Source organism: Paenibacillus pasadenensis, from assembly GCF_002864175.1.
In the GTDB taxonomy this organism is placed as follows: Bacteria; Bacillota; Bacilli; order Paenibacillales; family Paenibacillaceae; genus Paenibacillus_O; species Paenibacillus_O pasadenensis.
Genome location: NZ_NFEZ01000003.1, coordinates 1,247,843 through 1,305,513, shown reverse-complemented (window position 1 = coordinate 1,305,513; position 57,671 = coordinate 1,247,843). Strand labels below are relative to the sequence as shown.

Here is a 57,671-nt window from a genome sequence, read left to right as displayed (position 1 = left end):
AGGGGCGGAAGACGAGAAGGGGCAGGACGTAAACCACAGGGGATAACTCGTAAAGTGTCGCTGACTCTGACAGAGGAACAATGGAATCAAATTGAATCATCGGGAGAACCAACGGTAGCGGCATACATTCAAAGTCTTATGAATAAAGTAACTTCAACCATAGAAGACACTGATTTTATCATTGAATCGGGTAACCTAAATCATAGGGGCTTTCGGGGGCTAAGTAAGAAAGAAGCGGAGGAGTATTGGAATATCTTTGTAAACTTTGACGAGTCAGCCGCCCCGGAGGTACGGGAGGGGGCGAAAGCGGTATTCCTACGGGTACTGTTCCCGAAGGGAGCGGAATCAGCACAATTGGAAGTGAAGCCCAACTTCATCTGTCCTTTTACTGGTAAACGTTTTGGGTCAATGAAAGCTTTGATAAAGGCGGCTGTGCCGCACTTGGTGGAATCAGAGAACAGGAGACTTGAAAAGATAAAGGAGTCAACGTAAAAAGTAAACATTCCTATTCCGCCGCTTTACAATAACCTCGAACTCCTGATTCGTCCGTACTACGTTGTTTTCAGTTCTTTTCTCGTTATTTAATGTAAGTTCTTAGAGAAGCGAAATGCTCAGGTATCACCTATGTAAAACGGGCAGGAGATGGAAAAATAATTCCTTGAAAATCCGATTGGAAGGAAAATAAATTCCATGTGGAGGGAAAAATTTTTCCTTGTGTATGGAATTTATTTTCCTTTCGACCTTCTCTCTAACCACTAAGTCTTCTCATTAATTCTTCAAGCGACATCCCCTTGTTTTCCTGTTTTGCTTCTCTTGCTTGCTGTGCCTTCATTTCAGCTTGACTCATGCTCTTATTGTCCTTGAATGACCGTTCTTCATACGGGGTATGTTTGCTTCCGGTCTCTAGGTAGCGTTGGACATTATAAAGAGCATCACAGTCCGCCATGAGAAAAGCTGTCGGAGTAATTTTTTCAGATGGCGGATAGTTTACGAAGAACGCTTCAATGTGACTTTTCATCATCGGCTTACGCTCTGCCTTCTCATGGTCTCGATAATGGTGCTGTAAGTCTTTAATACAGTCCTCGACTGTTTTACCCGTCTTACGACTCTTGGTGGTGTGATTCTTCCCTGTAACTTTTCGGTACTCTCTGAGGAAGTGACTTTCAAACTCTGGATATGACCATAACTGCACATCATCGGGTAAGGCGGTCTCTGTCGGTAAAGGCTTGTTTTTCTTGGTCTTTACCTTAGTTTGATTGACACCTATGCAAACCTTTCCGTTAGCTTGAAGGGATTCCCTCAGATAATTGCCGTATGCTGTTAGAATCGTCTCACGTTCGTTCTCAGCGGCGTTCTTTAACTTTATGACATAATCATGCTCCACGACTTCAATAGCGGCTGTGAAGGCTTCTAGCAAGGCATCCGCTTCCTGCCCTGATTGCAATTCAGTGAGGTAAATCACTTCATTTTCAATACGGCTCAGAAGCACATAAGGATTGTTTTCAGGGCGGTCATTGATGGTACATATGAACTCTCCACCGTCCCCACCTTGAAGGGAATAAGACTCGATAAACCCAAGTTCCTTCAATCGTTTGGCGTAGTTCTTAACTGTCCTGTCAACGCTGTTCCCGAATACTCTCTTTAGCAGAAGTCTCGACATGGCAACAGTTTTCAGTTCTTTGCCCTGTTTTTCGGCTGTATTGACGCGATTGGCAATAAGCCCAAGCAACTTCAATGAATCACCTGTCAAGCGACTACAACATGCAACTTCGTTCGGAAGGGAGTAGAATCCGTTATGGTAGAGTATGAATCTATCCATCATTACTTCCGCCCCCTTCTCTGGATGTACTGTGCAACGGCTGAGCGGCTTATCATGTAAGAACAGGTCTTACCCTCACCTATCTTCACAGCGTCAAGCTGACGCGATTGTATGGCTCTCAGAATAGTTCTAGTGCTAACCCCAACAGCTTTTGCGGCTTCTTTGCGACTCAATATTTCTTTCATGTCCTGTTCCCCCTTGGAATGGTATAAGTTAGTGACAGCAGAGGGTAAAAAAATAACCCTCTCGTGCTAGTAATCGTTGCAACTTATTGTTCAGTTGCAGTAGGAATTTCCTATAATGAGGGTACACGTCCTTCTTATCGCCCCTGCCATGACTCAGCAGGGGCTTTTTGTATCCTTACCTTGGGAGGCTAATCGTTGTCGGGAAAGAGCCTTTCAGCGTCAAATCCCATTTCATTAAGTACGGATTTCAGGTGTTCGGCTTCCGCCCAATAAGGGTATTTGCCGTAGCCCCTGTTATTGCCCGTAATACGTTCGACATGTAGCCTTCCTTGTTGAATCCACCTATAAACGGTGTCCTCGGTGACCATGCGGCTTCTACTATGGACGGACAAACGCTGAGCGATTGTAGAAACGGTGTAATATCTCTCCATGTTTAGCGTCTCCCCTCTTTGATTGACTGTTCGATGAACTCCCGTAAATCGGCTTCTCGCACTCGCCAAAGCGTCCCGGCTAGCTTCATTGCCTTTATTCGTCCTTCGCCAAGCCACTTGTAGCAAGTTACCATTTCAATGTTCAACATCTTAGCTACGTCATCGGCAGAGTAAAGGCGACCAAGGTATGTCTTCATATCGTCCATGTTTACTGACCTCCCTTTGTGTTATTGAGGATGAAGTTCCTTAGCGATTCTTGAGGGATGCGGATGCTTCCGCCAACCTTACAGCTTGGCAGAGTGCCGTTTGAACACATTGCATAAACCGTTGTGTACGAAAGCTGTAGAATCTCCATTACTTCGCGGATAGTGTATAAACGTTCCATGATGACCGCTCCTTTCGGTTGTGAATTAGTTACAGTCACAATATAAGTAAGCGGCTTGCACGATTAACAAAGGTGCGTAGAAATATTGCAAAATCTCGGATTATCCGAAAAGAACGGGTCATTTTAGTTCAGGAAAGGGGAGAGAGAACGAAGGTAACTATTTTCTAAGCTTTAATGCACTTTTTGGTAACTTTGCTATCGTAAAATCCGTAGATTTCATCTGCAAATAGACACAATTGCGGCTGTCATTTAATAGGATGATTTAGGTGATACCGATTGCAAAAAATATTAATTATTCCACCGCAATTTTTCCTACCCATGTAGCGATTGTTACTCCGACAACGCACAGGGAGGAATCAAATATGAAAGTTGAAAGAACTTATGGAGATAACGTAACGTTTCATGAATTGCTTATGCCGCTTATTAACTCGGAAATTGACAGGTTGATAGAACAATCAACAGATTTCCAGTATAATGAAGGTAACGCCAATACATTTCATAGTGAAGGGGTTGCGTAACTATGAGATGTGCAGTTTATATTCGTGTTTCTACAGATAAAGAAGAGCAAAAAACGTCATTACAGAATCAAAGAAGCTTGTTCTACGAGTACCTTGAAAAACAAGGGTGGGATGTGTTTGATTTCTATATTGACGTTGAGAGTGGAACAACTGGTAAAAGAGAAAATTTGCAACGTCTGATAAAGGATGCCAAGGAGCGTAAGTTTGACGTTATCGCGGCAAAAGAATTATCACGACTTGCTCGGAATGGTGGTCTCTCTTATCAAATTAGGGATATAGCGATGGAGAACCGTATTCATATTGTCACTTTAGACAATGCAATCAACACGCTTGAGGGTAAAGGGGAAATGTTCGGGCTATATGCTTGGATGTACGAGCAAGAATCACAGCGAACGTCCACTCGAATTAAAGCCGCCCTCAGTAGTAAAGCAAGAAAAGGTGAGTTCAAGGGTTCGGTTCCGCCTTACGGGTACAGGCTGAACAGCGGAAAGCTTATTCTTGCGGAGGACGACACGCCCAACAATGTAAAGCGGATATTCCGAATGTACTTGGAGGGAAAAGGATTCGATGCAATCGCACGAACTTTGACTCGTGAAGGATGTCCAACACCTGCCCAAGTTGTCGGCAAGAAAAATGCAGGGCTATACTGGCAAGGTACTTCTATCAAGAAAATCTTGACTAACCCACATTATGTCGGAGACTTGGTTCAAGGAAGGCAGACAACAGTTAGCGTCACGTCAAAAGTACGTGAAGAAATTCCAAGGGAAAAGCAAATCGTTACTGAAAACGCCCACCAAGCCATAATCTCAAGGGAAGACTTTGAAGCTGTCCAACAATATATGAAGGGGCGAAAGCGGCAAAAAGCTAAGCCCAAAGCTAAGAAGCACCTTTTCACAAACTATCTTTTCTGTGCAGATTGTGGAAAGGCACTATGGTATGTTCAGTATCGCAAAGGCTATGTTTGCGGCAACTACTATAAGCACGGAAAGCATGTTTGTAGTCAGCATAGCGTGAAGGAAAAGGAACTCATTGAGGTTATCCTAACCGACATTCGTAACAATGCTCAGACGCTTAATGAGAACGAGATTATGGGGCGGCTTGAGGTAAAGACCTTACAAGCAAGAAAGCAAGCAGAAAAGCAAATACAGTCTTTACAAAGACGCATTGAAAAGCTAAAGGAACAAAAGACAGGTTTAATCAGACTGTTGGCGAGTGGTACGATTACTGAGATAGAGTATAAGGAAGCAACAGAGAGCGGAAATGCTGAACTGTACAGCCTACAGGAGCAGTTAAAAGGCTTCCAGTCTCAACAAGGGAATAAAAGTACAGGGGAAAGCATTGCTCGATTGAAGAAAGAACTCAAGCATTTCATGAAGCTTAAGGAACTTACTCCTGAAATGGTACATCGTTTGGTCGAAAGGATTGAAGTTCAAGCGGATGGTTCGGTAAACATTCATTACAAGTTTGCCGCCACCGCTCTTCTTACGGCTTAAAATACAGTGACCGACACTCAAGTCATGTGGAGTGCGTGGTAGGAATATGTCGGGTCGATTCCTAGAAGTCCTGAATTATCAGTATTCTGCGAAGTATGCGTCGTTTAATATTGAGGAAAACGAGTTTAGAAGTAAGACATTGAATGATAAAATCGAGGTTTCTATTGTGTTGGATTTGAAATGGGTAGACACATCTGATGACTTCTAATTGAATTTGAGAATATCCAAGAGAGCGTCCAAAAATTGGGGCGTTCTCTTTTTATATAGATACTTTTCAAAAAAGCCGATTGTCTGAACTATTGAATGTTCAGCGCAGTCGGCTTTTTTGCGTGAAAGGAGAGTTGTTGGATGAGCAAAGTAATCGCTCTCGCCAATCAGAAAGGTGGCGTCGGCAAAACGACAACAGCGGTCAACCTCGGTATTGGCTTGGCGGCGGAAGGCAAGAAGGTTCTGCTGTTGGACGCGGATGCGCAGGGCAACCTGACGGATTCGCTAGGCTTCCATGAACCGGACAGTCTATCCGTTTCACTGGCTACGATGTTGGTGAAAGGCATGACGGAGGAGCCATATGCGCCGAGGGAAGGTATTTTGCACCATCACGAAGGTATCGACCTGATGCCGGGAAACATCGAATTATCGGCAGTCGAAGTGGCGCTCGTCAATACGATGAGCAGGGAAACGATTATGCGATCATACATCGATTCCGTAAAAGCAGATTACGATTTTATCGTGATCGACTGTATGCCGAGCTTGGGCATGATGACGATCAACGCATTGGCAGCGGCGGATAGCGTCATTATCCCGGTACAGGCGCACTACCTGCCCGCCAAAGGCATGACGCAGCTTTTGCAGACGGTTGCCCGCGTTCGGCGGCAAATTAATCCGAAGCTGGCTGTGGATGGTGTGCTGCTCACGATGGTAGACAGCCGAACCAATTTCGCCAAAGACATTTCTTTCGTGTTGCGTCGGGATTATGGGGATAAGCTGCGTGTATTCAATACAGAAATCCCCCTGTCCATCCGCGCGGCAGAAACTAGCGCCAAGGGCAAGAGCATTTTTGCCCACGATCCGAACGGACAGGTTGCTAAAGCCTACGCTGCACTTACGAAGGAGGTGCAGGATATTGGCAGCGAAAGAAGATCGGCTCGCCAGCATAAAACTGACCAAAGTCGATGATTTATTCTCGACTGAGGCAAGCCGCAACGATTCGCAACGGGAAAAGGTGATGGATATTCCATTGGCTGAAATTAGTGAATTTCCCGGTCATCCCTTTAAGGTAAGGGCGGATGAAGCGATGTTAGAAATGGCGGATAGTGTCAAGCAGTATGGTGTCCTTGTTCCCGGCTTAGTTCGGCCAAAGGCAGGCGGTGGATACGAGATGGTATCCGGCCATCGTCGAAAGAAGGCAAGCGAATTGGCTGGTATGGAAACAATTCCTTGTCTCGTTCGCGAGTTGGATGACGATCAAGCGACGATCATCATGGTGGATAGCAACCTGCAACGGGAGTATATTTCTCCGAGTGAAAAAGCTTTTGCCTACAAAATGAAATTGGAAGCTATGAACAGACAAGGACAACGAACAGATTTAACTCGTTCCCAAGTTGGGAACAAGTCTGCTGCAAAGAAATCAAGCGAGATATTAGCAGAACAGATGGGCGAAAGCAAAAACCAAATATTTAGATACGTTCGCCTAACCGAACTCACTCCTCCCATTCTCGAAATGGTAGACGACAAACGGATTGCCTTTAATCCTGCCGTTGAGTTATCTTACTTGGCCGAGAAAGAACAGCAAGCCCTATTCGAGACCATGCAGGCCGAGGACTGCACGCCTTCACTTGCTCAGGCTCAGCGTATGAAAAAGATGAGTCAAGAAGGCAGGCTGAATACAGATGTCATTTACACCATACTGACGGAGGAAAAGCCGAATCAGAAAGAAAAAATGAGTATTCAGCGAGAACGAATCGACCGCTTTTTCCCACGAGATTTCTCGGAAAAACAAAAGGAAGACCTAATCGTGCAACTGCTGGAAAACTGGTACAAAAGGCGGCAAAGGGAGCACGAACGGTAATTCCCCCGTTGCCGCCCTGTTCATGCGCCCTTTCCTCTGACGGAGAGCTTTTTTTATGCCCATTTTCGGGGAGGAGGTCATCAATGGACTTTACGAAAGGAAAACGGCGTCAGTATGAACGTCTGATGAAAGAAAAGCCGGGTTTTGCGCGTAGTAGGCCATCCGAGGAGGAAGAAGCACAACTGCGCAAGCAGGCTCAGGTAGCCGAAGGCTGGCACAAGAAACGTGACCACAAAATGAACCGGGAGGGCTGACGATGGAGCAAGAGAAACGAATGGCCGGTGACTACGAAGTCTATCAAGCGCTGCCCATTGGCAGGGTGGAGGTTGTTTTAGGCATCGACATCACGAATACCGAAAAGCCCTATTTGGTTTGCTACTGCTCGCAGAATAATTTGTTTGGCATCGATCAGTATTTCGGTGCAGAAGGATATGCGGATTACCTGGTCGCAATGCAGGAATTTACCAAGCTATTGCAATGGGAAATCGAGAAACTCCAGACCGAGCGCGCTACGATCACGGAGCCGATGCCTCCCATTCAACCCGACCAATGCCTGCCCATCAAAAGTGACGATGATCTCGGCGGCAGAATTGTTGTGACCCGTTTGGATTGGTTGCGGCCGGAATTTCGCACGACAGACCATCAGTTGATTTGGGTAACGGGAGGCTTCGGTGCCTCCGGGAACTCACGTGGGCGGGCGGTCTATGCGGAAACCCTCTATTCCGGCGATGAATACCGCTATAACCGGGAAGACCTGATGGGGTTCCTGAAGCCGGAGCATACGCCCACATGGGCGGCCGAGAAGCTGGCACAACGACAAGCGGAGCAAGCCCCATCAAAGCCGCGTCCGCGAGGCGAAGCGCGTTAAGAGAAGCGCAAGGTATCTTCTATATAAATGAAAGGAGATCGTGAACGATGTCATGGACGTATCGACACCGCAAGACGCTCATCATGGGAGCCATCGCGATCAGCGTGGCGCTTCTGGTAGCAGCGGCCTTGTATATGCTGATGCAGCACACTGATCAGCAGCAAAAGCAGCAACAAATGAAAGAGGAGTATGAGCGGCAGATTCAGCAATTGAGAAAGGAGGAGCAGCAAAACAGCCGAAATGTCTGGACGACTGCAAAAACAATACCGGCAGGCGTCTCGCTCAAAGCGGATGACCTCAAGGCTGTTCCGATGCCCGTCAGTTTGGTTCCTCCGGGCGTCATCACCGACCGGGAAAGCATCATCGGCAAAAACGCCAAAATCGAGCTTGCACCAGGAACGCCGCTGCTTTCCTCTTTATTGTACGAAGGGCAGCCCATTCCGAAGGATTTGCGCATACAGGAGTTTCAGGTCATTCAGCTTCCCTCTAATCTCAAGCCTAACCAATATATAGACGTTCGCATCGGCTTTCCAACCGGCGAGGACTTTGTTCTCTTATCTAAAAAGAAGGTACAGGAGCTGTCCGGTACGGTTGTATGGCTGGAACTGAATGAGATGGACATCCTCCAAACGTCCAGCGCTATTATTGATGCGTACTTGCAGGGAGCGCGGTTGTATGCCCTCCCGTACATCGAGCCGGGCTTACAGGAAGCGGCTGTGGTCAACTATCCGGCCAATCAGAAGGTATTGAACCTGATGGCGGTTGATCCCAATCTGCTCGAAACCGCAAAAATCGAACTTGCCCGTGCGTTGCGTCAAACGCTGGATGGCAATTTGAAGGCGGTCAGCGACTCGGACAAGCTTCGCGTCACCAGCGGTAGTGTAACCGTGCAGCAGCAGTTGCAAAACGAACGGATGACGACGCGGCAGGCTAATGCCATGAGCGGAACACAGCCAGTAGGCACACCGCAGTCTGGAGAATCAGCAGTTTCGACGAATGGTCCGCAGCCTAGCGTGAGTGATGCTGCTGGAGCAGCAGCTACGCAATCTCCGAAAAATCAACAGACGCCCCCTCCTGCCGTTTCGCCGTCGCAGCCATCGGGTATGCCTCCTGCAACCGAAGCGCCTCCGGCAAGCGAAGATAAGTGGGAAAATATCTTCAATCAATGAGGAGTGCGGATATGAAAAAAATTGTTTTTATCGGCGTAGCGGATAAGACGCATGCTTTGTTGGTGCTTGGCCGCTTACTTGTGTCGTTGGGGAATAAAGTGCTGTTGGTAGATTCCACCGTCACGCAGTCGATTCGGGGTTATCTGCCGCACGCCTATGCCAATAGCGCCGTTCAGGATTATGAAGGTATGGATGTGGCCTACGGCTATCTCACTCCCGAACAGCTTGAACGAGGCTTGGCACAGGCAGGGACGACACCGGCATACGACATCATGCTGGTGGACACTGACCATACGGAATTTGTTTTCCACCACAACCTGTCCCAGTTTGATAAGCGGGTGTGGTGCTGGGATGGAAGGCGGTTATCGCTGGAGAAAAACGAGGAACTGATGATTCGTCTCGGCTTACAGAACACGGAAGAGCCTGTCTCGTTTTTCGAGTTGCTCTCCCCTGACATACCGGGAAAGTTGGCAGCGTGGCGAGCCGAAAAGCGGTTGCGGCATATCCAGTTGGAGGTTACGGTGTTTCGCTTCCCTTTGGACGAACGCGATGCAGCCGTCGATTTGAACAATCAACACCACGGCCGCATCGACCTTCGCGGGCTGACCGGGGCGTTTCGCGAGATGCTGCTGACGATGCTGGAGCAGCTTGGCGATTTCGACCGCAAGACAGCGCGACGAGCCTGGGCAATCGCTCGTAAACGGGTGCGGGTGTGGTAGAAAGGAGAACGTTTATGGGAGCTACCGTTGTATTTTGGAGTCCTGTATCCGGTCAGGCCGGGACAACGACTAATCTGCTCGCCGCGGCGACGTGCATGGGTTTGGAATATTCGGCGCGATTGCTGTTGCTTGGGCATTTGCTAAGCAGTTACTCTGCTGTCGAACGAGCCTATTATCGACCTGCCGGAAGAGAGGACATGCATACCCCGGACACGGGAATTGATGCGCTCTTGCGTCTGCTGAAAAACCGCAAGCTGGAGCCTGTCATGCTGCGTGACTATGCCCATCCGTTGCTGCGGGATCGCCTGGATATTTTGCACGGCTCCATCAAGCAAGAGGATATCTTTATCGAAACGGCAAAAGAATGGCTCACACCGCTGCTTGCGGTTGCCCGCCGCGCTTACGATGTAGTGCTGTTGGATGGGGGGAGCGGCAGCGGGTCGGCTTGGGACGAAATGCTGCGGCGGCAGGCCGACGTATGGGTCGTCTGCCTGCCGCAAAACCGTCTCCTTCTAGAGCGATTTTTTCAATCGGCAGAAGCAGCGATGCTTCAAGGCCGAAGAACGCTGCTCGTGTTCGGACAGTACGACCCTTATTCGACGCTCACTTCTAAAAATCTCATGCGTCAATTCCGTATAGGACCGACCGTGTACCCTGTTGCACATAATACAGGCTGGATGGATGCGGCACAGCATGGAGAAGCGAATCCTTTCTGGTTTCGCAACAGGAAGATAGCAAGCGGTCACGAGAACCACCTGTTCGTGCAGCAGGTGCGACGATTGGCGCAGGCTGTGATCGACAGCGCAGGCGCAAGACAGCCCCTTTTCGGAGGGAAGGAGGGCGACACGCCATGACGGCTATGCTCAATGCCTTCATCCTGATCGCGCTCTTGTTGCTTTCAATCTTCTTCCTTTATTTGCGCCTGAGCCGACGATTGCCGGAACGGACGGACGACACATCGGTATATACGCTGGAAGCGATGACCACTTTCGTAAAAGCAACGCTACACGAGTTAACCAGCAGCAACCTGGCCGACTTCGGTTTGTCGGAGGAAGAATACCGCCGCCGAAAAAGCAAACGGGCGGAGCTGAAAAAGGCGCTGCGGGGCTGCACCTCCGGTGATCTGCGGGACAAGGAATACGTCAAGGAGATCATTGCCGACCTGCTCGCGCAGCGCTATGAACTGGACGATGCGCATTTGAACCTCCTGCTGCCTTTTCATCAGCCGGAGTCCCTCTCCGCGCAAGACCAGTTTGATATTCTGCTTTACACATATAAAAAGGAAGCCGGGCTTCATGCGCTCGACCGGCTCGTTCAAACCTATGAATGGGATCGGCAAAGACGAAACGAGGAAGGCCAGCTTGAAACGTACCGGATTACGGTGGAGGATATTCGTAGCGTCTTCGCCCGTGAAGCGCCGCGTTTGACGACGGACGATAAGCTCCAGCTTGTCGTCCAGCGGATTTATCAGCATTACAAGGGATTCAGCGTCGTGGACGAGCTGCGCGACATGCGTGTGGACGGTGTATCCGGGGGCGTATCTGGTCTGCCGCCGCTCATGTGGGAGGGCGAATGGTCGCTGGAGGAGGACGCACAGCTTCAGTTGCTGCCCCGTTCGCATGACAGCGTATGGCTGTTTTACAAGGGGAAGTCCATTCACCTGAGCTTCTTGTCCTTCGGCTCCGAGCAGGAACTGCGGCGCGTTTGCCAGATCATCTATAAGCACAATTTTCCCGGCCAGTTGTCCGAGGCGAACGGATTTAAGGTCAATGAAATGGCAGACGGCTCCCGCGTCGTCGTGCTGCGCCCCCGATTCAGTGAATCGTGGGCTTTTTTTGTGCGCAAATTCGACGTGCAAAGCGCGACGCTAGAGCAGTTGATTCAGGACGAAGGCGCGGATTTGCCGATTGGCCTCATTCGTTACTTGGTATCGGGTGCGCGGATCACCGCGATTACCGGTGCGCAGGGCAGCGGCAAAACAACGCTGCTTATGGCGATGGTGCGCCATATTCCAGAAGTGCTGCCCATCCGGGTACAGGAAATGAGCTTTGAGCTTCAATTGCGCAAAATTTATCCAGAACGCAACATCGTCAGCCTGCGCGAAACCGAGACGATTTCCGGTCAACAGGGGCTGGACATCCAGAAGAAGACGGACGGCTCTGTCAATATTTTGGGCGAGGTAGCGACCGACCCGGTCGCCGCTTGGATGGTTCAGATGGCACAGGTGGCGTCATTATTCACCTTGTTCACGCATCACGCCAAAACCTTCCGTGACCTTGTGCTGTCTCTCCGCAATTCCTTGTTGAAAACAAAGGTGTTTACGAACGAGCGTGTGGCGGAGCAGCAGGTCGTCAGCGTCGTCAACTTCGATATTCACCTCCGCCGCGACCTGGACGGACGGCGCTATATCGAGCGCATTACGGAATGTGTCCCAGTGCCGCAGGAGACGGCGTACCCGGAAGCCTTTCGCGGGAAAATGACAAAGGACGAACGGATGGCAGCCTTTATGGAAACGACGCTCGAATACTTCCGCCGCTCGACGGATCGTCCGCTGTACACCGCCCGAAATCTCGTTGAATGCCGCGACGGCCGTTACGTTGCCGTTCATCCCCTGTCCGAGCAAAGTCGCTGCGAGATTGCGGAATACTTGGGCGGCCCCGATCAGGCCGTCTTTGATGCGTTTCTGGCATCCCATTGGGGGGATGAGACTTGATTCGGGAATGGCTCTCCCCTCTGCTCGGCATCGCAACCGTGCTCTTTCTTGCCGCTGTCGCGGCCTTCCTGTGGCTGTCCCGGCGTGATTCGGAGGTGGCGGCAGTCCGGCGCTACGAAGCGCTGCGTAAGCCGGGGCAAGCGCCTCGCAAGCAGGCGGTTTACAGTTTCATGCAGCAGCTATACAGCGTTTGCGAGCAGATGCCGGTTTTAAGGATGTACTTGCAGCACCTTCGCAGGCGATTGGTCATCCTGCGGCTCGGGGACGAATGGAAGCTGCGGCTTGAGGTGATGAAATCGGCGCTCTTGATGTGGCTTGTCCTGTTTTTGGCCGCGATTCCGCTTGTTTTGGCGGTGCGCGACCCTTACACGCTGGCGATGCTCGGCATTGGTCTTTGGGTCGGCCACGGCATCCTCTCGGATATGGGTGTTTATCGGCTCGAAATGCGGCTGCTGCGACAACTTCGTCTGTTTCTTGGGGATGTGAGACATCATTACCATCGTCACGGGATGGTGGATGAAGCCGTCTATGAATCGGCTGACAGCGCGCCGTATGAAATGGCGCTGCACGGGCAAGAGCTGTTCGACATGCTGACGGACAGCGACGCCGAAGATAAACTGGCGCAATATGTGGAGCATGCCCCTAATCGCTATTTGCAGGGCTTTGCGGGATTGTCGTATCTCATCAAAGAGCATGGCGATCAGCAAACGGAAAGCGGTTCGGTCTACCTCAAGGGACTGGAAAAGCTGTCCATCGAACTGAATCTGGAATTGCTGCGTCGCGAGCGTCTCAGCTTCTTATTACAGGGGCTGACCGTTATCGCGCTGCTGCCGCTGCTGTTTACCCGTCCGATTGAAGCCTGGGCCAGCCACTTTTTTCCGGCAATGGACACGTTCTACGCCAGCGCTTTCGGTTGGGCCGCCAAACTCTGTCTGCTTGTCGTCGTGTGGCTTTGCTACGAGCTGCTGCGCAACCTGTCGGAGCTGGATGCGACCGCAAGGCCCACCACCACCAGCCGAAAAAGATGGGAGCAACGGGTCTATGGCTGGCCGTGGGTGCGCTGGCTGGCCCACCGGCTGGGGCCGGTTTCAGGCTCGCGAGAAGCGGAACGGATAACCCGGCTGCTCAAGGATACAACCTCTCCCTTACGTCTCGAATGGTTTTACGTGCAGCGGATCGTGGCCGGGTTCGCAGCCTTTTTGGCGGTGCTGGGCTTATTCGTGTCCTTGCATGCAGCGGAGCGGCATCAGGTGCTGTATGCACCTGTGAAGCCGGGAACACTTTTCGGGCAGTTGTCCCCGGAGGAGGAAACGAAGGCACGGGAAGCCGCCGCGCTGGATCGCAGGATGCTCGATCAATTAAAGGAGGTGAGGCCGCGAAGCGAAAATAGCGTCATCAGCCTGCTGCGCAAGGACCCGGCTGCACAGGTCAAGGAGGATCAGCTTCGAGAGGCGGCGCGGCGCATCCTGGGCAAGCTGGAGAAGCTGAATCAGCCTTTTCTGGCGTGGTGGGAAGCGTTTTTGGCTTTCGCCGCAGGATGGGGTGGGTACACGCTGCCAGTTGGTATTCGACTGTTCCAGCGGCGTATGCGGCAGATGGAGATGAAACACGAGGTGGATCAGTTGCAGGCCGTGATTGCCATGCTCGCCGGGATGGATGGGATGTCGGTTGAACAGCTTTTGCTATGGATGGAGCAGTTCGCCCGCGTCTTCAAGGAGCCACTGCAATCCTGCCTTCTTCACTTTGAGCAGGGTGAGGAGCAGGCGCTTGCGCAGCTCAAAGAAGATGCACCGTTTCTGCCCTTTGTTCGGATCGTGGAAAAGCTGGAAATGGCTTCGCAGCATTTGACGATCCGGCAGGCATTCGACGATCTCGAAGCAGAGCAGGCGTTTGCGCGGGAGCAGCGCAAGCAGGAGTATGAACAGTTAATTGAACAAAAGGCAGGCTGGGGCCGCTGGATCGGGTTTGCCCCCTTGATGATACTGATATTCGGGTATTTGGTCATTCCGCTTGTCGTCGTCAGCCTGCGCCAGATGACCGTGTACTACGATCAGCTTCAACGCATCCAGTAACCCATACAGACGCTTTCCTTTATCAGCGGGAAGGCGTTTTTTTTATCCCCCCAATCAAAGGAGAGAATTGTACATGTCCAATGCGCAGAAGGCACTTGTCATGGCAGCAGGAATCTTCCTTGCCATCGCACTCATTACACTGGCTGTCGTGCTGTTTATTTCCGCCCAGGATTCGACCAAGGCGGCTCAAAGCAATTTTAGCAATATCCAGACGGAACTTTCACAAACGGCGTTTACGGTGTATGACAATACGACGCTTTCGGGCAGTCAGGTTGTAAACGCGCTTCGCAAGTTCCGCGATCAGGACCAATTTGGCATCCAGATCGTTACCGGCAAAAACCCGACCGGTCAGTGGTACGGCAAGGTTGTCAATACCGGTGTGCCTCTGGATAGCGTCACCTACGGCGCAATCGTCGGAGCCGCACCCGGCCAGATTAGCCAGACCGTAGACGAAGCGGACATCAACTACGTTAATCCAAGCGGCAAGTTCCGCAGCACGCTGGTGCTGGACAGCAGCAATGTCATTCGCGGCATCATCTTCCGGCAGCAATAAGGTCGGATGAAGTTACGAAAGCGTCCGGCCCAGGTTGGACGCTTTCGTCATGAAGGAGGTGTAACGCATGAACTATGCGCCAAGAACGATGCTGGAGATGAGCGCAGCATTGCTCGTTTTCCTCATGGCCGCAGGAAGCGGTCTGATTTTGTTTCAGACCGGTGCCTCACTCAATTCGCTCGCCTATGTAACCGGCCAATCGCAGGACCACAACTTGCAGCAAATCGCTGTACCGCTCTCGGGCGACGGTTCGGTATCCGGTGCGGAAGTGCTGCAAGCTATCGCTCGCCTAGATGAAGGTGATGCGGAAATGGTGGTAGACGGCATTCGGTTCGCGCCGCCGCTGGAACGAGAGCAGCTCTCGTCCGCTGGCATACGTCTGAAGGGGCGTTATCAGCCCGCCTATGAACGTGACGTTTCTGGTCACTTGCAGCGCCTGACACTAAGGAGCCTGCCATGAACAGTTTGATCAAAATTTTCGCCGTATTGATCGCTGTTCTGCTGCTCTATCTCTACCCGCTCACTGCCGCCTTTGACCAGCAGGACGATATTTCGGAACTGGTTGCCTTGCGCGCGACGACAGCCTTCGTCGATGCGGTTCGGGACAAAGGCGGCATCACGCCAACGATGTACAACGATTTCATGACCGCGCTTGCGGCGACCGGCAATAGCTTTGACGTTCAGATGGAACATGACAGCAAGAAGTATGTACCAGTTTACGACGATCCGACACGGCCCGAAACCTTTAAGGGGAACTACGAGGTACAGTACGATGCGTTTTTCAATGCGCAGATCCTGCCGGTGCTGTTCCCCGACAATCGGGCAGCAAAGGATGACCCAACCCGTCGTTATCGGATGCGTGCGGGTGACAGCTTCTCGGTGATTGTGCGCAATACGAACCGAACGGCAGGCACGCTGCTCTTCGATTTTCTGAATAATACCATCAGCCCGAATGAAAAAATCGTGATTCCGTATGGCGGGGGGGTGCGCAATGAAATGGATTGAATGGGCTATCGTCGGCGCGCTGTTGTTTCTTCCCTTCGCGATCGTCAACCGGGATGAGACGGATACCCTGAGACGGATGGAGCTGACGGAGATGAGATACGATGCTGCGCTGGATGCGGCGGTAGACGACGCCGCGAGGTTGCTCGTCGTTAACGCAAGCCAGCAGCAGGAAGCGCAATATGCCTCGGCCAAACATGTCGCGCTGAACAAGGAAGAAGTACTAGCGGCGTTCTACCGGACGCTGGACGCGGGCTTGGGCGCTGCGGATGATCCGGTGTCGCAAGGTGTCCTGCATCGCTACATTCCGGCTATCGTGATCGTCGGGTACGACGGCTTTTACGTCTATTCCGAGCAAGAATGGACGGGGACTGACGGAAAAACCGTCATGAAACCGGCTTGGGGAACGAAGAAGCCTTATGCGTATTCCGATTCGGCGGGTAACAGCCTTTCCTTTACGCTCGACCAACAGGTACTCGCTTACGATGCGGCCAGCCGAAGCTGGCATGAGGGCTTGCGGCAGGACATCCGGCAGGAAACGACGATTCCGCTTTTGCAGGATGCTGCGCTCTTCGAGCAGGTAAGACGAAGCACGATTGTCCGGGCGATCCAGGACGAGTTGGCCTACCGGATCAATCGATATAACGAAACAGTCTCTCGTAATGGCCTGTCCTACACGTTCACCCTGCCTCTGATCTCCGATGAGGACTGGCACAATACGGTGGATGATGTGGGCGTTTTGGCTTTTGTACAAGGTATCCCGATGGGAGCAAAGGTGTACAACAACTATGCGCTTGGCGGTAGCCGCATCGTGAAGCGTCCAACGATCATCGGGGCCAGGAAAGGCAGTATGAAGGTGTACTACCGCAGTTCCTGCGGTTACACCTATCAGGCCGAAGAAACGTTTGCCAGCGAGCAAGCAGCCGCGCGCAAGGGATATATGCCCCTCCCTTGCCTCGGCTCGGCCTTCTAGCAGGAACGTATGCCTATTTACTCATGTGAGCGATGGCAGTCGGAATAGAAGCAAAGGAGTTCATCAATCATGTGGATTCGACTGTTGCTGGCGGCAATCGTTTTTTGGATAGCCGCCGGATTTACAAACCCTATGGATGGGCAGCAACTGGTCATCAGTGGGGATTCCGACCCGATCAATCCGGAGTTGGGCGCTTATGTCGAGGATATAGTACCTGGCGATAAGCGTGAGTACACGGTTCACGTCACGAATCCCACTGATGAGGAAATAACAGCGCTGCTCTTTGCGGCCGATGCCATGCCCGCATTGAGCGGCGGTAAGGATTTTACTTTACCGAGCGATCCCGATACCGGTTCGGCTGCATGGTACAGGGCGCCGGATCGCAGTATAACCCTCAACGCTGGCGAGACGCAAAGCTTTACAATGGAAATGCAGATACCTGAAAGTGTGGAGCCGGGCCAGTACGTATCTGTCATCGGCGTCTACGATCAAAGTATGAGGGAATCGGCGGCGCGTAAAATCGGGCTGCAGGTCGTCCTCAACTACAAGTTGGACGAGGCGAAGCCTCCTGAGGCTGTCCCGCACGCAGCCGTATACACGCTGGAGAACGGAAAAGCGAGCCTGACGATTTTGCTGGTCAATGAAGGCGATAGCTTGTCCGAACCGGAGATCGAGGTGCGGCTCAAACGGCAGGACGATGCCAGCGAGCTTTTGTTTAAAAAGGAAATCAACGGTTGATTCCATTTATGCAGGCACGGTCGCACAGTACATGGCGGAGTTAAACAGGCCGCTTTCTCCCGGTTCTTACATGGCGGAAGTAAAGACGACGCTGGGTGACCGCACAGAACAGAAGGATTTCCCTTTTGAAGTAACGGGCGGTCGGACTATGCCATCAGGAACCGTGATTCAGGCTACTGGGGACGTTTCTCCGCTTCATGAAGGTTCATTTGGCTTGCGCTCATCCTGCGTCCACGTGGGCTTGCTGCTGATTCTTGTCATCGTCGTTGTTGTTATAAGGAGAAGAGCTTCGCGCACGGAGTAACGAGCGGCTCCTGGTTCCTGCGGAGGGCAGGCTGCCGGACAGTGGACAGGCAACAGAATCGGCACTATGATGTAGGCAACAGCAAGTTTTTCCAGTTTCGCACATTTTCTTTAGGGAGTGAGGCAATTGAAAAGAAGGTTAGTATCCCTCCTCATTGTGACACTTTTCGGAAGTATATTCAGTTTGACGGCAAGCGCAGCCAGTAAACCGCCAACCTTTGTCAGCGTCGTCATGGACGGCAAAAAAATCTGGTTTCCCGACGCGCAGGCGTTTATTGATGAGAACGGGCGAACGCTCGTCCCGGTACGCTTTGTCGCCGAATCGCTCGGAGCGAAAGTCGGCTGGGAATCGAAAACACAGACGGTTCCGATTACGAGAGACGATCAATCTATCGTTCTGACGATTGACCAAAATGTTGTGCTGGTAGATGGCAAAGCGGTCACTTTGGATACGAAAGCCATCCTAAGCGGCGGTCGAACGTTTGTGCCGCTCCGTTTCGTAAGCGAGGTGTTGGGTGCGAAGGTGGATTGGGACAATCCGACAGACACCGTGTTTATCAAGACCAGCGAAGATAGCGCGGCGCAGACCGACCAATGGGGGCGCTTGATTCGCACGACCGACTTACCGAAGAATGCGAGCGATTATCCATACATTCTTGCGGACGTTCCGAACGAAATGTACGAGATGGGCTATCCATTTTCGCATCCAACAGACAGCAAAGTTTCATCCGTCCTCTACTCGACGAAGCCGGAATTCAACAAGAAGAACGTGGATATTTGGATGGGAAGACTGAAAGCATTCGGTGCGCTTTGGCTGAATGTAAATTACAACACGATTGATGACGCGTGGACGCAGGCGGTTTTTGCTACCAAAATGCAAAACTCTGATGCCGAACTGAAACATATTCGCCGCTACGCAGAATGGGTCAAAGAGAACCAAATCCAGATGGAAGGCTATCTTGATCCCGAGCCATCCATGATTTATAAAGATGGGTTTGGCAACAACTTTGTGCGATCCAAGTTCAGGATTAAACTCGTCTCGTACAAGGCAAGCAATGACTTGCTTTACGATGAGTGGTTCCCGAAAAAACAAACGTTTGAGAAAGGTGTTTGGTACGAAGGCTACGCCGATATTTCTCTTTCCACTAATGTAGGCGGCGATTGGGGAAGTACGTTGAAGGTTGATCCGAATGCAAGTTTATTCCGCAATCATATCATTAGAAAGGCGGACTCGAACTAGATGCGCAAACCTAAATTCATACGAATCACGTTGAGCATGCTGCTGGCATGCTCTTTTTTATTGTCGTGCTTTCCGTTTCTTACGAATGCCGCGACACCGGCTGTCCGGGTAGATGAGGGTAAGATCAAATTTGAAATCACTAGCACAGCAGCAACCTCGTCCATCCGCTACAGAACGGTAGGTTGGACGGTTCGTCGTGACCAACTCTGCACGAATACATCATCCAAACAGTGCAGTGATCCGCGTAACGGCAGTCACGCATCCTTTGTCAATCAACAGGTGCGTCAAGTCGCGCAAAATCCGAACCCCCCAATTCCCGGAGAGCCGGTCACGACCTACTACGAAGTCAGTGAAGATTTAGTAACGGACGGCATGTGGCAAGCAGGCATGGGAGACATCAAGGACAACGACGACCTGTACTTGTACGCAATTATGGTATCCGTCGATGGCAATGGAAACGTGCGCAAAGGCCCATTTTACACGTTAGAAGGAATCAAGAACGCTGAACCTTGGGCGCACCCAGATGATCTCGATGATTACTTTGGGATTCACATCCCCTATCGCAGCGCGAATTTTCCTGTCGATGTCGTTGCGAAAACAGTGGGAGGAACGATCCTCAAGCAGCCTGAGGTCACGTTCCATAAGGGCGACTACAAAGTCGGCGAGACGATCAACCACGAGTTTCCTGCGACGATTGAGGATAACGGGAAAACGTACAGTATTGTCCGCTCCTACCTATCGCCGAAGAAGGACCTAACGCAGAAAAGCTGGTTGCAGGAAAATCCGGATGCGAATCCGAAGGTGCGAACGCGAAGCTTCACGGTGGCGCTTGGCGGAACGGACGCGATTGCCGAATACGCTGAAAATAACCCGGTAAAGGCGATCTATCAAAAGGAAGATGGTACGAAACTCAAGGAAGTCGACAAAGGCGTCTACGAGACTGGAGAGGAAGCGAACTATACGTTTGATCCGCAGCTCACATCTGGTGGCCAGACATATGAAATTGTTCGCACGTATATCACAAACAACAAGAAGCCGGATGAGAAGCTATTCATACAAGAAAAAGGCGACGCGAATCTGCTCGAACGCTCCATCTTGGTTGGCTCTGGCGGCTCCAACTTCGTCGGCATCTATAAAATTCCTTCCCCGATTACCGTGACATCTCGTATTGACGCGCCAAATCACGTCGATGCTTCCGTCACCTCTGTGGATGGAAATTTTGTATTTGAAGCGAAGTCACCCGTGCCGCTCAAAACGTATGAGATCACAAAAATAGAGAACGCAACATTCGTTACGCCTAGCGATAAGTCCGGCTCACTCAGCGGGCTGACGGCAAGTAAATCGCTGCCGATCAAAATTCCATTCACATCCGGCTCCAGTATTACCGTCAAAATCACGGTCGTCGTGAAAGATACTAATGGTAACAGCGGAGATTCCACCTCGGATCACACCGTACGCAAAGGCGACAGTGACGGCGGCGATACCTCGTTACCTGGCACGAGCCAGCAAGCCGAGGCGATGGATGCCACGGCATCGGCGATCATAAAGGCGGATTCTCGCGGCGCAGAACGCTTTGATGTTTTGAAGGGAATACCGACCTCAGAAAGCCTTTATGTTAACGCGAGCGCCAAAGCGTATTTGTATCGCAATACGTTCACAGAAGTGAAAGGCTCGAAATCGTATCCGATTACAGTCAGCCGCACCTATACGCTGAGATGGACGGAATATGTTCCCGGCCCGCCGGATAGCGAAGGTCATTCGACCACGGTTCCGGTATCCCGATCCGACACGCAAACGGTCACCCAAAGCTACAGTGTGGAACGAAAGTACAGCTATTGGCTGGCAGACCGTTTGGAAGTGTACGGCTTACAGAAGGCGACAGTCGCCAACTATGCCCTGCCCTCCGGTTCGGTGACGCTGCAAGCAAACGGGTATACCGCACCGTCTGTTTCCGCCACCCATGATGCAGCGGGCTCGTCCCATATTACGGACCCGGTGTATCGCAACGTTGTGCTTTCCGGTCAAACGGTTTACGGCGGCTCCAGTAGACCTTCGGTTCCAAGCGAGAACTGGAAGTCAGAGGCTGAAAATGCGGTCGGGAAAATCAAGGTCAAGAACGACACGGTCGTCTTTAATGGACAAACGATCATGGACAATCGGACGGTGGAGGAAACGGCACCTGCTCCGGGGGCGATTCCTGCATCTCCTATGATCGGTCAGGATGTTTTATATGGTTCGGGATTTGTCATCGATGCGACTAAAACGAACAAGGGGAGCCAGCCAAGCACGGGGACGATTTATTATACGCTGGTCAAGGGCATCGGAGGCGGGTCGAACCAAAGCTTCCCGATCAACGGCATCAATCCGGTGACGGTGCATACCCCCGTCGTCAATCTGGCATCTGTAGCCGACGATCAGGCGCACAATCAGAAAACGGTGCCGACAGCCGATCGTTCGGCGCTTATTCTGGATCGCCCCTTTACCGTGACGATTCCTACCAGCGGGCCGCACCGGGACATTACCGGCTATGGCAATCGGGACTATGCCAAATATGTGCGAGACAAGCAGGTAAGGTTCCCATTCGATGTATACAAGGCTGACCACGGAACGTTGATTCCGAAGGACACCTGGACTTCGATTCCTGTCGGCCAGCTTACAACCACTTTTTACATGCCCGTTTGGGTAGATGAGGGAAATTATGATGTACTGTTCCGCACATTTGCCGAAAACAGTCCGGTTTCATTCACATCACAAAGTAATGCCAATTTGGACTTAACTAATCATGTGGCGACGCAAGTTGTGGCGGTTGAGGTTATTGGCCGTCTGTTCGACTTCCGAATTACCGATATTGCCGACTACCAGTGGGAAAAGGTGTTCAGAACGGCGGCAGGCAGTGTGACGCCGACCGGAAATAACTACTGGGTTGGCACAAAAGGGATCGACGGCGCGGCGCGCGGCAATACGGCCCCTTACGTGCTGCCGATTCGGCCCGGCAGTCACCCGGAGAGCGGAAAGAAAAATGTTGTGGTAAAAACAGGCTATCACTTCAAATTTGAGGTCAAAACGCTCGGCAACATGTTCAGCGCGGGCGATGGCGTGAAGATTACGCCGACTTTTTACTTCGTTGACAAGCAGGGCAAAAACCGGCAACAGGTGGACTTGTACTATCATTCGGGAAACAAGCGGTTTATTCGGATCGGCTCCACAGAAGATACCGAGCAGCGGTTGGTGACGCTCGACACCCGCCTGCGCAATGTGTCGCAGCAGGAGCTAACCAACACGGCCAGTTCACTGTGGAAGCTGAATGGTTCCTCTGGCACTCAGACGTCGTATGTACAGCAGGTTTTGAAGAACGCGGCGCAAAAGCGGTTTTACGTCGGTGGCTACGACGGCGTGCTGCTTCCTTCGCAGCTTCGGACGTTTATCGGCAGCATGCAGGTGCCGTCTGGCATTGATACTGCGCGGGCCAATGCCTCGGTGCAGCGCTGGTTTGGCGAGTATAGCCTTCCGGCTGCTCCCTATGCAGTGCCAGCAGGCATCAATCTGGCCGAGTACGGACGTACCCACCGGCTGGACGACAATGCGCCGATCTTCCTGCGTGACGGCTATATTGTAGTCAATTTTAACATCGAAACCATTCGCAATAAGGACATCGCTCACCCGCATTTGCAGTATAAAAATGCGCCGCTGGACAACCAGTGGCAGATGGAAGGTTTTCAGCGCAGTTTTGTCGATCCTTACGGGGGGGTGTTCTCTTTGCTAGACGGGGACGTTGTGTTTTATCACGCCGACTTGTCCAGCTACGACGATTTTGGTACGGGCGGCACCCATTAAAAACAACATACCGTTTGGGAGGAAAAGAGCATGATTGAGAAGCTGAAGATTGCCACATCTGAGGATGAGGCTTATTTTTATTCCGCCTCCATCGAGAAGGATACAGAGCGCGGTTGTATTGGGCATGTGCGCGGTGATTTCGGCAAAGATGGGGAGGCATTTTGGGCGACTTGGTTCGAACATATCTCTTCGTTGAAAACTCCTGATTTTCGGGAGGAGCTTGGAGCGGTCATTCAAGCGTTGACGGAACAGGGGCTGCTTCAAAACCGCAGTGGCATGCACGATTTTTGTATAAAACATCCAGAGGCCCGTCTACCAAGCGCGCGGCACAGCGATGTCTATGGCTTTTGTTTACAGACGGCAAAGCATCGTTACTATCTGCGATGCTTTCCGCGTGCCGGCGACTATAACTTTTATTTATATTGCTTCGCCCGGCCGGAGCGAATGAATGAATTGTCGTCGCCCCTCCATTCCCCTTCATCGGCACCACTAAAGCAGAAGTCTGAACTGGAACGATAGGAGGACGCACACCTATGAACGATCTCGCCCGTTACCGGCTGCTGGCCGGCGTATCGGTTCCGCCTGCGGCGAAGCTGCTGTACAGCTATTTGCTGGATCGCGCAGGCGGACGAAACGGCACGGTATTGCTTTCATCCAGACGACTTGCGGCAGAGGTGGGGCTTTCCGCCTCTGCCGTCCGTCGCAATCTGCATCGGCTTCAGCAAAACGGACTGATCCGGCTCACGCCCCGATATTCCGAGGAAGGCATTCGTCTGTCGAACCAAATTACCTTTGCATGAGGAGGTGCGACCTTTGACAGCCAAGTTGCAGCGAATGGCGGAGCTTGCCGCCAGTACGGCCCGTGCGGTTTCGAATGACCCTGAGCGCTGGGTCGATTTTCTGCGGACGGCGGCCTGGAACTACAAGTATCCGTTTCAGGATCAACTTTTGATCTACGCGCAGCGCCCCGATGCTACGGCATGTGCGACGATTGAAATCTGGAACAAGCGGTTAAACCGTTGGGTCAAGCGCGGCGCAAAAGGCATCGCGCTGATCGAGGATCGGGGCAGTTATTTGGGGCTGCGTCATGTCTTCGATGTGTCGGACACGCAGAGCCGAATCCGACAACCCGTCTCCCTATGGCGCATGGAGGAGCCGGATACGGAAGCCGTCATCGAAACGTTGGAAAATGCGTTTGGCAGTGAACGAGGGCCAGGCATGGAGCTGGTTGACACGCTGTTGACCGCTGCCCGAAACGCGGTGGAGGACCATAGCGCCGATTACGTGCGGATGCTGCTGATCGAGCGCGACAACAGCCTACTTGAAGAACTGGATGAGCCGCATGTGGAGCTGCTATTTAAGGAAGCCGCAGAGCACGCAGTCGCCTTTATGGCGCTGACACGCTGCGGTCTGGAACCCTCCCATTACATCAGCGTTGACGATCTGTCCGGCGTCGGTTATTTCAATACACTCCCTGCGCTTTCTCAGTTGGGCGCAGCGATCAGCGACGTAGCGGAAACGATGCTGCGCGAGATTGAATCCACCGTTCGGGCGATGCGCCGCGATGAGCAGCGAAAAAATGAACGTCAGACAAACCGCACCGTTGCAAGGCCAGCATCCTTGCCGCACAATGAAGCTAAAACAAGTGAAAGGATGATCGAGCATGGAACTGACCTACACGCCGAGCGGGCATTACCTGCTGCCCGACCTGACGTTGACCGAACCGATGAGCATCGGGAAATATGGGATGTTGCGCAAGACGTTTCTCAAGGAGCAGCGGAAGGGAACCTACGCCCACCTGATGCTGTCGGAGCAACTGACCAGGCATCTGGCGGACATCGACCGGACAGCGAGGGAGCAGGTCGACCTGACGATGCAGGAACTGATCCGGCAGCATCCGGCCCCGGACAAGGCGACCGACCCGATGGGCTGGACGAGTCACATGAACAGCTTGAAGCAGCAGGCGGAGGAACTGATTCTCACGGAACTGATTTATCACTAAAATGGTACGACCGGGAAACGGAAGACAGAAGTCTTCCGTTTTTTCATGACCAGGCGATCATCAACGATATGCTTCGCGCCGCGCCTCTTTCCGAGAACAAAGCGGCCATCGAAGCCTTTTTCGATGCAAATCAGGAAGAACGTGAACGAACGCTGTATATTCGCAGTCTGTTCCCTACGGGAGTCACGGAGTTAACGCTCGAAGATGACCTAAAGGCCGGTTTTGAGCCGTACCGCAATGTGCTGCATCTTTGGACGGGATCGGCGGCGCAGCGGACGGCGCAGAGCTTTTACGATTGGTCGGTGATTGCCGGGCATATCGCCAGCATGATAATCCTTAACGAGTTTGATCCTGCTCGTACATCGCTGCCTTCTATTCAGCAGCAGACTCTATGGATGAAGCAAGCGGAGGACGAAAAAGCCTCCGCTTTTTCACTTCCTCAAGCGGCCATCGACGCTGTTCTGCAAGGTGGCAGCGGTTTTGAGAACGGAAAGCTTCGCATCGCGCTATTTTTTGGGCAGTCGTTATCGGCGCAGGAGAATGCTGATTTTCTGAAACGGGAATATGGCACAGGCGGGCGCCTCCCTGCCCTGATCGGCACCGATATTCATGAAAATCACGACAGCAAGGGGATTACGCTGACACGAGGTTCTATTATGAACCCGGACGTTAAAGTCGAGTTGCCGTGGATCAAGGTGCAAAAGCGAATCAGCGAGCTACTGGCAGCGGGCCGTTATCTGAACCGCCAGGAAGAAGAACGGTTGCCTGCCTATGCCGAGCAGCTGGAGGAGCAGCGCAGGCAGCGCGCGGCGGATAAGACGGAACACAAACTGCCGCTGTCGGAAATGCAGCCGGATGAATCACAGCAAACGACCAACCGGGCTCGGGCGCACTATGGGTATATCGAGGGCAGCAAACTCTTTATCGGTGCGGACGAATACGAAATTGCGCAACTGGAGCCGCGAAAGGTTGTGCTGCAGGACGTTCAATTTCCGTTATTCATGCAGGAAATGAATCGCCGGGATTTCGAGCGCATGCTGCGCGAGAATCCGCTGAACGATCATCTGATTTCCGGTCAGCAGGAATCGGATTCGGAACACGCGGAATGGGATACGGAATGGGTGGACGAACCGGAGCAAGCGGAACATTCGGCACAAGATGAGGAGGACAGGATACCTCCCGTTTCCGCTGCCACGCCCGAGATCGAGATCCGGCGTGAATCGACACCGGTCAGCAACTACCGGATCAAGGACAATGAATTGGGATACGGTGGCGCGAATACCAAGTACAAATGGAATGTGGAAGCGATTCGGCTGCTCGGGCAACTGGAAAAGGATAACCGTCAGGCAACTGCGGACGAACAGGCCGTGCTTGCCCGTTATGTGGGCTGGGGCGGGATTCCGCAAGCGTTTGATGATGGCAATCCGCAATGGGGAAACGAATATGCAGAGCTGCGAGATTTACTGGACCCGGAGGAGTATGCGTCCGCCCGCGCCTCCACGCTGAATGCGCACTACACCTCTCCTACCGTCATCAAGGCGATGTACGAATGCCTGGAGAGGATGGGCTTTCGCAGCGGCAACGTTCTGGAGCCTTCATGCGGTATTGGAAACTTTTTCGGCTTAGTGCCGGAGACGTTTGCCGACGCTCGGCTATTTGGCGTGGAGTTGGACAGCATCACCGGTCGCATTGCGCGGCAGCTTTACCCGCAGGCGTCGATTGCTGTCAGCGGCTACGAGCAGACCAGCTTGCCGGATAGCTTTTTTGATCTCGCCATTGGCAACGTGCCGTTCGGCGGCTACGGCGTAGCCGACAAAAAATACGATAAGCACAAGTTTCTGATTCACGACTATTTCTTTGCGAAGACGCTGGATAAGGTTCGTCCGGGCGGCATCATCGCCTTCATCACTTCTAAAGGCACAATGGACAAACAAAACTCGGCTGTCCGTAAATACATTGCGGAACGAGCCGCGCTGCTTGGCGCGGTGCGCCTGCCTAGCAATGCGTTCCTGGCGAATGCAGGGACCGAAGTGACCGCCGACATTTTATTTTTGCAAAAACGGGACCGTATGGTGGCGGTAAGCGAGCAAACCGAAGAATGGCTTGCGCTTGGTGAAACAGCAGAAGGTGTTCCCGTTAATGCCTACTTTGCAGCCCGCCCCGATATGGCGCTTGGCACGATGGCCTACGATGATCGGATGTATGGCAATCAACAGGAAACGACCTGTCGTCCCTACCCGGACGCTCCTTTGGACGAGTTGCTGCGTGAGGCGCTAGCGAACATCCATGCGGAGTGGGTCGACTTGGAACGGGAGGAACAGCCGGAGGAGGAGGAAGTCTCCCAGCCTGCCGACCCGTCCGTTCGTAATTTCAGCTTTGCGCTGGTCGAAGGACGCATCTATTTTCGGGAAAACAGCCGGATGCGACCGGTTGAAACATCAGCAACTGCGGCGGGCCGTATCAAGGGCATGATTCAGCTTCGGGACACGGTGCGCGAACTGATCGAATACCAAACCGAGGATTACAGCGACGAAGCGATAAGGGAGCAACAGCGCAAGCTGGATACGCAATACGAACGGTTCACAACGCAATACGGCCTGATTAACAGTCGCGCCAATAGCCTTGCCTTTTCGGATGACAGCTCGTACTTCCTTCTCTGTTCGTTGGAAGTCATAGATGAGGAAGGACGGTTGCTACGTAAGGCGGATATGTTCACGAAGCGTACCATTCGGCAACGCACCAACATAAAACAGGTGGATACGGCTTCGGAGGCGCTGGCGGTTTCCATCGGTACGAAAGCTCGCGTCGATTTGCCGTATATGGCAGAGTTGACCGGACTCGCGCAAGAACTGCTTGTGCAGGAGCTTCGCGGCGTGATCTTCCCGAATCCTGAAAATCTGGACGAAGAAGGACAACCGATATACGAAACAGCGGATGCGTATTTATCGGGCAATGTTCGTGAAAAGCTGCGCACTGCCAAACAGTTTGCGGCCTTTGACGCCGAGCGGTACGCTGAAAATGTTAAAGCGCTGGAAGCCGTGCAGCCGATGGACTTGGACGCTTCCGAGATTGATGTACGACTGGGCGCAACCTGGCTGCCGCCGGAAGTCATTCGGGCATTCATTTTCGAACTGGTGGATACGCCGTATATGTACCAAACCTCCATCAACGTGATGTATTCCGGCTACACAGCAGCCTGGAACGTTAAAGGCAAAAGCGATGATCGCAGTAACAATATTAAGGCCAATGTCACCTACGGTACGAATCGCATCAATGCGTACAAAATTCTCGAAGACACGCTGAATCTGCGGGATGTACGGATATTCGATACGGCCGTTGAAAACGGTGTGGAAAAGCGGGTGCTGAACAAGCAGGAAACGGCTATCGCGCAGCAAAAGCAGGAAGCCATGAAGGAAGCGTTTCGAGACTGGATATGGCAAGATCCGCAGCGCCGGGAGCAGCTCACGCGACTGTACAATGATCGATTTAATTCCATCCGTCCGCGCGAATATGATGGAAGTCATATCCGCTTCACCGGGATGAACCCGGAAATCCGGTTGCGGCAGCATCAGGTCAATGCGGTTGCCCGAACGCTCTACGGCGGCAATTCCCTTTTCGCCCATTGCGTCGGCGCGGGCAAAACCTTTGCGATGACCGCCGCGGCAATGGAAAGCAAGCATTTGGGCCTGTGCAACAAAAGCATGTTGGTTGTTCCTAATCATCTGACCGAGCAATGGGCTGCGGAATTTTTGATGCTCTATCCGTCCGCGAACGTACTTGTCGCCACCAAGAAGGATTTTGAAACGAAGAACCGGAAGACGTTCTGCGCACGGATTGCCACCGGCGATTACGACGCGATTATTATCGGCCACTCGCAATTTGAAAAAATTCCGATCTCGGCGGAGCGCCAGCGGCAACAGCTTTACGAGCAAATATCCGAAATCACCAGCGGCATCCGCGAGCTAAAGGAAGCCAAGGGCGAGCGGTACGCCATCAAGCAGCTTGAGAGGACAAAGAAGACGCTGCAGGTCAAGCTGGAGAAGCTGAACGACACGAGCCGTAAGGATGATGTGGTTACCTTTGAGGAACTCGGCATCGATCGATTGTTCGTCGACGAAGCAGACTCGTACAAAAATCTATTCCTTTATACGAAAATGCGCAATGTCGCCGGGCTATCGCAAACCGAAGCGCAAAAGTCATCGGACATGTTTGCCAAGTGCCGCTATTTGGATGAATTGACCGAGGGACGGGGCATTATTTTTGCCACGGGTACGCCGATCTCCAACTCCATCACCGAGATGTACACGATGCAGCGCTACTTGCAATACGAGCGGCTCCGCGGGCAAGGCTTGCAGCACTTTGATTCGTGGGCTTCAACATTTGGCGAAACAGTTACTGCCATCGAATTGGCACCGGAAGGAACGGGCTATCGCGCGAAAACGCGGTTTGCCCGTTTTTATAATTTGCCGGAGCTGATGAACGTCTTTAAGGAAGTGGCGGACATTCAGACAGCGGATATGCTCCAGCTTCCGGTTCCCAAAGCCCACTTCCACAACGTCGCTGTTCCGCCGAGCGATTTTCAGCGTGAGATGGTCGCGGATCTCGCCAGCCGCGCCGAACTGGTGCGAGCGAAGCGAGTAGAGCCGCATGAAGACAACATGCTCAAGATCACCAACGACGGACGCAAGCTGGCCCTCGATCAGCGGCTGGCAAACGCCATGCTACCCGATGACGAAGGCAGTAAAGTAAGCGCCTGCGCGGATAACGTCTTTCGGCAATGGGCCGACAGTCGGGATCAGCGGCTCGCGCAGCTGGTCTTTTGCGACCTTTCCATTCCTAAGCAGGACGGAACCTTTAATGTGTACGACGAGCTGCGGCGAAAACTGACGGAGAAAGGCGTTCCGGTTGAGGAGATCGCCTTCATTCACGACGCCAATACAGAAGTGAAGAAGAAGGAACTGTTTGCCAAGGTGCGAACGGGACAGATTCGCATATTGCTCGGATCGACGTTTAAGATGGGTGCGGGAACGAACGTTCAGACCAAGTTGATCGCGCTTCATGACCTCGATTGTCCGTGGCGACCACGCGACCTGGAGCAGCGCAGCGGGCGGATTATTCGGCAAGGCAACCAGAACAGCGAGGTTCACATCTTCCGTTATGTCACAGAGAACACGTTTGACGCTTACCTCTATCAAACGCTGGAGAACAAGCAGCGGTTTATCTCGCAGATCATGACCAGCAAATCGCCGGTTCGTTCTGCCGAGGACATTGATGAGACGGCTTTGTCCTATGCTGAAGTTAAAGCGCTGGCGACCGGAAATCCGTACATCAAGGAGAAGATGGACCTCGACATCCAGGTATCCAAGCTCAAGCTGCTCAAGGCGAATCATTTAAGCCAGCGTTATGCGCTGGAGGATCGGCTGCTCAAAATGCTGCCGCAACAGTTCAAGTCAACGGAGGAACGCATTGCTGGGTATGAGCAGGACGTGGCCTTGTTCATGCGCGCCCAAGCGTCGGAAAAGGCTAGCAGCGACGATTCCCGTTTTCCCGGTATGACCATCAAAGATTACACGTACTCGGAACGTGCTACGGCGGGCGTTGCCCTGCTGGAAGCCTGCAAGGGCATGACCTCTCCCGATCCGCAGGATGCAGGCAGTTACATGGGCTTTTCCTTATGGCTATCGTTTGATAGCTTTGCAAAGGAATACAAGGTGACGCTGCGCGGCGCTTTGGGCCATACGATTACGTTAGGACCGGATGCAGGCGGCAATATGAGTCGAATAAACAACACCTTGTCGGATTTGCCGAATAAGCTCGCCTATTGCCGTGACCAGCTCGCAACACTCAAGCAACAGATGGTAACGGCGAAGGAGCAGATCGAGGCACCGTTCAAGCAGGAGCAGGAATTGCAAACGAAGTCCGCGCGGCTCGCGGAGTTAAATGTGCTGCTGAACATGGACAAAAGGGAAAACGAAGCCGTGGACAGCGTGTCGGATGAAGAACCGGAAGCACCCGAACGGCGGGTTGCGGATCGAGAGCGATAACAGCAATGGAAAGGTATAAATCACAGGACGAAACGGACTCCGGCTTTTGGGGTCCTTTTCGCATTTCTGGAGGTACGCACATGTTGTATGCCATCCCAAGCGGCGGCGGATGCTTTTGCCCGATTCTACCGCCTATTTGTTATGGAACCGATCCGACCGAGGAGGGAGAAACCATGCCGGAATTGGAATTGATATCCAAAGGGAAGAACTGATTTGGAGACACGTATTATTACATCCGTGATTCGAACGGGGTGACCAGTCAAGTCTATGAAAGCGAGTTAGACGCATTCATGAAAAAGAAAGGCGCTTCAGAGTTGAGGGAAAGAAGAGCTTATCTGTATCCCAAAAAGAAGGGTAAGGCACGATGAACAAATGAAGCAGGATGAAAGAAAATCAGCCTTACAATTAAGAGACACGATTTTTAAAGCCCGTTGTGTCTAATTTACTTTTTTCGAGAGGAACTACGGCAATGAGCTATGTAAGCAAGGAACAAATCGAACGTGCAAAGCAATTGGACCTGCTCACCTATTTGCAATGTTTCGAGCCATACGAACTGGTGCGGTGCTCGCGCAACGCCTATTCGACCCGCTCCCACGACAGCCTTAAAATCTCCAACGGTAAATGGTTCTGGTGGTCTAGGGGGATCGGCGGTCGTTCTGCGCTGGACTACCTCATTAAAGTAAGAGGCATGTCGTTTCCCGATGCGGTGCTGCAAATTGACGGTAATCCACCCGTTCACATGGCTCCAGCTACCCCTGCCATTCAGCAGGATGGTTCAAATGCGCGGCTGGAGCTTCCCGAACCGTATGAGAATTCGAATCGCGTCATCGCTTATCTCTCCAAACGCGGCATTTCCCGCGACGTAATTGATTTTTGTCTCAAAACGGGACGACTGTACGAAAGCCGAATGTACCACAACGCGATTTTTGTTGGGTTTGATTTGCAAGGCACTCCGCGCTATGCGGCGATTCGCGGGACAACCAAAACCCGATATATGGGCGAAGCGCTAGGCAGCGATAAACGGTATTCGTTCGCTATACCGGCCGATGACAACGGCACCGAGCTGCATTTGTTTGAAAGTGCAATTGACCTTTTATCATATTGCACCCTTGAGACAATTGCAGGGAGAGACTGGCGACAGTCGCATCAACTGTCGTTGGCCGGCATATACAGCCCAAAAGAAAATAAGGATGAGGGCGTTGCCCCGGCAGCACTCACCCACTATCTGCAAAGCTACCCGGAAGTGGAGCGCATAGTGCTTCATTTGGACAACGATGAGCCGGGGCGCTCAGCCACAATGATGATTCAACAATTACTCGGCCCAACTTACGCGATTTCCGACGAGCCGCCCATCGGGAAAGACGTTAATGACGACCTGAAGGTTTATCGTAAACAGCGCGTGGTACCAAGCCGATAGCGCAGTTCGGTAGAGTGGCATTCAGAGCGGTGTCGGGCGAAAATAGAGATGGCTTTAATATTCTAATTCCGAGGAGGTAGGGCATGAACGAACAAGACGTAACCGAGCGGGACGAGGAGATTGAAAAAGCACTTTTGGAGGCAGAGGAACAAGCGCGAAACGATCCGACACGTTTAGACCATCAAACGGTGATGAAGAGTGTACGCCGGGCAATGGACAAGGAACGTTGATGGAAGTCAATCACCATAATGTTTCGCACGAAGACGCTGAGCGATCAGCGTCTTTTGTCGTTTCGATGCCCTCCCCTTTTTCCCGGCAGGTGCCTTTCAGGGCGACGCGAGACGAATGTCTCGTGTTGCAGCAAGCACTGAATTTGGTCTCCCAAATTCGCTTGTTAGGGGCAAGCCCCTAATACCCCTGCCTCAACAGCACGCTGTTTTATCAAGAATATGGGTTTCAACAAAGATCGGTATTTTTTAGAAACGCCAGAAACTATTTAGCGTTTCATTCGGCTATTTCCTTTGAAGAGGGAAGTGAACATGATGAGAAGACGAGTTATTCGCATTCAGGTATGGGTGAACAATGATGAAAACGCAAGACTTCAGGCGAGCGCGAAAAAATCGGGACTTTCACAGGAGGGTTATATTCGATCTCTGATTAATGGCTATGTTCCGAAGGCGATGCCGCCAACGGACTATTTCGCTATGATGCGCGAGCTTCATGCTATCGGCAATAACCTAAACCAACTCGCAGCGAAGGCCCATGCGACAGGTCATCTGGATCGAGCAGCTTTTCAGCAGGAAGCAGACCACTTGCGCCGCGCCGTCCAGCAGCTTCAACAAGCCGTGACCGCACCGGAACCGAGAAACGAGCTACAAGGAAATTCTAACGTCCATCCACCGTAAAGGGGACAATTGCACATGGCGACCACCGCAATATGGGACGTTACCGACCGCCTCAAGCGTGTGCTGGATTACGCCACCAATCCCGATAAGACCGATCAAGCGCGTGTAGCACATGATGATTTACAGCAGGTGCTCGCTTATACCAGCGCGGATGCCAAAACGGAAAAACAGCTTTACGTGAGCGGAATCAACTGCGATCCGCTTACCTCTTACGAGCAAATGCAGCGAACCAAACTACAATTTCAAAAGACCGATGGCATTGTAGCTTTTCATGGGTATCAGGCGTTTGCACCTGGTGAAACGACGCCGGAGGTGGCACATGCCATTGGCGTCAAGCTGGCGCAGGAGCTGTGGGGAGAGCGCTTTGAAGTCGTGATATCAACCCATTTGGACAAGGAGCACTTGCACAATCATTTTGTACTGAATGCGGTGTCGTTTCTGGACGGTAAACGCTATTACGATAACAAAGCCTCTTACGCGCTGATGCGGCAAACATCCGACCGACTTTGCCGGGAGCATGCCTTATCGGTCATTGAGCAGCCGGAACCGGGCAAGGCCAAGCATTACGGCGAGTGGCGAGCGGAACAGGAAAGCAAGCCGACTTGGCGCGGCTTGATTCGCGAGGACATCGACGCCGCTATCGCCGCTGCCATGACGATGACGCAATTCTTCGCGATCCTTCAAAAGCAGGGCTATGAAATGAAGTCGAACGTCAAGCATTTGGCGGTACGCCCGCCGGGCAAAGAGCGTTTTGTTCGATTGCGCAGTCTTGGCGACGATTACACGGAGCATGCGATAAAAGAGCGTATTCTGCAAAACCAGTTACCGCAGCGTCAGCAACCGTTGCCGTTGCCGCGGCGCAGACGAGCCGTCATCGTTCGCAGCACCCTGCACATCGGACGTAAATTTAGCGGCCTGCAAGCCCTGTATCTGCGTTATTTATTCAAGATGGGGATTCTACCCCATTCCCGCGCATCCCTCAAACGGACGTCTTTTTTATTGCGTGAAGACTTGCGTCATTTGACGGCCATTACGGAACAAACCAGGCTGCTGTGTCGTCACGGCATTTCCAGCAAAGCACAATTGTTGGCTTACCACGCTGGGCTGCAAACGGAATTGCGGCAAGGATACAGCTCCCGCAAAATGCTGTACAACCGACTTCGTTGCTGCCAGCATCCCGAGCAAATCGAATCGTATAAGTCGCAAATTGCTGAGCTTTCCCGTCAGCTTGCGAAGCTCCGAAAGGAGGTGAGGCTTTGTACGGGCATCCTTGCCCGATCCGACGAACTGGCAAACAAGCTGCAACGTAACGAGGAAGACCAATCGACACGAAGGGAGGCCAATGTCCATGAGCAGCGGAACCGAGGCGGCCGATCAGGTCGTCAGCATGAGTCTTCGTGGCATTGAGGTCATGGCGAAAATTTCCGGCGAAGGCGCGAAGCATCTGGCCGTTTATTTGTTCGCCGCCCTGCAAGGGCAAAAACGAACAAGAGGCCGCATTCGTCTGGAAAGCTTGCTGCGCAGCGGCAAGGAACTGAAGGTGTTTGCAGTACGAAATGAAGACTTGCCGACTTTTTGCAAAGAAGCGAAGCGCTATGGTGTCCTCTATTGCGCGCTGCGTGACAAGAAAAATGTGGACGGGCTTTGCGACGTCATGGTGCGGGCCGAGGATGCGTCCAAGATCAACCGAATCGTTGAACGCTTCAAGCTGGCGACCGTAGATACGGCCAGCATCAAGCAGGAGATTGTGAAGTCCCGCAGCGAGAAGCAGTCGGTCGAGCGTGAAGGGGCGGCGCAACCACCGGAGCAACATGCCGGCACACCCGAAGAAGGAGCCAACGAGTCGCCAGCTTCAAATGAGGGAGCGGTAGTGAGCGAAGATTTTTTGGACGATCTGTTGGGAAAGCCCGAGCCGGCGGCGGAGGTGCAGCCGGTAAACGAGCAGCAGGGAACCGATCAACCGGCGGCCGAGGCGTGGGAGGTCGAGCGAACGGAACCGGAGCGTCCGCTTCCCCCCCCGCCGACACAGGAGGAGAGGACAACGGAACCATCCTCTCCGTCCGCGCCTACCTCCGAGCGCAGCGCGGCATACGAAAGGGTTACGATTGACCCTGAAAAGCCGAAGGGAAAAGTGTCCGTCCGCCAATTGCTGCGTGAAATTCGGGAGGAAAACCGGGCGGCAGAGAGCAGACGGCGGCAGCAGGTGCAGGAACCGTCGTTGCCTAAGCGCAGAGATCGCGGGAATTCGGCGTCCGGCAGTAAAGCATCCGTTCCGATGGCCGGGAGTCGAAAGCGAGGGAAATCGAAATGAGCGAACTGGACGAGTTATTCCAGCCCCAAGTCACGACGGCCTCCGGTCAGCGTGAGCAGCCGTTCGACAAAGAAGCGTGGGCGCAAAAAAAGCAAGAACTGCGGCAGTGGACGTATGAGACGATTGATACTGCCACAGCCGCCATTGCGCAAAACGGCGAACAATTTCAGCATTATCTGGACGTACAAAGCCGTTTTGATCTCTACAGCGTCGCGAATGCGCTGCTTATTTTCGCGCAGCGACCGGATGCCACTCGCATTGCTGATTTTGATAGCTGGAAAGAACAAGGCGTCTATATCCGTCGCAAGGAATCCGGATTTTACATCTTGGAGCCAGGCGAGGAATACAAGCGAGAAGATGGGAGTACCGCAATCAGCTACAACCCCAAGAAGATGTTCGATGTTGCGCAAACAACCGCACCGAAAAAGGAATCGCCGATCTACCCGGATGACCGCACGCGCATCAAGGCATTGATGGACCGCTCACCTGTTGCGATTACGATTGGAGATGCCTTGCCTGCGGAAGTTCATGCGCTTTATCAGCCGGATACGCGAAGCATCGTGATACGTCGCGGACTTGGGGCTGGTGACATTTTTCGAGCTCTCGCACAGGAGCTGACGCATGCGGAGATCGATCGCGGCCATAACGACTACAGCCGTTCACATTACAATTTTCAAGCTTACTGCGCTGCGTATATGCTTTGCAAAAAATTCGGCGTCGAGACGGCTTCCTTCCGCTTCGGCAGGGTTCACGAACGGCTCAAGGAGTTGGAGCCGCAGCAAATTCGCGCCGAGCTGACGGTGATGAAGGATGCGGCACACGACATATCCCGTCGAATGCACCGTATGCTGGCCCAGCAGCGACAGCAGCAACCGAATCGCAGCGATTCCACCCGCTAGTCGTGGCATGCTTTTCATTTTTCTGTTGGGAGGAGTGGCGATGAAAGAGGAAGAACGCATCCTGAGAATGGATCATTACGAGCATGGCATTGTCATCAACGCCTTGAATGCGCTCCGCAACGACTTGATCGGCCAGCAGCGGCCGACCGATCCTGTTGACGATTTACTGCTCAAAGCGATTGACGCTCCCTATCAAAAAATAAAGCGCAGGAGTCATCATGCGGCGCGCTGAAACCGCAAGGAGTAATCTTTTACTCTTTGCGGTTTTTTTTATTCCGGTCGTGTGGGCGGCGCTGCTTGCCGCCCCCGCTTTGTCAAAGGGATTACCGGCACTTCTGCTGTATCTCAGCGAGGCGATTAACAATCCCTTCCAGATTCAATGGGTCGAGGATACGCCGCGAAGCTTGTTGCTGTTCACGTTGATTTATGGGATTTCGGTCGGCATCTACTTGGCGTCCCCGCGCAACTATCGGCGGCGCGAAGAGCATGGCAGCGCACGATGGGGCAAGGCCGGACGGATAAATGCCAAGTATCGCGACAAGCAACCGGAACAAAACAAGATTCTGACGCAGCAGGTACGCATCGGCTTGGATGGCCGCAAGCATCGCCGGAACCTGAATGTTCTTGTCGTCGGCGGTTCCGGGTCCGGCAAAACGAGGTTTTACGCCAAGCCGAACGTTATGCAGGCGCATACGTCCTTTGTCGTGCTCGATCCCAAGGGCGAAATTTTGCGCGATACCGGGCATCTACTCAAGTCCGAAGGCTATGACATCAAGGTGCTGGATCTCATCAATCCACACCGTTCGCATGGCTACAATCCATTCGCCTATTTGCAAGACGACAAGGATGTTCTCAAGCTGGTCACCAATCTGATCCGCAATACGACACCGAAGGGCAGCAATACCAACGATCCCTTTTGGGAGCGATCCGAGACCGCCTTGCTGGAAGCGCTCGTGCTATACCTCCTATATGAAGCACCGCCCGAGGAGCAAAACTTCCCAATGGTCATGGAAATGATCGCGGCTGCGGAGGTGCGGGAGGAGGACGAAACGTACCAAAGCCCGCTCGATGAACTATTCGAGCGGCTGGCCATGCGCGATCCGGAACACCTTGCCGTCAAGCAGTACAACATTTTCAAGCTGGCGGCGGGCAAGACGGCCAAGTCCATTTTAATTGGCCTCGGCGTTCGATTGGAGAAGTTCAATTTGCATACGATTGCGGGGATGAGCATGGTCGACGAAATGGAATTGCCCGTTATGGGGGAGAAGAAAACGGCGATGTTTGCCGTCATTCCCGATAACGACAGCAGCTTCAACTTCATTGTCGGCATGCTCTACACACAGCTTTTTCAATGCTTAATGTACGAGGCGGACTATCGGCACGGCGGACGTCTCCCGGTTCATGTTCACTTTGTCATGGACGAGTTCGCCAATGTAGCGCTTCCCGACGAATTTGACAAGTTGCTCTCCACAATGCGCAGCCGGGAAATTTCCGTTTCTATCATTTTGCAAAATTTAGCACAGCTCAAGGCGCTGTACAAAGACGCATGGGAATCGATTGTAGGCAACTGCGACGAATTTTTGTACCTGGGCGGCAACGAACAGTCTACCCACAAATACGTCTCGGAGCTGCTTGGCAAGGAAACGATTGACACCAATACCTACGGTCAGAGCAAGGGAAGAAACGGCAGCTACTCGGTCAACTACCAGCAATCAGGCCGCGAATTGCTCACACCCGACGAGGTGAGGTTGCTGGATAACCGCTTTTGCCTGCTCTTTATTCGTGGCGAACATCCCATTCAGGACGACAAATATGATTTGCTCAAGCATCCTCATGTCGCGCTCACGACGGATGGTAACGGTCTTTCCTATCAGCATGGCGGCGCGGAACACGCCTTGGATTGGCAATCCTTGTTCCTGCATGAAGACGGGGATTATGAGCTTCTATCGGAAGAAGAAGTAGAGGCGCTATTTATATGAAGGGAATGATGAATTTGAAAATGAAAACGAAACGGCTGCTGGCCCTGTACATCGTGCTGATCTTGAGCGGAACGGTGTTCGTCTCCTCTGCTTATGCAGAGGGCGATCCGATGACGACCGTCAACAACCTGTCTACGTTTATCTTCGGTTTAATTCGTGCGATTGGCATGATTATTCTCGGCTTCGGCATTGTTCAGATTGGATTGTCGCTCAAATCCCATGACCCTTCCCAGCGCGCAAACGGGTTTCTGACGCTCGCCGGAGGGGTTATTATTACGTTTACGAAGGAAATTCTTACCCTGATCGCCGGATGAGTTTGAAGCTTTGCATGAAGGGGGGCGGACGTTTCGTCTGTTCCCCGTTTACGGAAGGGGTGAGCATGTGTCAAAAAACAGTTGGGTGATCGACAACCTCGAAAATGCCTTGGATACCTGGAACGATAAGATGAATGAAATCTGGAGCCTCGTTACGCAATCGCCAGCGGATTTTAAGGGTGGGGGCGTTTGGCGTGTCATCACAGATATTCACGGTGCGTTGCAGGCGACGGGACTGGCGCTTCTGGTTTTGTTTTTTGTGATTGGCGTGGTGAAGTCGACCGGCAGTTTTGCGGAAGTGAAAAGGCCGGAGATGGCCGTCAAGCTGTTTATCCGCTTTGTGCTCGCCAAGGCGGTCGTAACCTATGGTCTGGAGTTGATGATGGCTCTCTTTACGATTGTACAGGGGATCATCTCAACGATGATGGGACGCTCCGGGTTTGGAACGACAGAGGCTATGGCCTTGCCGGATACGGTAGCGCAAGCGATTGAAGACGTTGGCTTCTGGCAAAGCATTCCGCTGTGGATCGTCACCATTCTCGGCAGTTTGTTCATTACGGTGCTATCCTTTGTGATGATCCTTTCGGTGTACGGGCGCTTTTTCCGTATCTATTTGTATACGGCAATAGCCCCCGTTCCGCTGTCCGCATTTGCGGGGGAGCCAAGCCAAAATATCGGCAAGTCGTTCCTGAAAGGATACGCGGCAGCGTGTCTGGAAGGCGCGATTATTGTACTGGCGTGTATCATTTATTCTGCTTTTGCCACCGCCCCCCCAGCCGTCGATTCTAGTGCGGGCGCGGTTACGATGGTGTGGACGTATATCGGGGAACTCATTTTCAACATGCTCGTTCTTGTCGGTACGGTAAAAATGGCAGATCGCATCGTGCGCGAAATGATGGGACTGTAACCACCTTGTGAATGATGGGAGTTATCGGATTGCGGTCAAAAAAAGCTTCAATAGCGCCAAAGCATCCTTACGCTGCTTCTCTGTGCATTGATTGAGCGCAGCCATAATCAATGCTGTTTCATCGTAAGGTGTGCCGCTCTCCTCTTGACCCAGAAGCAATTCATTAGGAGAAAGCTTGAGCAAATTGCAAATGCTGAACATCGTTTCAATGGACATTCCGGCTTTACCTCGTTCAATATCGGCGCAAAATCTTGGGACCCGTCCAATTCGTTCAGCCAGTTGTTCACGAGAAATTTCCAAAGCCTCTCGTTGCTTCCGAATGCGTTGCCCCACCTTCTTTTTATCGTAACCTATCATCAAGCGTCACCTCTTTAAAGGGGATGAGTTTATAACTCCCATTATGGAGAAGCACACAATTGACATAAATGAGGTTAAAACTTACCATCGAAGTAGTCTTCTAACATACAACGTGTTTCATTCAAAAATGTCGGCTCTCACAATAAAAACGGGAGGATGGATAAATGAACGAATTGTTAAGAGAGCTGGAAGATGAGCGGCGAAAGCTGAATACGCTTGGTGAACAGTTAATAAAGCAATCCATTTCTTTATCCGGCCATCAAGCATTTCAAGAGCAAAGTCAGAAGGTCGATCAGCTAGTAGCCCGCTATCATCACATGAAAGCCAAGCGGAGGCAGCAGGTAAGGTAAAAGAATTGTGGGGGGAAGCAGTCAATGGAAATTCCACCGTGGTTTCGAACAGCTATTCAAGGTCGATTGGACTACGTTTCTGCACGAATCGAACATCATTCCGATCTAAAGCGTGTTCGTGCTGAAGAAAAGAAAGCATTTCAAGCCTTGTTTGCTGGTATGGAAATGGAGCGCATGCCTGAATTTGATGTTTGGGAGGACAAACACCATTTTAAGCAAGCGATTATGAATGAGTGGTTATATTTACAAGGGATGAGGGATGGTTTTCAGCTTGCTGTGGAACTATTGAGCAATCCTGTGCCATATGATGACGACACACTGATCAAACCTGAACGCAACGAGCCTGAGGCGTAGACTGCTCATCCGGGAGGGATAAAAGTGGAAGTGAAAATCAACCGGGAAATCCGGGATTATACGGAAAGCTTGTTCTTCGGACTGTCCTTGCGGCAGTTCTTTTTTTCTGTTCTGGCGGTCGCTGCGGCGATTGGACTGTATTTCGGGCTGCGCAGTCATTTCGGACTGGAAACGCTCAGTTGGATGTGCATATTGGGGGCAGCTCCCTGCGCCGCGCTCGGGTTTATCCGCTATCACGGTATGACGGCGGAGCAACTATTGTGGGCGTATGTGAAGTCGGAGTTTCTGATGCCAAGACGGCTTGTCTTCCGCTCGACCAACATATACTACGAAGCGCTAAAAGGAAGCCTGCACAAGCGTGAGCAAGAAAGGATGAAGCGCAATGATTAAGACGCTCAGGCGCACCATGAAGCAGGACAAGGAACGGTCAGTCATTCCCAAAAGCGTACAACAAGCGATCCCGATCCGCGCCATCTGGCCGGACGGGATTTTTGCTGTAGGTAACAAATTCTCAAAGTCGTTCCGTTTCGCGGACATAAACTACGCTGTCGCATCGAGAGAGGACAAGGAGACGATGTTCCTTTCCTACTCCGAATTGCTTAATTCGTTTGACAGCGGCGCGACGACGAAGATTACGATTCACAATCGGCGGCTTAATCAGGCAGATGTAGAACGTTCCATTCTTATTCCGCTCCAGCACGACGGGCTGGATGTGTATCGGCAGGAGTACAACGACATGTTGCTTGGTAAAGCGACCGATGGCAACACAAATGGGACGATTCAAGAGAAATACATCACCATTTCCGTAGTTAAAAAGAACGTGGATGAAGCTCGCCATTACTTCGCGCGGGTCGGCACGGAGTTGACGGCGCATTTCTCTCGTCTCGGCTCGAAATGTACTGAACTTGATGCGACTGACCGCCTGCGCATTCTGCATGACTTCTTCCGGATTGGCGAGGAAGCCGATTTTCGCTTCGACATGCAGGAGATGATGCGCAAGGGTCACGATTTCAAGGATTACATTTGCCCGGACACCTTCGAGTTTGCCAAAGATCATTTTCGGATGGGAGAATACTACGGTCGGGTCATCTTTCTGCGTGATTACGCCAGCTACATCAAGGACAGCATGGTAGCCGAACTGTGCGACTTGAACCGCAACTTGCTGCTGTCGCTCGATGTGATCCCGATTCCGACCGACGAAGCTGTCCGCGAAGTGGAGAATCGACTGCTCGGCGTGGAAACGAACATTACGAATTGGCAGCGGCGGCAAAATCGCAATAACAACTTTTCTGCTGTCATCCCTTACGACATGGAGCAGCAGCGCAAAGAAAGCAAGGAGTTTCTTAGCGACCTGACCACACGCGACCAGCGGATGATGTTCGGATTACTTACGATGGTGCATGTCGCGGACAGCAAAGAACAACTCGATAGCGATACGGAGACATTGCTCACTACGGCTCGCAAGCATTTGTGCCAGTTTTCTACGCTCTCCTATCAGCAAATGGACGGTTTGAATACGGTGCTACCGTATGGGCTGCGAAAGGTACATGCTTTGCGGACGCTCACGACTGAAAGTACGGCTGTTTTTATTCCGTTTCGAGCGCAGGAGATCGTGCATCCAGACGGCATTTATTACGGGCAAAACATCATCAGCAAAAATATGGTCGTCGCCAATCGAAAGCAACTGCTGAATGGAAACAGTTTTATCCTTGGCGTATCCGGTTCCGGTAAAAGCTTTGCCGCGAAACGGGAAATCGTCAACCAGATATTGGCGAGCGATGACGACATTATCCTGATTGACCCGGAGCGGGAGTATTCCGCTCTGGTAAATGCGCTGGGTGGCGAGACGATTCACATTTCTGCTACTTCGTCGAACCATATCAATGCGATGGATATGAACCGGGATTATGGCGACGGAGCCAATCCGATCATTCTTAAATCGGAATTCGTCCTGTCGTTGTGCGAGCAGTTGACTGGTGGACATCAGCTTGGAGCCAAGGAGAAGTCGCTCATCGATCGCTGTACCGCCGCTGTGTACCGCAAGTATTTGCGGAGCAACTATAAGGGACAGCCGCCGACATTGCAGGATTTTCGCGCAGAGCTGCTCAAGCAAGCAGAAACGGAGGCGCAGGATATCGCGCTGGCCATTGAATTATTTACTTCCGGCAGTCTGAATACGTTCGCCCAATCGACCAACGTCAACGTCCACAATCGGCTGATTTGCTACGATATTCTCGACTTGGGCAAGCAGCTTCTTCCCATCGGCATGCTGGTCGTACTCGACAATATCTTGAATCGGATTACGCAAAATCGCGCCAGAGGCAAGAATACGTTTATCTTTATTGATGAAATCTACCTATTGTTCCAGCACGAATACAGCTCCAACTTTCTGTTCACGCTCTGGAAGCGTGTCCGTAAGTATGGCGCTTTTTGCACAGGGATTACGCAAAATGTGGACGATCTGCTGCAAAGTCATACAGCCCGCACCATGCTTGCAAACAGTGAATTCATCGTCATGCTGAATCAGGCCAGCACCGACCGGATGGAGCTTGCCGAGTTGCTCAACATTTCGGACCTGCAACTGTCCTACATTACGAATGTTGACGCCGGGAATGGTCTGATGAAGGTAGGTAGTTCCCTCGTACCGTTTACCGACAAGTTCCCGCGGCACACGAAACTGTATGGCCTAATGACAACGAAGCCCGGAGAGTAATGGATAAACAGCAGTAGGCGGCTGGTCGCAAACAGGATCAGCCGCTTAAGCACTAATATACATCTCTCATGGACTCTTCACCAGTAAATCTTGGCTGTTAGGAAACTTACAATTTGATAAATGGGGAGTGGGGGCTTATCCGCTACTCCTCGATCTCAACAGCATAAAGGGGATGGTTTAGACCATCCCCATGTTTACTATTATTCCGGTTTATTCCCTGCGTTCGGATCAGCCACAAAATCACTCTTATAATCTGTATATTTCAACTCCGTTACCATGCCGGCAGAAGCGTGATGCAGGTCATGGCAGTGGAACATCCAGTCGCCGGGATTATTCGCTTCAAAGGCGACCTCGTATTCCTCTCCCGGCTTCACGTTTAATGTATCCTTGATAATGGCAGAACCCTTGAAGGGAACTCCGTTTTTACTCAATATCTGGAAAAAGTGACCGTGCAAATGCATCGGATGATCATCGGTCTTGGAGTTGTTCACGAGACGTACTTTAACGGTATCGCCCTTTTTGACCGTCAGCGCATCGGTGTCTGGAAATGTCTTGTTGTTAATGGTATAAGCCATTTTGCCGTCTTTCATTTCAGTGTTCAGGTTCATCGTATATTCTAATGAATATTTTTGATTAAGCGAAAAGGCTTTTTTACCGGCTTCGCCGTATTGGGCCAAGTCAACTGCTGAAAGTTTCTCTGAAGCGTTGGATTTGTCGGAAGACGCTGGAGCCCCGTTATAAACAATCATGGCTCTCATGCCCGATGCAGCTTTATTATTGCTATGATCTTCAATCAACCATTGGCCGGGGTTGTCGGCAATAAATTCCATATCGTAACGTTCTCCCGGAGCAATACTGAGCACACTATCTTTCAAGATACCTGGATTGGTTACCGGCTGGCCATCCGTTGCGATGACTTTAAACTCATGCCCATGCAAATGTATTTGATGAGACAAGTACCCAGCATTGATCAAACGAATACGTACTTTATCTCCTTGTTTGACCGGAAGCTGATCAAGCGATCCAGATTTCCCATTAATCGTGAAAAGATCGTACATGCTCATATCATGCGCCATAGGCATGGAATTCGTATTACTTTCCTTGGATGAGGAATCGCCGCTGTGCATATTCATGCCGCTGTGATCCATGCCAGACATATCCATCCCCGACATGGCCATGCCGGACATACCCTTTCCAGAGCTCATCCACTCATCCAGCATCAGTGTGAAGTCCCGATCTACTTTTTCATCGTTTTTTCCTTCCACCACAAAAGATCCGTATAATCCGCGATCCAACTGATTCACGCTATCCTGATGAGAGTGGTACCAATAGGTGCCCGGGACATCTGCCTTAAACTCATACGTATACGACTGGCCCGACTGCACGGCATTTTGTGTTACGCCCGGAATGCCGTCCATGGCGTTTGGTACAGGAACGCCGTGCCAGTGAATCGTGACTGGCTCCGACAGTTGGTTTCTCAGATTGATTTTTATCGTATCTCCTTGCTTTACCCGAATTTCTGGGCCTGGAACGGAATTGTTGAACGTCCATACTGGTAGAGTCTTACCGGGGGCGATTTCCTGATTGCTTTCCATCGCGGTCAAATTAATTACTTTTCCCGTCAATACCTGAGACTTTACTGCTTGAACATCTGTTGTTTTCTGAGGTTCGTTTGTTCCCTTCATATTCATTTTCGAATGATCCATTCCGCTCATTCCGCTGGGCGAACCGGCACAACCAGCCAATACAATAGAAAAAGCGCCAATGATCATGACGCTCTTGAGTTTCCAGCCAGTTTTCATTGTTTATCATCCCTTTCTGTATTTGCATCCCGATAAATCCATGATAGACGATGTATATGTAGAACTTATGTAAGAGAAAGAAGATCCACCTAAAACGACAGGGATAAGGAGAAGGCATCTGTAAGAACGTCATTGTTTAACGTGTAGCATCATTTGTTTTTGGGGAGCATCTAAATAAAACATTTGCCTTGACATACCCAATGGGGGTATTGTATATTTGGAGTGTGAGGTGATAAGTCGTGGCGAACCAAGAGGAAGTGGTAATAAACGAAACCGACGATTCCTGTTGCTCTGCGGACAGCGAAAGAAAGAGCCATCATTCGGACAAAACGAAGGGTAATTTGATCTCCCGTCTGAATCGGATCGAAGGCCAAATTCGCGGAGTAAAAGGCATGATCGAGCGGGATACTTATTGTGATGATGTACTGAACCAGATCGCTGCGATTCAGTCGGCCTTGAACAGCGTAGGCAAACTGCTGCTCGAAGGACACATGAAGAGCTGCGTGGTGGAACGTATCCAGGCCGGGGAAAGTGAAGTCATTGACGAACTCTTGATTACGGTTAATAAATTAATGAAATAATACAACTATCGGAGGAATTTTATATGCAACAAGCAACGCTAAAAGTAAACGGCATGTCCTGCCAACACTGTGTAAATTCGATTGAGAAAGCTGTCAAAGAAATCGGCGGTTCGGCTCATGTGGACCTGAAAAACAACGAAGTGACGGTCGAATACGACGAAAATAAATTGTCCTTGGATGCGGTAAAAGAAGCTATCGAAGAACAAGGGTACGACGTCGCCTAACAAGTAAACAGGCCGCCACCGGTGGCCTTTCTTTTTACAAATTTATATACCCTGTAGGGGTATGAGAAAGGTGGAAATCATGCAAAACACGACAGAACAGCAAAACAAGCAAACGACGCTGCAAATAGCGGGTATGACGTGTGCCGCTTGCGCAAACCGGATTGAGAAAGGCTTAAGCAAACTGGAAGGTGTGTCGGAAGCCAATGTGAACTTTGCTCTTGAACAGGCGTCCGTTACATACAATCCGGATAAAGTGAATATTCCCCTAATCGAAAAAAAAATTCAAGACATTGGCTATGATACCGTGAAAGAAGCGGTGGATTTTGACATTAGCGGCATGACCTGTGCTGCTTGTGCCGCTCGGATCGAGAAGGGGCTCAACAAATTGCCTGGCATATCAAAAGCGACCGTTAATCTGGCGCTGGAAACGGCTCACGTTGAATACTCGCCTACCGAAGTGTCCACTTCGGATATCGTGAAGAAAGTGGAACAGATCGGATACAAGGCAGCGCTCAAACAGGATCAGCAAGAGGCGGTAGACCATCGGAAGAAAGAAATCAAGGCGCAGCAAAAGCGGTTCCTGCTGTCCGCCATTTTGTCGCTGCCGCTGTTATGGGCCATGGTCGGTCACTTTTCGTTTACGGCTTGGATTTGGGTGCCGGATCTTTTTATGAGCCCTTGGTTTCAATTGATCTTGGCCACGCCCGTTCAATTTATCGTCGGACGCCCCTTTTATGTCGGCGCATATAAAGCGCTTCGGGGTGGCAGCGCCAATATGGATGTATTGGTGGCGCTCGGCACATCGGCCGCCTATTTCTACAGTTTGTATTTAACGGTTCAGTGGGCGAATGACGTGCATGCCCATCAGCCAGCCATGTACTACGAAACCAGCGCGGTCCTCATTACACTGATCGTGCTCGGTAAACTGTTTGAAGCGTTAGCGAAGGGGCGTTCATCGGAAGCCATTAAAACATTGATGGGCCTGCAGGCCAAAACGGCGCTGGTCGTGCGAGAAGGTCAGGAAGTGGCCATTGCAATTGAGGACGTGGCTGCAGGTGATGTTGTGATCGTGAAACCCGGTGAAAAAGTGCCGGTTGACGGCATGGTGCTGGAAGGTTCATCTTCGGTCGATGAATCGATGCTGACGGGCGAAAGCATCCCAGTCAGCAAACGGCAGGGCGACTCGGTGATCGGGGCAACGATCAATAAAAACGGTATGCTGCGCATTCAGGCCACCAAGGTTGGCAAAGAAACGGCCCTTGCGCAAATCATCAAAGTTGTGGAAGAAGCGCAAGGCTCGAAAGCCCCGATTCAACGCATAGCCGACGTGATCTCCGGCATCTTTGTTCCGATTGTCGTCGGGATTGCGGTAGTCACTTTCCTTGTCTGGTATTTCGGTGTCGCGCCCGGTGATTTCGCCGGTGCTCTCGAAAAAGCCATTGCGGTGCTTGTGATTGCCTGCCCTTGTGCACTTGGCCTGGCTACTCCTACGTCGATTATGGCCGGGTCCGGCCGGGCGGCGGAGCTCGGCATCTTGTTTAAAGGTGGCGAACACCTGGAATCGACGCACAAAATTACGACCGTTGTACTGGATAAAACCGGTACGGTGACCAAAGGAAAACCCGAACTCACCGATGTGATCGTGTCGGAATCCATGGATGAAAACCGGTTCCTTGCTATCGTGGCGGCAGCCGAGAAAAACTCCGAGCATCCGCTTGCGGAAGCCATTGTCGCTGGCGTTCGGGAGCGAAACATTGCTTTTCCGGAAGCCGAGGCGTTTGAAGCGGTACCGGGGTTTGGTCTTCGCTCGGTCGTCGATGGTAAACATGTGCTGATCGGCACACGCAAATGGATGGCGAGCAATCAGATCGATGCGCAGCCGGCTTTCCAGCAGATGAATGAACTTGAAGAATCGGGGAAAACAGCCATGCTGGTGGCCGTCGATGGTCAGTATGCGGGTATCGTCGCGGTGGCCGATACGATCAAGGAGAGTTCCAAGCAAGCCGTTGCCCGGCTCAAAGAACTGGGGCTTGATGTGGTGATGATCACAGGAGACAACGAACGGACCGCCCAGGCGATTGCCCGTCAGGTCGGGATCGACCGGGTACTCGCGGAAGTCCTGCCCGAAGGCAAAGCGGATGAAGTGAAAAAATTGCAACAATCGGGCGAGAAAGTGGCCATGGTTGGCGACGGCATTAATGATGCCCCGGCACTGGCTACCGCCGATATTGGCATGGCCATTGGCACCGGCACCGATGTGGCCATGGAAGCTGCTGATGTAACGCTGATGCGCGGCGATCTGAACAGCATTCCGGATGCCATCTTGATGAGCCGCAAAACGATGACCAATATCAAGCAAAACCTTTTTTGGGCGCTAGCCTATAATGTGATCGGCATCCCGATTGCCGCGGCAGGATTTTTAGCTCCTTGGCTGGCAGGGGCAGCGATGGCGTTCAGCTCGGTTTCGGTTGTACTCAATGCCCTCCGGCTGCAGCGGGCGAAATTGTAAGAAGGAGCGTGGGGAAATTGGCTTACAAGAAATTTGCGGTGTCGCCGGGGTTCCAGGAAGGCGGTTCTCTCTTTAAGCCGGAGCAACTGGCTATACTGGGTTCCATTGTGGGAGACGATGCCAAGATCGAACTGACCACTTTTAAACAGCTCTATGTGGAGATGCAGGACGACCGGATCGATACTGTACAAGTCCAATTGAAAGAAGCCGGTTTAGACATCCAACCTGCAGGATTTTATACGAAAAATTTGATCACCTGCAATTTTTGCAGGGGAGCCGACGATGCCGGTCTTAACGTGGCGGTACAGCTTGATCAGGCCATTGTCGGCCAAGAAGTCCCAAGTCCTTTAAAAATCGGGTATGCCGGATGTGCACTCGGCACCAGCGAGCCTTTGCTCAAAGACATCGCGGTCGTGAAGATGAATGACGTGTACGATATCTATGTCGGCGGCGAAGCCAAGGGCATCAAAGCCCGTCTCGGCCAGTTATACGCTTCAGGCATTCCGGAGGATCGGATTATCCCCCTCGTTACACGTCTAATTGCGATTTTTCAAGAGTTAGGGAAAAAGAAAGAAAAATTCTCGAGATTCGTTGAACGCCTGACGATAGCGGAACTTCAACATATGACGGCGTGCGGCAACGGATGATGAAGAAACGGCTTTTATTTCTCGGCTACGTGATCGGGGTCATCGTCATCATCCTAAACAAAGATCCGATCCTTCGGTGGTTGGATGATGATAGCGCCAATCATCTCATGCTGCTGTTTGGCGCAGCCGTGTTACTCGCCCTTATTCCTGTTGTTCCATATGGCGTGGTTGCCGGAATCATAGGGGCCAAATATGGCCCCTTTTTAGGTGGGGTATTCAATATCCTCAGCTCTACCCTTGCTGCTGGTCTGCTATTTTTGTTGGTGAGGGTCGTTTTTCAGGAGCAGGGAATGAGGCTCTTGGCCAAATTCAAACGAGTGGACCAATTTACAGCCTTAATGGAGCGCAATGCGTTTTTTGCAGTGTTACTCGCCCGACTGATTCCGTTTGTGCCTGCTGCTTTCGTCAATATCTATACAGCCATCAGTCGAATGCGGTTTGGCACCTTTATGGCCGCTACGTTGATCGGGAAAATACCGGTGATGTTTGTATTTGCCGTTATTGGCGATCAACTGCTTTCCGATCTCGGCAATGTATTGTGGACATTATTGATCTACGCTGTCTTTCTGCTGGTGGTGTTTGTTGTGTATTGGTGGCTGAGAAAGCGGGAAAGCAGCAACGCGGGGTGAGCCGTAAATCATTTTTGTTTAGGAGGACCTGATGAAGACGATTTTGGTGGTGGATGATGAAGGAAAAATTCGGGATGTCGTGGTTTCCTATCTGAAAAAAGAAGGTTTTCAGGCGGTGGAAGCCGCGACAGGGAGTGAAGCTTTGCAGGCGCTGCAAAGGGAGTCCGTCGATCTCGTGATACTCGATCTGATGCTTCCGGATATGGATGGGGAGCAGGTATGCCAAACGATACGGAAGATGAATTCGGTACCCATTCTGATGCTTACTGCAAAGGTATCTGAAAACAATCGAATCAAAGGGTTGTCCATGGGGGCGGACGATTATTTGACCAAACCGTTTGATCCGCGTGAGGTCGTGGCCCGGGTCCGGGCGATCTTGCGCCGAACGGATGACGGTCATTTGCTTGCCGACCGGTTATCCTTTAACGATGGCCATCTCGACATTGATTCGCTGAAACATACGGTGTTCTGCCATGGAGAACCGGTCAATTTAACACCGAATGAATATAAGCTGCTGCTTGCCTTGGCCAAATATCCACAGCGGCATTTTACGCGTGAGGAATTGGTCGATAAGGTACTCGGCTACGCCTTTGATGGCGATATGCGGACCATCGATCAGCACGTAAAAAACTTACGCCACAAAATTGAACCGGACCCGAAGAATCCGCAGTATATTGTGACTGTATACGGCCTAGGTTACCGGTTTGCAGGGGGCACGACATGAACAAGCGACTGCACACACGCCTGGCTTTCATCATTATCGGTACCGCGACGTGCATCCTGCTCATTTCGACCTTAAGCGTGATACTGGCCACGCATTACCATATTTCCATGTTCCATGACCAAGCGGCAGGCATGAACCATGATGTGTCGCAACTCGATTATCACTTGGAGCAGGCGCTTTTCCAATCGATTATGTTGACGTTCGCCGGTTCGATCATTCTTGCGGTTCTGATCGGTTTTTATATCGCAAAACGGATTTCCCGGCCGCTTGTGGACATGAAACAGGCTGCCGAACGGATGTCGGACGGGCAGCTCGATACGCGGGTTATGATCGGCGGCAATGACGAACTTGCAGAGCTTGGCACTTCGCTGAACGAACTGGCCGCGCAGTTGCATAAACAAGAGCAGCTTCGGATCACCATGACCGAAGACATTGCGCACGAACTTCGCACGCCGCTGGCCACGCTGAAAAGCCATATGCGAGCATTTGAAGATGGGGTTTGGGAACCAACCCCGGAGCGTATCCATGCGTGTTTCGAAGAAATTGAACGGCTCACGCAAATGGTAGCTGAACTGGAAGACTTAACGCATATGGATTCACCGGCTTTTCAATTGGAACGAAAGCGAGAACCTCTCGATGCGATACTTGCCCAAGGGGTGGATCTCGTGGCTGCGGCTTATCTGGAAAAAAACGTGGGGCTTTCGTTTCGCTGTAGCCCGAATATTCAAATTTTTGCGGACCGGAATCGTATGATCCAAATTTTCGTGAATCTGCTTAGCAATGCTCTAAAATTCACGCCGGAACATGGACAGGTGCAGATTGAGGCTGCCGAGGAAGAACAAGACGTACTGATTCGCGTGCAGGATTCGGGCAGCGGTATTGGGCAAGAGGATCTACCGTATATCTTTGAGCGATTTTACCGGGGGGACAAATCACGTAATCGGAAAACCGGCGGCAGCGGTTTGGGGTTAACCATCGTCAAAAAGCTCGTCACCGCTCATGGCGGGCAGGTGTGGGCAGAAAGTACGCATGGCACCACGTTTATGATCCGACTTCCGAAAGAAAACCGTTTATTTTAAACCAACATCTGCTCATCTACACAGGATCTTCACAAGTGATGGGTAAACTTATACTATCCTGCAAATCGTCTGATTTGCGACGATGAATATAGAGAAAATCAGTTTTAGGGGGGACGTTTTCCTGAAAAAGATCATCACACTCGTGATGGCAGTTGCCATTACCGCAGTATTCACAGCATGTTCCAAGAAAACGGGCGACGATCCGCACGGCTCCCATGATACGGGAAGCGCTGCTTTCACGCACATTCATGGTCTTGGCTACTCCAGCGACGGCAAACGTCTTTTCATCCCTGCACATAACGGGATAAAAGTCTACGCTGATGGCAAGTGGAGTGACGCCCCAGGGGAGAAGCATGATTATATGGGCTTCTCCATGACCGATAACGGCTTTTACAGCAGCGGTCATCCCGCAGTCGGTTCTAGTTACAAAAATCCCATGGGTCTGATTAAAAGTACCGATGAAGGAAAAGCGATTACTGTTTTGGCTTTGGAGGGCGAAGTTGACCTTCATGGCATGAGCGTGAGTTATCGGACACATACCCTGTATGTGATCAATCCCGAACCGAATTCGAAAATGAAGGCTGCGGGTTTGTTTTACAGCCGAGATGAGGGCAATACCTGGATAAGCAGCTCTATGTCCGGTATTTCCGGACAGATTACGGCGCTCGCGGTGCATCCGACACAGGATGCGATTGTGGCGATCGGCACCACTTCGGGGGCGTATCTTTCCAACGATAACGGGCAAACGTTTGCTGCTCTTTATACGGACCAGCCGGTTTCCGCGTTAGCTTTTACGGATCAAGGGGAACTGCTGATCGGTACCGGAAAATCTGAACTGGTCAGCATTAATCTGCAAACGAAACAACCGACCGCCATTAAAACGCCGGTGCAAAACGGTGACGGGATATCGTACCTAACGGGAAGTCCGGCGAATCCGAAAGAGCTCGCCTTGGCCACCGAAAAAAAAGATGTTTATGTGTCCACTGATTATGGGACTGATTGGAATAAAATTGCCAACCAAGGACAAGCTATCAATTGATAACAGGAGCCATTCCTGTAATGAATGAATTCGAGGTTTGAATGAAAAAAGCACCTTCTGTATACTGGGGAACGTTCCGACCAAAGAACAAATCCCAGCACAGGAGGCACTCTACAATGAAGTATAAACACGCCAGGAAGCAGAATCAACGCATTCTACAAATTACCGATACAACTCTTGTTGTCGGAGCCGACATTGCCAAGCAAAGGCACGTTGCAAGAGCCGTCGATTTCCGCGGAATCGAACTCGGCAAAGACTGTGTATTTGGCAATGACCACCAAGGGTTATCGAAGCTCGTACGGTGGATGAAAGAGCTCCAGCAGCGTCATCACAAGGCAGAAATCGTCTTGGGGATTGAGCCAACCGGACACTATTGGTTTCCATTGGCTGAATTTCTGCAACGGGAGAATGTAAAGGTCGTCGTTGTTAATCCGCATCACGTGAGCAAAAGTAAAGAACTAGAAGACAACTCTCCAACGAAGAACGATTACAAAGATGCTAAAGTCATCGCCGATCTTGTGAGAAGCGGAAAGTACAGCGAACCGAAATTGCCGGTGGGCGTCTACGCAGACCTTCGGATCCTGATGAATCTTCGGGAGAAGGTCATGGTGAACTTTGGCCAGGTCCAGCGCCGGGTACAGAACTGGTTAGACCGCTTCTTTCCGGAGTACGGTCAGGTGTTTAAGGACTGGGAAGGCAAGGCTTCGCTGATTACGCTGAGTGAATTCCCCACACCGAGCGAAATTGTGGCACTAGGTGCCAGCGCAATCGTGCGTCGCTGGAAGGAAGACGTGAAGCGCGCTGTCGGTCCTAAGCGAGCAACTCAATTAATTGAAACTGCGAGGACCTCCATCGGGCTGACGCAAGGCCTGTCAGCGGCGAAAATCGAGCTGCGAACGCTATTGGAGCAGTACGAGATGTTCGCCAAACAGCTTGAAGATATCATGACGGAAGTCGAGCGACTGCTCGCTCAAATTCCAGGAACAAAAGAAATGCTGACTATCCCTGGCGTTGCCGTCGTGACGCTCGCCGGCTTCCTAGCAGAAGTCGGAGATCTCAGCGGCTACGACCACGGTCAACAGATTATCCGACTCGCAGGGTTTAACCTGAAAGAAAACAGCTCAGGAAAGAAAAAAGGAAAATCAACGATTACAAAGCGCGGCAGATCCAGGCTCCGGGCGTTACTGTTCCGGGCGGTGATGCCGATGGTCGCCAAGAACACCGAGTTTAAGGCGATGCACCACTATTTCACGACACGAAGTCAGAACCCGCTGAAGAAGAAACAATCCCTTGTAGCACTCTGCGGTAAGCTGATTCGAGTCTTGTACACGCTAGGCACCAAACGTATTACGTACCAAGCAAGCGACGTTCTAGGGCCGGTACGTCAGGCTCAGTTACAGGTAGCAGCTTAATTCAAACCATCCTCACCCGAACTTGAAATCAACCAACGACAACTGAAGCACGGAGCAGCCGTAGGATCTAATTCCGTAAGGGCAACGACCCAGTAAAGGAGCAAGAAACGGCATCCACACCTCGAGAGATAGAACGAAGGAATGTAAGGGCATAGACCCAGCGTGACATGGGAGGGTAAGTCGTCGAGGAGCAAGAGTGGACATCCAAGGTGCGGTCATATGAATCGCCCATAGATTGGGAAATGTGTTCCAATCTCTATTCCCGTCACCGACTACTTCAGAAAATTATTCCACGTCTACATGACTTCTCCATCTCTTGAGAGAGTCGATGGTTGAAAATCTAAGAATGCGTGAGAAAAAGCGAGAAAACATTAAATTATAGTGGGAGGTTTTGACATGAAAAGAAAACTAGTTATGATCATTGCCGCTGTTATGATTGCCGTATTAACTGCATGTGGCAATAATACAGCGAATCCGAGTACACCGCCGAATACAACGCCCCCGGCTCCTACGAACAGCAATAACGGGCAGCAAAGCGATCATTCCGGTATGAATCATTCCAGCTCAGGCGAAGTGCCTGCTGGATTAAAAGAAGCCCAGAATCCAAAATTTAAAGTCGGAAGTCAAGTCATCATGCAAACGGACCACATGCCAGGGATGAAAGGTGCTACAGCAACGATTGTCGGAGCTTATGATACGACAGCCTATGCGGTATCCTACACTCCAACAAACGGTGGGGAGCCGGTGAAGAATCATAAATGGGTAATTCATGAAGAATTGAAAAATCCCGGTGCGGAAGCGTTGAAACCGGGGGCACAGGTTACCTTGGAGGCTGATCACATGCCAGGGATGAAAGGTGCGACAGCTACCATTGATTCAGCGGAGCATACGACGGTTTATATGGTCGATTACACGCCGACCACAGGTGGAGAACCGGTGAAAAATCATAAATGGGTAACCGACAGTGAACTTTCACCGGCGGGATCGGGGTCACAGCCAAATACCGGTAACAGTGGTGGCCATGATATGAGCAACATGCCGGGCATGAAACATTAATTGACGGTTTTTCTCCCGTAAGGGGTAAAAAACAATAGAAGAAACAAAAGGAGGCTAACCACCCATGTCACACGAACAATTTCAATCCTGCATTGAGGAATGTATCCGTTGTATGCAAGCGTGCAATCACTGTTATGATGCTTGTTTAAAAGAAGATCATGTCGCAGTGATGAAAGAATGTATTCGTTTGGACCGGGAATGTGCCGACATTTGTGCCTTCGCCGCGCAAGCGATGTCGATGAACAGCTCCTACGCGAAAGAGATCTGCCGGATCTGTGCCGAGGTTTGTGAAGCTTGTGGGAATGAGTGCAAAAAGCATGAACACGAGCACTGTCAGCGTTGTGCCGAAGCGTGCTTTTCCTGTGCGAAAGCTTGCCGGGCGATGGCCGCTTAATGATTGGCGCAGTCAATTATTTCGTCAACCCCCTAGAGCATTAGGGGGTTTTTAAATGAGTTGAGAATAAAGTAGCAGGGGAGGTCAATTATAGTGATGGACGGATCGATGATGGATGGTTCCATGATGTTTATGATGTGTGTCATGATGGGGATCGGTTTTCTGCTTTTGATCGTGGTGATTTACGCGGTTATCCGATCCCTAATGAGAAAAAGCAGAGTTGAAGATCGTCCTCTGATGACCTTAAAAGAGCGTTATGTAAACGGGGAAATAAATGATGAAGAGTTCGAACATAAAAAAACATTTTTAAGGAAATAATCGAGCCGCCCAGCCATTGGGCGGCTTATCTGCTTAAATAGGACATTTATCCTTGGCGCGGTTATTGATCGGAAATTCAACTGACTTGGATAAACTACTGGTACCTACGTAACCTGTATTTAAATATTTGTTTGATTGTTTTAATAGTTTATATTAAAATAATCAAACAAACATTTGAATGAGTGGTGATGATAATGGCACAAGACGTGTGTGAAATTTTTTGTTACGACGAATACAAGGTGAATCGGGTAAAGCAAAGTTTGGAGACTAGCGACACACAGCGTATGGCAAAAATCTTCAAGGCACTGGCCGATGAAACGCGAGTCAAGATTGCCCTGGCATTATGCCAAGAAGAGGAATTGTGCGTTTGTGACGTGGCTAATATCATTGGAACGACTATTGCTAATGTATCCCATCACCTGCGCTTGCTCCGCAACATGGGCTTGGCCAAGTACCGGAAAGAGGGAAAATTGGTCTTTTATTCGCTGGATGATGAACATGTGAAGCAATTTGTTTTGTTGGCCTTTGAGCATGGGAAGGAGGATAAAGTCCATGTCTGATGTTGCAAGCAAAAAAAGTGTATATCGAGTCCAAGGCTTTACTTGTACGAACTGCGCCGCGAAATTTGAGCAAAATGTTAAGGCACTCCCCGAGGTCGAGGATGCGCAGGTGAATTTTGGCGCCTCTAAAATTTCGGTCTACGGTGAGGCCAGCGTTCAGGAGCTGGAGAAGGCCGGTGCATTTGAAGGTTTAAAGGTGTATCCGGAAAAAGAGCAGCGATCCATTGAAAAAGAGCCGTTCTGGAAACGGAGATCGACGATCACAACGGCGTTATCGGCTATTTTCCTCATTTCGGGTTGGTTCGTTGGTGAAGAACATCCGGCATCATTCATGTTATTTGCTTTGGCGATCCTGATTGGTGGTTATGAGCTGTTTATCAAGGGCATTCGAAGCTTGGTACGTTTTAACTTCAACATGAATACGCTTATGACCATCGCGATTATTGGAGCTGCTGCCATCGGGCAGTGGATGGAAGGGGCGACCGTCGTCTTTCTGTTTGCGATTAGTGAAGCCCTCGAAAGTTTCTCCATGGAAAAAGCGCGGCATTCCATTCGTTCGCTCATGAATGTGGCCCCCAAGGAAGCGACGATTCGGCGTGGCGGACAGGAGCTCCAGATCAACGTCGATGATATTGCCATTGGTGACATCATGATCGTGAAACCCGGACAAAAAATTGCCATGGACGGCAAAGTGATTAAAGGACGTTCGGCCGTCAATCAAGCGGCCATTACCGGCGAATCCGTTCCAGTGGAAAAAACAGAGGGTGACGATGTATTTGCCGGAACGTTAAACGAAGAAGGCTTATTGGAAGTTGAAATCACCAAACGGGTAGAGGATACGACGATTGCCAAAATCATTCATCTTGTGGAAGAAGCGCAAGCGGAAAAGGCACCTTCCCAAGCGTTTGTAGACCGGTTTGCGCAATATTACACACCGGCGATCCTTGTCCTGGCTTTAGGTATTGCGGTGGTTCCTCCCTTATTGTTTGGCGCAGCCTGGGGAGATTGGATTTACCGGGGACTCGCCCTGCTGGTCGTGGGCTGTCCTTGCGCGCTGGTCAT

Annotated in this window: 57 protein-coding genes (2 of these 57 running past the window's edge); 50 read left to right on the top strand and 7 right to left on the bottom strand. The window is 51.4% G+C overall.

The features are described from left to right. Window positions 1-492, top strand: the 3' portion of a protein-coding gene (locus tag B8V81_RS25750; RefSeq protein ID WP_244912734.1) for a hypothetical protein. Its footprint begins 6 nt before the window's first position; only the last 492 of its 498 coding nucleotides appear in the window; its start codon lies off the left edge, out of view; it ends in the stop codon at window positions 490-492. 256 nt (window positions 493-748) lie between these two features. On the opposite strand, the gene B8V81_RS09340 is transcribed toward B8V81_RS25750, so the two are convergent. From B8V81_RS09340 to B8V81_RS25990, 5 genes are all read right to left on the bottom strand, one after another. Beyond that, a complete protein-coding gene (locus B8V81_RS09340; protein ID WP_101808205.1) occupies window positions 749-1,822 on the bottom strand; it encodes a hypothetical protein in 1,074 nt (357 codons plus the stop codon). After that, a complete protein-coding gene (locus B8V81_RS26260) occupies window positions 1,822-2,004 on the bottom strand; it encodes a helix-turn-helix domain-containing protein (RefSeq protein ID WP_101808204.1) in 183 nt (60 codons plus the stop codon). Before B8V81_RS26260 ends, B8V81_RS09340 begins: the two co-directional genes overlap by 1 nt. 188 nt (window positions 2,005-2,192) lie before the next feature. Continuing rightward, entirely contained in the window at window positions 2,193-2,435 is a 243-nt protein-coding gene (locus B8V81_RS09330; protein ID WP_101808203.1) for a MerR family transcriptional regulator, read from the bottom strand. Window positions 2,436-2,437: 2 nt separating this feature from the next. Continuing rightward, the gene (locus B8V81_RS09325) at window positions 2,438-2,641 is read right to left on the bottom strand and encodes a helix-turn-helix domain-containing protein (RefSeq protein ID WP_101808202.1); all 204 of its coding nucleotides are present in this window, start codon (window positions 2,639-2,641) and stop codon (window positions 2,438-2,440) included. Between the two features lie 2 nt (window positions 2,642-2,643). Continuing rightward, window positions 2,644-2,820 carry a helix-turn-helix domain-containing protein gene (locus B8V81_RS25990; protein WP_101808201.1) on the bottom strand — a complete coding sequence of 59 codons (177 nt, stop codon included), beginning with the start codon at window positions 2,818-2,820 and terminating at the stop codon, window positions 2,644-2,646. Window positions 2,821-3,086: 266 nt separating this feature from the next. On the opposite strand from B8V81_RS25990, the gene B8V81_RS24745 reads away from it, so the two are divergent. From B8V81_RS24745 to B8V81_RS09175, 31 genes are all read left to right on the top strand, one after another. Further along, entirely contained in the window at window positions 3,087-3,338 is a 252-nt protein-coding gene (locus B8V81_RS24745) for a hypothetical protein (protein ID WP_146000469.1), read from the top strand. A 2-nt stretch (window positions 3,339-3,340) separates the two neighbouring features. Further along, window positions 3,341-4,831 (top strand): recombinase family protein, encoded by a 1,491-nt coding sequence (locus B8V81_RS09315; RefSeq protein ID WP_101808200.1) that lies wholly within the window; start codon window positions 3,341-3,343, stop codon window positions 4,829-4,831. Window positions 4,832-5,179: 348 nt separating this feature from the next. Beyond that, window positions 5,180-6,007 (top strand): ParA family protein, encoded by an 828-nt coding sequence (locus B8V81_RS09310; protein ID WP_028598705.1) that lies wholly within the window; start codon window positions 5,180-5,182, stop codon window positions 6,005-6,007. Continuing rightward, window positions 5,955-6,899, top strand: coding sequence for a ParB/RepB/Spo0J family partition protein (locus B8V81_RS09305; RefSeq protein ID WP_028598706.1), 945 nt, complete (start codon window positions 5,955-5,957; stop codon window positions 6,897-6,899). The genes B8V81_RS09310 and B8V81_RS09305 overlap by 53 nt, the downstream gene beginning before the upstream one ends. A gap of 83 nt (window positions 6,900-6,982) precedes the next feature. Next, window positions 6,983-7,153, top strand: coding sequence for a hypothetical protein (locus B8V81_RS25185; RefSeq protein ID WP_156876707.1), 171 nt, complete (start codon window positions 6,983-6,985; stop codon window positions 7,151-7,153). Window positions 7,154-7,155: 2 nt separating this feature from the next. Beyond that, window positions 7,156-7,767 carry a hypothetical protein gene (locus tag B8V81_RS09300; RefSeq protein WP_028598707.1) on the top strand — a complete coding sequence of 204 codons (612 nt, stop codon included), beginning with the start codon at window positions 7,156-7,158 and terminating at the stop codon, window positions 7,765-7,767. Window positions 7,768-7,814: 47 nt separating this feature from the next. Continuing rightward, a complete protein-coding gene (locus B8V81_RS09295; protein WP_043111218.1) occupies window positions 7,815-8,936 on the top strand; it encodes an SAF domain-containing protein in 1,122 nt (373 codons plus the stop codon). A gap of 11 nt (window positions 8,937-8,947) precedes the next feature. Further along, window positions 8,948-9,655 carry a hypothetical protein gene (locus tag B8V81_RS09290; protein ID WP_028598708.1) on the top strand — a complete coding sequence of 236 codons (708 nt, stop codon included), beginning with the start codon at window positions 8,948-8,950 and terminating at the stop codon, window positions 9,653-9,655. A gap of 14 nt (window positions 9,656-9,669) precedes the next feature. Continuing rightward, on the top strand, window positions 9,670-10,509 hold the full coding sequence (locus tag B8V81_RS09285) for a CpaE/TadZ family protein (RefSeq protein WP_043111219.1): 840 nt from the start codon (window positions 9,670-9,672) through the stop codon (window positions 10,507-10,509). Further along, complete coding sequence (locus tag B8V81_RS09280) at window positions 10,506-12,368, top strand: ATPase, T2SS/T4P/T4SS family (protein ID WP_028598710.1); 1,863 nt, start codon at window positions 10,506-10,508, stop codon at window positions 12,366-12,368. The genes B8V81_RS09285 and B8V81_RS09280 overlap by 4 nt, the downstream gene beginning before the upstream one ends. Further along, complete coding sequence (locus tag B8V81_RS09275; protein ID WP_028598711.1) at window positions 12,365-14,440, top strand: hypothetical protein; 2,076 nt, start codon at window positions 12,365-12,367, stop codon at window positions 14,438-14,440. Before B8V81_RS09280 ends, B8V81_RS09275 begins: the two co-directional genes overlap by 4 nt. A gap of 73 nt (window positions 14,441-14,513) precedes the next feature. Further along, the gene (locus tag B8V81_RS09270) at window positions 14,514-14,993 is read left to right on the top strand and encodes a hypothetical protein (RefSeq protein WP_028598712.1); all 480 of its coding nucleotides are present in this window, start codon (window positions 14,514-14,516) and stop codon (window positions 14,991-14,993) included. A 67-nt stretch (window positions 14,994-15,060) separates the two neighbouring features. After that, window positions 15,061-15,453 (top strand): hypothetical protein, encoded by a 393-nt coding sequence (locus B8V81_RS09265; protein ID WP_028598713.1) that lies wholly within the window; start codon window positions 15,061-15,063, stop codon window positions 15,451-15,453. Next, complete coding sequence (locus tag B8V81_RS09260; RefSeq protein ID WP_028598714.1) at window positions 15,450-15,998, top strand: hypothetical protein; 549 nt, start codon at window positions 15,450-15,452, stop codon at window positions 15,996-15,998. Before B8V81_RS09265 ends, B8V81_RS09260 begins: the two co-directional genes overlap by 4 nt. Next, entirely contained in the window at window positions 15,985-16,968 is a 984-nt protein-coding gene (locus B8V81_RS09255) for a hypothetical protein (RefSeq protein ID WP_101808199.1), read from the top strand. The genes B8V81_RS09260 and B8V81_RS09255 overlap by 14 nt, the downstream gene beginning before the upstream one ends. A 69-nt stretch (window positions 16,969-17,037) precedes the next feature. Continuing rightward, on the top strand, window positions 17,038-17,706 hold the full coding sequence (locus B8V81_RS09250; protein ID WP_101808198.1) for a COG1470 family protein: 669 nt from the start codon (window positions 17,038-17,040) through the stop codon (window positions 17,704-17,706). A 430-nt stretch (window positions 17,707-18,136) separates the two neighbouring features. Further along, window positions 18,137-19,249 (top strand): copper amine oxidase N-terminal domain-containing protein, encoded by a 1,113-nt coding sequence (locus B8V81_RS09245; RefSeq protein ID WP_101808197.1) that lies wholly within the window; start codon window positions 18,137-18,139, stop codon window positions 19,247-19,249. Then, a complete protein-coding gene (locus B8V81_RS09240) occupies window positions 19,250-23,083 on the top strand; it encodes a DUF5704 domain-containing protein (protein ID WP_244912733.1) in 3,834 nt (1,277 codons plus the stop codon). Between the two features lie 30 nt (window positions 23,084-23,113). Continuing rightward, window positions 23,114-23,602 carry a hypothetical protein gene (locus B8V81_RS24740; protein WP_127464351.1) on the top strand — a complete coding sequence of 163 codons (489 nt, stop codon included), beginning with the start codon at window positions 23,114-23,116 and terminating at the stop codon, window positions 23,600-23,602. 14 nt (window positions 23,603-23,616) lie between these two features. Then, window positions 23,617-23,883 carry a helix-turn-helix domain-containing protein gene (locus B8V81_RS09235; protein WP_043111221.1) on the top strand — a complete coding sequence of 89 codons (267 nt, stop codon included), beginning with the start codon at window positions 23,617-23,619 and terminating at the stop codon, window positions 23,881-23,883. Window positions 23,884-23,896: 13 nt separating this feature from the next. Further along, the gene (locus B8V81_RS09225) at window positions 23,897-31,129 is read left to right on the top strand and encodes a DEAD/DEAH box helicase family protein (protein WP_425320487.1); all 7,233 of its coding nucleotides are present in this window, start codon (window positions 23,897-23,899) and stop codon (window positions 31,127-31,129) included. A gap of 469 nt (window positions 31,130-31,598) precedes the next feature. Continuing rightward, entirely contained in the window at window positions 31,599-32,546 is a 948-nt protein-coding gene (locus tag B8V81_RS09215) for a DUF3991 and TOPRIM domain-containing protein (protein ID WP_101808194.1), read from the top strand. Between the two features lie 83 nt (window positions 32,547-32,629). Then, a complete protein-coding gene (locus B8V81_RS25180; RefSeq protein ID WP_156876708.1) occupies window positions 32,630-32,776 on the top strand; it encodes a hypothetical protein in 147 nt (48 codons plus the stop codon). A 309-nt stretch (window positions 32,777-33,085) separates the two neighbouring features. Then, entirely contained in the window at window positions 33,086-33,451 is a 366-nt protein-coding gene (locus B8V81_RS09210; protein WP_240479005.1) for a plasmid mobilization protein, read from the top strand. Between the two features lie 15 nt (window positions 33,452-33,466). Further along, window positions 33,467-34,858: a relaxase/mobilization nuclease domain-containing protein gene (locus B8V81_RS09205; protein WP_028598721.1), complete on the top strand. Its 1,392-nt coding sequence runs from the start codon at window positions 33,467-33,469 to the stop codon at window positions 34,856-34,858. Beyond that, on the top strand, window positions 34,800-35,762 hold the full coding sequence (locus B8V81_RS09200; protein WP_028598722.1) for a PcfB family protein: 963 nt from the start codon (window positions 34,800-34,802) through the stop codon (window positions 35,760-35,762). The genes B8V81_RS09205 and B8V81_RS09200 overlap by 59 nt, the downstream gene beginning before the upstream one ends. Continuing rightward, window positions 35,759-36,661 carry a hypothetical protein gene (locus B8V81_RS09195; protein ID WP_028598723.1) on the top strand — a complete coding sequence of 301 codons (903 nt, stop codon included), beginning with the start codon at window positions 35,759-35,761 and terminating at the stop codon, window positions 36,659-36,661. Before B8V81_RS09200 ends, B8V81_RS09195 begins: the two co-directional genes overlap by 4 nt. Window positions 36,662-36,701: 40 nt before the next feature. Further along, on the top strand, window positions 36,702-36,893 hold the full coding sequence (locus B8V81_RS09190) for a hypothetical protein (protein WP_021877380.1): 192 nt from the start codon (window positions 36,702-36,704) through the stop codon (window positions 36,891-36,893). Next, on the top strand, window positions 36,880-38,640 hold the full coding sequence (locus B8V81_RS09185; RefSeq protein WP_101808193.1) for a VirD4-like conjugal transfer protein, CD1115 family: 1,761 nt from the start codon (window positions 36,880-36,882) through the stop codon (window positions 38,638-38,640). Before B8V81_RS09190 ends, B8V81_RS09185 begins: the two co-directional genes overlap by 14 nt. Beyond that, a complete protein-coding gene (locus B8V81_RS09180; RefSeq protein WP_425320486.1) occupies window positions 38,637-38,954 on the top strand; it encodes a glutamyl-tRNA amidotransferase in 318 nt (105 codons plus the stop codon). The genes B8V81_RS09185 and B8V81_RS09180 overlap by 4 nt, the downstream gene beginning before the upstream one ends. Window positions 38,955-39,021: 67 nt before the next feature. Beyond that, window positions 39,022-39,861, top strand: a complete 840-nt coding sequence (locus tag B8V81_RS09175) for a VirB6/TrbL-like conjugal transfer protein, CD1112 family (protein ID WP_228551416.1) — start codon at window positions 39,022-39,024, stop codon at window positions 39,859-39,861. A 21-nt stretch (window positions 39,862-39,882) separates the two neighbouring features. On the opposite strand, the gene B8V81_RS09170 is transcribed toward B8V81_RS09175, so the two are convergent. Continuing rightward, on the bottom strand, window positions 39,883-40,218 hold the full coding sequence (locus B8V81_RS09170) for a helix-turn-helix domain-containing protein (protein WP_101808192.1): 336 nt from the start codon (window positions 40,216-40,218) through the stop codon (window positions 39,883-39,885). Window positions 40,219-40,382: 164 nt separating this feature from the next. Between B8V81_RS09170 and B8V81_RS09165 the strand changes: the two genes are divergently transcribed. From B8V81_RS09165 to B8V81_RS09150, 4 genes are read left to right on the top strand one after another with little or no spacing between them, the layout of a single operon-like run. Next, window positions 40,383-40,568 carry a hypothetical protein gene (locus B8V81_RS09165; RefSeq protein ID WP_101808191.1) on the top strand — a complete coding sequence of 62 codons (186 nt, stop codon included), beginning with the start codon at window positions 40,383-40,385 and terminating at the stop codon, window positions 40,566-40,568. A 24-nt stretch (window positions 40,569-40,592) separates the two neighbouring features. Further along, window positions 40,593-40,922 carry a hypothetical protein gene (locus tag B8V81_RS09160; protein WP_101808190.1) on the top strand — a complete coding sequence of 110 codons (330 nt, stop codon included), beginning with the start codon at window positions 40,593-40,595 and terminating at the stop codon, window positions 40,920-40,922. A gap of 24 nt (window positions 40,923-40,946) precedes the next feature. Continuing rightward, complete coding sequence (locus B8V81_RS09155) at window positions 40,947-41,312, top strand: PrgI family protein (protein ID WP_101808189.1); 366 nt, start codon at window positions 40,947-40,949, stop codon at window positions 41,310-41,312. Continuing rightward, window positions 41,305-43,635 (top strand): VirB4-like conjugal transfer ATPase, CD1110 family, encoded by a 2,331-nt coding sequence (locus tag B8V81_RS09150; RefSeq protein ID WP_028598728.1) that lies wholly within the window; start codon window positions 41,305-41,307, stop codon window positions 43,633-43,635. Before B8V81_RS09155 ends, B8V81_RS09150 begins: the two co-directional genes overlap by 8 nt. Before the next feature lie 200 nt (window positions 43,636-43,835). Here B8V81_RS09150 and B8V81_RS09145 read toward each other — a convergent pair whose 3' ends face one another. After that, window positions 43,836-45,437, bottom strand: a complete 1,602-nt coding sequence (locus tag B8V81_RS09145; RefSeq protein WP_028598729.1) for a multicopper oxidase family protein — start codon at window positions 45,435-45,437, stop codon at window positions 43,836-43,838. A 257-nt stretch (window positions 45,438-45,694) separates the two neighbouring features. On the opposite strand from B8V81_RS09145, the gene B8V81_RS09140 reads away from it, so the two are divergent. From B8V81_RS09140 to B8V81_RS09075, 14 genes are all read left to right on the top strand, one after another. Next, window positions 45,695-46,018, top strand: coding sequence for a metal-sensitive transcriptional regulator (locus B8V81_RS09140; protein ID WP_036631816.1), 324 nt, complete (start codon window positions 45,695-45,697; stop codon window positions 46,016-46,018). Between the two features lie 23 nt (window positions 46,019-46,041). After that, window positions 46,042-46,242 carry a copper chaperone CopZ gene (copZ, locus tag B8V81_RS09135; protein ID WP_028598731.1) on the top strand — a complete coding sequence of 67 codons (201 nt, stop codon included), beginning with the start codon at window positions 46,042-46,044 and terminating at the stop codon, window positions 46,240-46,242. A 79-nt stretch (window positions 46,243-46,321) separates the two neighbouring features. Continuing rightward, window positions 46,322-48,751 (top strand): heavy metal translocating P-type ATPase, encoded by a 2,430-nt coding sequence (locus B8V81_RS09130; protein WP_028598732.1) that lies wholly within the window; start codon window positions 46,322-46,324, stop codon window positions 48,749-48,751. 17 nt (window positions 48,752-48,768) lie between these two features. Next, window positions 48,769-49,398, top strand: a complete 630-nt coding sequence (locus B8V81_RS09125) for an NAD(P)/FAD-dependent oxidoreductase (RefSeq protein ID WP_028598733.1) — start codon at window positions 48,769-48,771, stop codon at window positions 49,396-49,398. Continuing rightward, window positions 49,395-50,027 (top strand): TVP38/TMEM64 family protein, encoded by a 633-nt coding sequence (locus B8V81_RS09120; protein ID WP_101808188.1) that lies wholly within the window; start codon window positions 49,395-49,397, stop codon window positions 50,025-50,027. The genes B8V81_RS09125 and B8V81_RS09120 overlap by 4 nt, the downstream gene beginning before the upstream one ends. A gap of 31 nt (window positions 50,028-50,058) precedes the next feature. Continuing rightward, the gene (locus tag B8V81_RS09115; RefSeq protein WP_028598735.1) at window positions 50,059-50,751 is read left to right on the top strand and encodes a response regulator transcription factor; all 693 of its coding nucleotides are present in this window, start codon (window positions 50,059-50,061) and stop codon (window positions 50,749-50,751) included. Next, window positions 50,748-51,830, top strand: coding sequence for a sensor histidine kinase (locus B8V81_RS09110; protein WP_028598736.1), 1,083 nt, complete (start codon window positions 50,748-50,750; stop codon window positions 51,828-51,830). The genes B8V81_RS09115 and B8V81_RS09110 overlap by 4 nt, the downstream gene beginning before the upstream one ends. An 82-nt stretch (window positions 51,831-51,912) precedes the next feature. After that, the gene (locus B8V81_RS09105) at window positions 51,913-52,869 is read left to right on the top strand and encodes a F510_1955 family glycosylhydrolase (RefSeq protein WP_028598737.1); all 957 of its coding nucleotides are present in this window, start codon (window positions 51,913-51,915) and stop codon (window positions 52,867-52,869) included. A gap of 116 nt (window positions 52,870-52,985) precedes the next feature. Next, entirely contained in the window at window positions 52,986-54,281 is a 1,296-nt protein-coding gene (locus B8V81_RS09100; protein WP_028598738.1) for an IS110 family RNA-guided transposase, read from the top strand. Between the two features lie 396 nt (window positions 54,282-54,677). Next, the gene (locus tag B8V81_RS09095; protein ID WP_084137138.1) at window positions 54,678-55,337 is read left to right on the top strand and encodes a YdhK family protein; all 660 of its coding nucleotides are present in this window, start codon (window positions 54,678-54,680) and stop codon (window positions 55,335-55,337) included. Between the two features lie 64 nt (window positions 55,338-55,401). Continuing rightward, window positions 55,402-55,731 carry a four-helix bundle copper-binding protein gene (locus B8V81_RS09090; protein WP_084137141.1) on the top strand — a complete coding sequence of 110 codons (330 nt, stop codon included), beginning with the start codon at window positions 55,402-55,404 and terminating at the stop codon, window positions 55,729-55,731. A 96-nt stretch (window positions 55,732-55,827) separates the two neighbouring features. Continuing rightward, window positions 55,828-56,049: an SHOCT domain-containing protein gene (locus B8V81_RS09085; RefSeq protein ID WP_052333175.1), complete on the top strand. Its 222-nt coding sequence runs from the start codon at window positions 55,828-55,830 to the stop codon at window positions 56,047-56,049. A gap of 194 nt (window positions 56,050-56,243) precedes the next feature. Further along, on the top strand, window positions 56,244-56,609 hold the full coding sequence (locus B8V81_RS09080) for an ArsR/SmtB family transcription factor (RefSeq protein ID WP_028598740.1): 366 nt from the start codon (window positions 56,244-56,246) through the stop codon (window positions 56,607-56,609). Next, on the top strand, window positions 56,602-57,671 hold the 5' portion of the coding sequence (locus tag B8V81_RS09075; RefSeq protein ID WP_028598741.1) for a heavy metal translocating P-type ATPase. The gene runs 1,042 nt beyond the window's last position; the window shows 1,070 of its 2,112 coding nt (coding positions 1-1,070); it begins with the start codon at window positions 56,602-56,604; the stop codon falls past the right edge of the window. The genes B8V81_RS09080 and B8V81_RS09075 overlap by 8 nt, the downstream gene beginning before the upstream one ends.

Coding starts and splice junctions, on each gene's coding strand:
- B8V81_RS09340 (WP_101808205.1), bottom strand. CDS start 1,822: ATGATGGATAGATTCATACTCTACCATAACGGATTCTACTCCCTTCCG.
- B8V81_RS26260 (WP_101808204.1), bottom strand. CDS start 2,004: ATGAAAGAAATATTGAGTCGCAAAGAAGCCGCAAAAGCTGTTGGGGTT.
- B8V81_RS09330 (WP_101808203.1), bottom strand. CDS start 2,435: ATGGAGAGATATTACACCGTTTCTACAATCGCTCAGCGTTTGTCCGTC.
- B8V81_RS09325 (WP_101808202.1), bottom strand. CDS start 2,641: ATGGACGATATGAAGACATACCTTGGTCGCCTTTACTCTGCCGATGAC.
- B8V81_RS25990 (WP_101808201.1), bottom strand. CDS start 2,820: ATGGAACGTTTATACACTATCCGCGAAGTAATGGAGATTCTACAGCTT.
- B8V81_RS09315 (WP_101808200.1), top strand. CDS start 3,341: ATGAGATGTGCAGTTTATATTCGTGTTTCTACAGATAAAGAAGAGCAA.
- B8V81_RS09310 (WP_028598705.1), top strand. CDS start 5,180: ATGAGCAAAGTAATCGCTCTCGCCAATCAGAAAGGTGGCGTCGGCAAA.
- B8V81_RS25185 (WP_156876707.1), top strand. CDS start 6,983: ATGGACTTTACGAAAGGAAAACGGCGTCAGTATGAACGTCTGATGAAA.
- B8V81_RS09300 (WP_028598707.1), top strand. CDS start 7,156: ATGGAGCAAGAGAAACGAATGGCCGGTGACTACGAAGTCTATCAAGCG.
- B8V81_RS09295 (WP_043111218.1), top strand. CDS start 7,815: ATGTCATGGACGTATCGACACCGCAAGACGCTCATCATGGGAGCCATC.
- B8V81_RS09290 (WP_028598708.1), top strand. CDS start 8,948: ATGAAAAAAATTGTTTTTATCGGCGTAGCGGATAAGACGCATGCTTTG.
- B8V81_RS09285 (WP_043111219.1), top strand. CDS start 9,670: ATGGGAGCTACCGTTGTATTTTGGAGTCCTGTATCCGGTCAGGCCGGG.
- B8V81_RS09280 (WP_028598710.1), top strand. CDS start 10,506: ATGACGGCTATGCTCAATGCCTTCATCCTGATCGCGCTCTTGTTGCTT.
- B8V81_RS09270 (WP_028598712.1), top strand. CDS start 14,514: ATGTCCAATGCGCAGAAGGCACTTGTCATGGCAGCAGGAATCTTCCTT.
- B8V81_RS09265 (WP_028598713.1), top strand. CDS start 15,061: ATGAACTATGCGCCAAGAACGATGCTGGAGATGAGCGCAGCATTGCTC.
- B8V81_RS09260 (WP_028598714.1), top strand. CDS start 15,450: ATGAACAGTTTGATCAAAATTTTCGCCGTATTGATCGCTGTTCTGCTG.
- B8V81_RS09255 (WP_101808199.1), top strand. CDS start 15,985: ATGAAATGGATTGAATGGGCTATCGTCGGCGCGCTGTTGTTTCTTCCC.
- B8V81_RS09250 (WP_101808198.1), top strand. CDS start 17,038: ATGTGGATTCGACTGTTGCTGGCGGCAATCGTTTTTTGGATAGCCGCC.
- B8V81_RS09240 (WP_244912733.1), top strand. CDS start 19,250: ATGCGCAAACCTAAATTCATACGAATCACGTTGAGCATGCTGCTGGCA.
- B8V81_RS24740 (WP_127464351.1), top strand. CDS start 23,114: ATGATTGAGAAGCTGAAGATTGCCACATCTGAGGATGAGGCTTATTTT.
- B8V81_RS09235 (WP_043111221.1), top strand. CDS start 23,617: ATGAACGATCTCGCCCGTTACCGGCTGCTGGCCGGCGTATCGGTTCCG.
- B8V81_RS09215 (WP_101808194.1), top strand. CDS start 31,599: ATGAGCTATGTAAGCAAGGAACAAATCGAACGTGCAAAGCAATTGGAC.
- B8V81_RS25180 (WP_156876708.1), top strand. CDS start 32,630: ATGAACGAACAAGACGTAACCGAGCGGGACGAGGAGATTGAAAAAGCA.
- B8V81_RS09210 (WP_240479005.1), top strand. CDS start 33,086: ATGATGAGAAGACGAGTTATTCGCATTCAGGTATGGGTGAACAATGAT.
- B8V81_RS09205 (WP_028598721.1), top strand. CDS start 33,467: ATGGCGACCACCGCAATATGGGACGTTACCGACCGCCTCAAGCGTGTG.
- B8V81_RS09200 (WP_028598722.1), top strand. CDS start 34,800: ATGAGCAGCGGAACCGAGGCGGCCGATCAGGTCGTCAGCATGAGTCTT.
- B8V81_RS09195 (WP_028598723.1), top strand. CDS start 35,759: ATGAGCGAACTGGACGAGTTATTCCAGCCCCAAGTCACGACGGCCTCC.
- B8V81_RS09190 (WP_021877380.1), top strand. CDS start 36,702: ATGAAAGAGGAAGAACGCATCCTGAGAATGGATCATTACGAGCATGGC.
- B8V81_RS09185 (WP_101808193.1), top strand. CDS start 36,880: ATGCGGCGCGCTGAAACCGCAAGGAGTAATCTTTTACTCTTTGCGGTT.
- B8V81_RS09180 (WP_425320486.1), top strand. CDS start 38,637: ATGAAGGGAATGATGAATTTGAAAATGAAAACGAAACGGCTGCTGGCC.
- B8V81_RS09170 (WP_101808192.1), bottom strand. CDS start 40,218: ATGATAGGTTACGATAAAAAGAAGGTGGGGCAACGCATTCGGAAGCAA.
- B8V81_RS09165 (WP_101808191.1), top strand. CDS start 40,383: ATGAACGAATTGTTAAGAGAGCTGGAAGATGAGCGGCGAAAGCTGAAT.
- B8V81_RS09160 (WP_101808190.1), top strand. CDS start 40,593: ATGGAAATTCCACCGTGGTTTCGAACAGCTATTCAAGGTCGATTGGAC.
- B8V81_RS09150 (WP_028598728.1), top strand. CDS start 41,305: ATGATTAAGACGCTCAGGCGCACCATGAAGCAGGACAAGGAACGGTCA.
- B8V81_RS09145 (WP_028598729.1), bottom strand. CDS start 45,437: ATGAAAACTGGCTGGAAACTCAAGAGCGTCATGATCATTGGCGCTTTT.
- copZ (WP_028598731.1), top strand. CDS start 46,042: ATGCAACAAGCAACGCTAAAAGTAAACGGCATGTCCTGCCAACACTGT.
- B8V81_RS09130 (WP_028598732.1), top strand. CDS start 46,322: ATGCAAAACACGACAGAACAGCAAAACAAGCAAACGACGCTGCAAATA.
- B8V81_RS09120 (WP_101808188.1), top strand. CDS start 49,395: ATGATGAAGAAACGGCTTTTATTTCTCGGCTACGTGATCGGGGTCATC.
- B8V81_RS09115 (WP_028598735.1), top strand. CDS start 50,059: ATGAAGACGATTTTGGTGGTGGATGATGAAGGAAAAATTCGGGATGTC.
- B8V81_RS09110 (WP_028598736.1), top strand. CDS start 50,748: ATGAACAAGCGACTGCACACACGCCTGGCTTTCATCATTATCGGTACC.
- B8V81_RS09105 (WP_028598737.1), top strand. CDS start 51,913: ATGAATATAGAGAAAATCAGTTTTAGGGGGGACGTTTTCCTGAAAAAG.
- B8V81_RS09100 (WP_028598738.1), top strand. CDS start 52,986: ATGAAGTATAAACACGCCAGGAAGCAGAATCAACGCATTCTACAAATT.
- B8V81_RS09095 (WP_084137138.1), top strand. CDS start 54,678: ATGAAAAGAAAACTAGTTATGATCATTGCCGCTGTTATGATTGCCGTA.
- B8V81_RS09090 (WP_084137141.1), top strand. CDS start 55,402: ATGTCACACGAACAATTTCAATCCTGCATTGAGGAATGTATCCGTTGT.
- B8V81_RS09085 (WP_052333175.1), top strand. CDS start 55,828: ATGGACGGATCGATGATGGATGGTTCCATGATGTTTATGATGTGTGTC.
- B8V81_RS09080 (WP_028598740.1), top strand. CDS start 56,244: ATGGCACAAGACGTGTGTGAAATTTTTTGTTACGACGAATACAAGGTG.